This window comes from Pseudarthrobacter arbutini, from assembly GCF_054510915.1.
Window position 1 is genome coordinate 1 of sequence record NZ_JBTNDQ010000012.1, and the last position, 55,704, is coordinate 55,704.

At 65.7% G+C, this 55,704-nt stretch carries 53 protein-coding genes, 1 tRNA gene, 1 other RNA gene and 1 pseudogene (1 of these 56 only partly in view); 29 read left to right on the forward strand and 27 right to left on the reverse strand.

From position 1 onward, the window contains the following. Positions 1-100 precede the first annotated feature (100 nt). Positions 101-931, reverse strand: a complete 831-nt coding sequence (locus tag ACX80V_RS14345; RefSeq protein ID WP_181037246.1) for an HAD-IIA family hydrolase — start codon at positions 929-931, stop codon at positions 101-103. 61 nt (positions 932-992) lie between these two features. Between ACX80V_RS14345 and ACX80V_RS14350 the strand changes: the two genes are divergently transcribed. The 4 genes from ACX80V_RS14350 (at position 993) to ACX80V_RS14365 (ending at position 4,811) form a co-directional block, all read left to right on the forward strand. Continuing rightward, positions 993-1,676 carry a TrmH family RNA methyltransferase gene (locus ACX80V_RS14350; RefSeq protein WP_485843713.1) on the forward strand — a complete coding sequence of 228 codons (684 nt, stop codon included), beginning with the start codon at positions 993-995 and terminating at the stop codon, positions 1,674-1,676. Between the two features lie 222 nt (positions 1,677-1,898). Beyond that, entirely contained in the window at positions 1,899-3,155 is a 1,257-nt protein-coding gene (locus ACX80V_RS14355; protein ID WP_485843714.1) for a lipase family protein, read from the forward strand. Positions 3,156-3,366: 211 nt separating this feature from the next. Beyond that, positions 3,367-4,386 (forward strand): class II fructose-bisphosphate aldolase, encoded by a 1,020-nt coding sequence (gene fbaA / locus ACX80V_RS14360; RefSeq protein ID WP_058930191.1) that lies wholly within the window; start codon positions 3,367-3,369, stop codon positions 4,384-4,386. Positions 4,387-4,388: 2 nt separating this feature from the next. Further along, complete coding sequence (locus ACX80V_RS14365) at positions 4,389-4,811, forward strand: DUF3151 domain-containing protein (protein WP_252602174.1); 423 nt, start codon at positions 4,389-4,391, stop codon at positions 4,809-4,811. An 83-nt stretch (positions 4,812-4,894) separates the two neighbouring features. Here ACX80V_RS14365 and ACX80V_RS14370 read toward each other — a convergent pair whose 3' ends face one another. From ACX80V_RS14370 to ACX80V_RS14380, 3 genes are read right to left on the reverse strand one after another with little or no spacing between them, the layout of a single operon-like run. Further along, positions 4,895-5,719, reverse strand: coding sequence for an ABC transporter ATP-binding protein (locus ACX80V_RS14370; RefSeq protein WP_485843715.1), 825 nt, complete (start codon positions 5,717-5,719; stop codon positions 4,895-4,897). Further along, on the reverse strand, positions 5,716-6,765 hold the full coding sequence (gene fepG, locus ACX80V_RS14375) for an iron-enterobactin ABC transporter permease (RefSeq protein ID WP_485843716.1): 1,050 nt from the start codon (positions 6,763-6,765) through the stop codon (positions 5,716-5,718). The genes ACX80V_RS14370 and fepG overlap by 4 nt, the downstream gene beginning before the upstream one ends. After that, positions 6,762-7,868, reverse strand: a complete 1,107-nt coding sequence (locus ACX80V_RS14380) for an iron chelate uptake ABC transporter family permease subunit (RefSeq protein WP_485843717.1) — start codon at positions 7,866-7,868, stop codon at positions 6,762-6,764. The genes fepG and ACX80V_RS14380 overlap by 4 nt, the downstream gene beginning before the upstream one ends. 87 nt (positions 7,869-7,955) lie before the next feature. On the opposite strand from ACX80V_RS14380, the gene ACX80V_RS14385 reads away from it, so the two are divergent. Further along, entirely contained in the window at positions 7,956-9,020 is a 1,065-nt protein-coding gene (locus ACX80V_RS14385) for an ABC transporter substrate-binding protein (RefSeq protein WP_485843718.1), read from the forward strand. A gap of 143 nt (positions 9,021-9,163) precedes the next feature. Here the strand turns inward: ACX80V_RS14385 and ACX80V_RS14390 are convergent, their stop codons facing one another. Further along, entirely contained in the window at positions 9,164-9,793 is a 630-nt protein-coding gene (locus ACX80V_RS14390) for a uracil-DNA glycosylase family protein (RefSeq protein WP_485843719.1), read from the reverse strand. 307 nt (positions 9,794-10,100) lie between these two features. Here ACX80V_RS14390 and ACX80V_RS14395 point away from each other — a divergent pair, with 307 nt between their 5' ends. The 5 genes from ACX80V_RS14395 to ACX80V_RS14415 all read left to right on the forward strand — a co-directional run bounded on the left by ACX80V_RS14395 (position 10,101) and on the right by ACX80V_RS14415 (position 14,944). Continuing rightward, the gene (locus ACX80V_RS14395) at positions 10,101-11,165 is read left to right on the forward strand and encodes a M14 family zinc carboxypeptidase (protein WP_485843720.1); all 1,065 of its coding nucleotides are present in this window, start codon (positions 10,101-10,103) and stop codon (positions 11,163-11,165) included. Between the two features lie 244 nt (positions 11,166-11,409). After that, a complete protein-coding gene (locus tag ACX80V_RS14400) occupies positions 11,410-12,699 on the forward strand; it encodes an adenylosuccinate synthase (protein ID WP_058932815.1) in 1,290 nt (429 codons plus the stop codon). Between the two features lie 319 nt (positions 12,700-13,018). Then, on the forward strand, positions 13,019-13,357 hold the full coding sequence (locus ACX80V_RS14405) for a YegP family protein (protein WP_485843721.1): 339 nt from the start codon (positions 13,019-13,021) through the stop codon (positions 13,355-13,357). Positions 13,358-13,613: 256 nt separating this feature from the next. Further along, on the forward strand, positions 13,614-14,165 hold the full coding sequence (locus ACX80V_RS14410; protein WP_485843722.1) for an RNA polymerase sigma factor: 552 nt from the start codon (positions 13,614-13,616) through the stop codon (positions 14,163-14,165). Beyond that, the gene (locus ACX80V_RS14415) at positions 14,162-14,944 is read left to right on the forward strand and encodes a hypothetical protein (protein WP_485843723.1); all 783 of its coding nucleotides are present in this window, start codon (positions 14,162-14,164) and stop codon (positions 14,942-14,944) included. Before ACX80V_RS14410 ends, ACX80V_RS14415 begins: the two co-directional genes overlap by 4 nt. 28 nt (positions 14,945-14,972) lie before the next feature. Here the strand turns inward: ACX80V_RS14415 and ACX80V_RS14420 are convergent, their stop codons facing one another. Genes ACX80V_RS14420 through acs form a run of 4 tightly spaced genes read right to left on the reverse strand, consistent with a single transcriptional unit; the run spans position 14,973 to position 20,249 of the window. After that, a complete protein-coding gene (locus ACX80V_RS14420; protein ID WP_485843724.1) occupies positions 14,973-15,467 on the reverse strand; it encodes a CoA-binding protein in 495 nt (164 codons plus the stop codon). Further along, complete coding sequence (locus ACX80V_RS14425; RefSeq protein ID WP_485843725.1) at positions 15,464-16,804, reverse strand: O-acetylhomoserine aminocarboxypropyltransferase/cysteine synthase family protein; 1,341 nt, start codon at positions 16,802-16,804, stop codon at positions 15,464-15,466. The genes ACX80V_RS14420 and ACX80V_RS14425 overlap by 4 nt, the downstream gene beginning before the upstream one ends. After that, the gene (gene sfnG / locus ACX80V_RS14430) at positions 16,804-17,994 is read right to left on the reverse strand and encodes a dimethylsulfone monooxygenase SfnG (RefSeq protein ID WP_485843726.1); all 1,191 of its coding nucleotides are present in this window, start codon (positions 17,992-17,994) and stop codon (positions 16,804-16,806) included. The genes ACX80V_RS14425 and sfnG overlap by 1 nt, the downstream gene beginning before the upstream one ends. Next, a complete protein-coding gene (acs, locus tag ACX80V_RS14435; RefSeq protein WP_485843727.1) occupies positions 17,991-20,249 on the reverse strand; it encodes an acetate--CoA ligase in 2,259 nt (752 codons plus the stop codon). The genes sfnG and acs overlap by 4 nt, the downstream gene beginning before the upstream one ends. Positions 20,250-20,522: 273 nt before the next feature. Between acs and ACX80V_RS14440 the strand changes: the two genes are divergently transcribed. Continuing rightward, on the forward strand, positions 20,523-20,948 hold the full coding sequence (locus ACX80V_RS14440; protein WP_248762975.1) for a CoA-binding protein: 426 nt from the start codon (positions 20,523-20,525) through the stop codon (positions 20,946-20,948). Here the strand turns inward: ACX80V_RS14440 and ACX80V_RS14445 are convergent, their stop codons facing one another. After that, positions 20,949-21,977 carry an isopenicillin N synthase family dioxygenase gene (locus tag ACX80V_RS14445; RefSeq protein ID WP_485843728.1) on the reverse strand — a complete coding sequence of 343 codons (1,029 nt, stop codon included), beginning with the start codon at positions 21,975-21,977 and terminating at the stop codon, positions 20,949-20,951. It lies immediately after the preceding gene. A 45-nt stretch (positions 21,978-22,022) separates the two neighbouring features. On the opposite strand from ACX80V_RS14445, the gene ACX80V_RS14450 reads away from it, so the two are divergent. Genes ACX80V_RS14450 through ACX80V_RS14470 form a run of 5 tightly spaced genes read left to right on the forward strand, consistent with a single transcriptional unit; the run spans position 22,023 to position 24,301 of the window. Further along, the gene (locus ACX80V_RS14450; RefSeq protein ID WP_485843729.1) at positions 22,023-22,439 is read left to right on the forward strand and encodes an MmcQ/YjbR family DNA-binding protein; all 417 of its coding nucleotides are present in this window, start codon (positions 22,023-22,025) and stop codon (positions 22,437-22,439) included. Then, positions 22,400-22,984 (forward strand): DUF1990 domain-containing protein, encoded by a 585-nt coding sequence (locus tag ACX80V_RS14455; protein ID WP_485843730.1) that lies wholly within the window; start codon positions 22,400-22,402, stop codon positions 22,982-22,984. Before ACX80V_RS14450 ends, ACX80V_RS14455 begins: the two co-directional genes overlap by 40 nt. A 14-nt stretch (positions 22,985-22,998) precedes the next feature. After that, positions 22,999-23,625 carry a hypothetical protein gene (locus tag ACX80V_RS14460; protein WP_485843731.1) on the forward strand — a complete coding sequence of 209 codons (627 nt, stop codon included), beginning with the start codon at positions 22,999-23,001 and terminating at the stop codon, positions 23,623-23,625. Between the two features lie 34 nt (positions 23,626-23,659). Then, complete coding sequence (locus ACX80V_RS14465; RefSeq protein WP_485843732.1) at positions 23,660-23,977, forward strand: putative quinol monooxygenase; 318 nt, start codon at positions 23,660-23,662, stop codon at positions 23,975-23,977. Between the two features lie 30 nt (positions 23,978-24,007). Next, positions 24,008-24,301, forward strand: a complete 294-nt coding sequence (locus tag ACX80V_RS14470; protein ID WP_485843733.1) for a DUF503 domain-containing protein — start codon at positions 24,008-24,010, stop codon at positions 24,299-24,301. Between the two features lie 78 nt (positions 24,302-24,379). Here the strand turns inward: ACX80V_RS14470 and purL are convergent, their stop codons facing one another. From purL to purS, 3 genes are read right to left on the reverse strand one after another with little or no spacing between them, the layout of a single operon-like run. Next, on the reverse strand, positions 24,380-26,710 hold the full coding sequence (purL, locus tag ACX80V_RS14475) for a phosphoribosylformylglycinamidine synthase subunit PurL (protein ID WP_485843734.1): 2,331 nt from the start codon (positions 26,708-26,710) through the stop codon (positions 24,380-24,382). Continuing rightward, a complete protein-coding gene (gene purQ / locus ACX80V_RS14480) occupies positions 26,707-27,480 on the reverse strand; it encodes a phosphoribosylformylglycinamidine synthase subunit PurQ (protein WP_485843735.1) in 774 nt (257 codons plus the stop codon). Before purQ ends, purL begins: the two co-directional genes overlap by 4 nt. 1 nt (position 27,481) lies before the next feature. After that, on the reverse strand, positions 27,482-27,733 hold the full coding sequence (purS, locus tag ACX80V_RS14485; RefSeq protein ID WP_056348600.1) for a phosphoribosylformylglycinamidine synthase subunit PurS: 252 nt from the start codon (positions 27,731-27,733) through the stop codon (positions 27,482-27,484). 261 nt (positions 27,734-27,994) lie between these two features. Between purS and ACX80V_RS14490 the strand changes: the two genes are divergently transcribed. The 3 genes and pseudogenes from ACX80V_RS14490 to ACX80V_RS14500 all read left to right on the forward strand — a co-directional run bounded on the left by ACX80V_RS14490 (position 27,995) and on the right by ACX80V_RS14500 (position 34,756). Then, positions 27,995-28,180 carry a hypothetical protein gene (locus ACX80V_RS14490; protein ID WP_058930172.1) on the forward strand — a complete coding sequence of 62 codons (186 nt, stop codon included), beginning with the start codon at positions 27,995-27,997 and terminating at the stop codon, positions 28,178-28,180. 307 nt (positions 28,181-28,487) lie between these two features. Then, positions 28,488-31,286 (forward strand): annotated as a pseudogene (locus tag ACX80V_RS14495) (exo-alpha-sialidase). 305 nt (positions 31,287-31,591) lie between these two features. Beyond that, positions 31,592-34,756 (forward strand): S8 family peptidase, encoded by a 3,165-nt coding sequence (locus tag ACX80V_RS14500; RefSeq protein ID WP_485843830.1) that lies wholly within the window; start codon positions 31,592-31,594, stop codon positions 34,754-34,756. A gap of 81 nt (positions 34,757-34,837) precedes the next feature. Here the strand turns inward: ACX80V_RS14500 and ACX80V_RS14505 are convergent, their stop codons facing one another. The 4 genes from ACX80V_RS14505 to ACX80V_RS14520 are packed head-to-tail and all read right to left on the reverse strand — an operon-like array spanning position 34,838 to position 37,196. Further along, a complete protein-coding gene (locus ACX80V_RS14505; protein WP_485843736.1) occupies positions 34,838-35,191 on the reverse strand; it encodes a serine protease inhibitor in 354 nt (117 codons plus the stop codon). Beyond that, a complete protein-coding gene (locus ACX80V_RS14510; RefSeq protein WP_485843737.1) occupies positions 35,188-36,120 on the reverse strand; it encodes a 3-methyladenine DNA glycosylase in 933 nt (310 codons plus the stop codon). Before ACX80V_RS14510 ends, ACX80V_RS14505 begins: the two co-directional genes overlap by 4 nt. Then, entirely contained in the window at positions 36,098-36,673 is a 576-nt protein-coding gene (locus ACX80V_RS14515) for an SSI family serine proteinase inhibitor (protein ID WP_058930167.1), read from the reverse strand. The genes ACX80V_RS14510 and ACX80V_RS14515 overlap by 23 nt, the downstream gene beginning before the upstream one ends. Before the next feature lie 40 nt (positions 36,674-36,713). After that, a complete protein-coding gene (locus ACX80V_RS14520; RefSeq protein WP_485843738.1) occupies positions 36,714-37,196 on the reverse strand; it encodes a MarR family winged helix-turn-helix transcriptional regulator in 483 nt (160 codons plus the stop codon). Positions 37,197-37,277: 81 nt separating this feature from the next. On the opposite strand from ACX80V_RS14520, the gene ACX80V_RS14525 reads away from it, so the two are divergent. Both ACX80V_RS14525 and ACX80V_RS14530 read left to right on the forward strand, forming a co-directional pair. Further along, positions 37,278-37,520 carry a hypothetical protein gene (locus ACX80V_RS14525; RefSeq protein ID WP_485843739.1) on the forward strand — a complete coding sequence of 81 codons (243 nt, stop codon included), beginning with the start codon at positions 37,278-37,280 and terminating at the stop codon, positions 37,518-37,520. Between the two features lie 131 nt (positions 37,521-37,651). Next, positions 37,652-37,867 carry a hypothetical protein gene (locus tag ACX80V_RS14530; RefSeq protein WP_248762959.1) on the forward strand — a complete coding sequence of 72 codons (216 nt, stop codon included), beginning with the start codon at positions 37,652-37,654 and terminating at the stop codon, positions 37,865-37,867. Between the two features lie 90 nt (positions 37,868-37,957). On the opposite strand, the gene ACX80V_RS14535 is transcribed toward ACX80V_RS14530, so the two are convergent. Then, complete coding sequence (locus ACX80V_RS14535) at positions 37,958-39,316, reverse strand: aspartate kinase (protein WP_058930163.1); 1,359 nt, start codon at positions 39,314-39,316, stop codon at positions 37,958-37,960. Positions 39,317-39,532: 216 nt separating this feature from the next. Here ACX80V_RS14535 and ACX80V_RS14540 point away from each other — a divergent pair, with 216 nt between their 5' ends. Further along, positions 39,533-40,504, forward strand: coding sequence for an ABC transporter ATP-binding protein (locus ACX80V_RS14540; protein WP_485843740.1), 972 nt, complete (start codon positions 39,533-39,535; stop codon positions 40,502-40,504). Next, complete coding sequence (locus ACX80V_RS14545; RefSeq protein ID WP_485843741.1) at positions 40,501-41,652, forward strand: ABC transporter permease; 1,152 nt, start codon at positions 40,501-40,503, stop codon at positions 41,650-41,652. Before ACX80V_RS14540 ends, ACX80V_RS14545 begins: the two co-directional genes overlap by 4 nt. A 125-nt stretch (positions 41,653-41,777) precedes the next feature. Here the strand turns inward: ACX80V_RS14545 and recR are convergent, their stop codons facing one another. The 4 genes from recR to ACX80V_RS14565 form a co-directional block, all read right to left on the reverse strand. Beyond that, positions 41,778-42,377 carry a recombination mediator RecR gene (gene recR, locus ACX80V_RS14550; RefSeq protein WP_056348564.1) on the reverse strand — a complete coding sequence of 200 codons (600 nt, stop codon included), beginning with the start codon at positions 42,375-42,377 and terminating at the stop codon, positions 41,778-41,780. Between the two features lie 63 nt (positions 42,378-42,440). After that, a complete protein-coding gene (locus ACX80V_RS14555) occupies positions 42,441-45,650 on the reverse strand; it encodes a DNA polymerase III subunit gamma and tau (protein ID WP_485843742.1) in 3,210 nt (1,069 codons plus the stop codon). Positions 45,651-45,716: 66 nt separating this feature from the next. Further along, positions 45,717-45,813: signal recognition particle sRNA small type (gene ffs, locus ACX80V_RS14560), an RNA gene on the reverse strand. Positions 45,814-46,000: 187 nt separating this feature from the next. After that, the gene (locus ACX80V_RS14565) at positions 46,001-46,327 is read right to left on the reverse strand and encodes a YqfO family protein (RefSeq protein WP_485843743.1); all 327 of its coding nucleotides are present in this window, start codon (positions 46,325-46,327) and stop codon (positions 46,001-46,003) included. 311 nt (positions 46,328-46,638) lie between these two features. On the opposite strand from ACX80V_RS14565, the gene ACX80V_RS14570 reads away from it, so the two are divergent. Further along, positions 46,639-46,726, forward strand: a tRNA-Ser gene (locus tag ACX80V_RS14570). A 103-nt stretch (positions 46,727-46,829) separates the two neighbouring features. Here ACX80V_RS14570 and ACX80V_RS14575 read toward each other — a convergent pair. Continuing rightward, positions 46,830-47,747, reverse strand: coding sequence for an oxygenase MpaB family protein (locus ACX80V_RS14575; protein WP_485843744.1), 918 nt, complete (start codon positions 47,745-47,747; stop codon positions 46,830-46,832). A 165-nt stretch (positions 47,748-47,912) separates the two neighbouring features. On the opposite strand from ACX80V_RS14575, the gene ACX80V_RS14580 reads away from it, so the two are divergent. The 3 genes from ACX80V_RS14580 to ACX80V_RS14590 all read left to right on the forward strand — a co-directional run bounded on the left by ACX80V_RS14580 (position 47,913) and on the right by ACX80V_RS14590 (position 50,956). Next, on the forward strand, positions 47,913-49,292 hold the full coding sequence (locus ACX80V_RS14580) for a M23 family metallopeptidase (protein WP_485843745.1): 1,380 nt from the start codon (positions 47,913-47,915) through the stop codon (positions 49,290-49,292). An 81-nt stretch (positions 49,293-49,373) separates the two neighbouring features. Continuing rightward, positions 49,374-49,901: a glutathione peroxidase gene (locus ACX80V_RS14585; RefSeq protein ID WP_058930156.1), complete on the forward strand. Its 528-nt coding sequence runs from the start codon at positions 49,374-49,376 to the stop codon at positions 49,899-49,901. A gap of 122 nt (positions 49,902-50,023) precedes the next feature. Then, positions 50,024-50,956: a phosphodiesterase gene (locus tag ACX80V_RS14590; protein ID WP_485843746.1), complete on the forward strand. Its 933-nt coding sequence runs from the start codon at positions 50,024-50,026 to the stop codon at positions 50,954-50,956. Between the two features lie 64 nt (positions 50,957-51,020). Here the strand turns inward: ACX80V_RS14590 and ACX80V_RS14595 are convergent, their stop codons facing one another. Further along, complete coding sequence (locus ACX80V_RS14595) at positions 51,021-52,436, reverse strand: stealth family protein (protein WP_485843831.1); 1,416 nt, start codon at positions 52,434-52,436, stop codon at positions 51,021-51,023. A 283-nt stretch (positions 52,437-52,719) separates the two neighbouring features. Then, on the reverse strand, positions 52,720-53,649 hold the full coding sequence (locus tag ACX80V_RS14600) for a Cof-type HAD-IIB family hydrolase (RefSeq protein WP_485843747.1): 930 nt from the start codon (positions 53,647-53,649) through the stop codon (positions 52,720-52,722). A gap of 150 nt (positions 53,650-53,799) precedes the next feature. Here ACX80V_RS14600 and ACX80V_RS14605 point away from each other — a divergent pair, with 150 nt between their 5' ends. Then, positions 53,800-54,099, forward strand: a complete 300-nt coding sequence (locus ACX80V_RS14605) for a type II toxin-antitoxin system VapB family antitoxin (protein ID WP_058930154.1) — start codon at positions 53,800-53,802, stop codon at positions 54,097-54,099. Beyond that, the gene (locus ACX80V_RS14610) at positions 54,092-54,757 is read left to right on the forward strand and encodes a LytR C-terminal domain-containing protein (RefSeq protein WP_485843748.1); all 666 of its coding nucleotides are present in this window, start codon (positions 54,092-54,094) and stop codon (positions 54,755-54,757) included. Before ACX80V_RS14605 ends, ACX80V_RS14610 begins: the two co-directional genes overlap by 8 nt. A gap of 78 nt (positions 54,758-54,835) precedes the next feature. On the opposite strand, the gene ACX80V_RS14615 is transcribed toward ACX80V_RS14610, so the two are convergent. Beyond that, complete coding sequence (locus ACX80V_RS14615) at positions 54,836-55,477, reverse strand: TetR/AcrR family transcriptional regulator (RefSeq protein ID WP_485843749.1); 642 nt, start codon at positions 55,475-55,477, stop codon at positions 54,836-54,838. A gap of 105 nt (positions 55,478-55,582) precedes the next feature. Next, a protein-coding gene (locus ACX80V_RS14620) for a DsbA family oxidoreductase (protein WP_485843750.1) crosses the window boundary here: on the reverse strand, positions 55,583-55,704 show its 3' end. The gene runs 577 nt beyond the window's last position; 122 of the gene's 699 nt are visible here — the last part of the coding sequence; the start codon falls outside the window, past its right edge; it ends in the stop codon at positions 55,583-55,585.

Genomic DNA, 55,704 nt, shown 5'->3' on the forward strand with positions numbered 1-55,704 from the left:
GCTAGATCACGGCCTCAACGAACCATAGAACCACGGCGTCAGCAGGCGACCACAAGCACATTTTCAGCCCGGAACGGGCGTCCCGCAAGGGACAAAAAGGCTAGATCTGGTTCTTCAGGTCGGCCACGGAGTTCAGCACCTGGTTGGGCCGGAACGGATAGGCGGCAATGTCTTCGCGCTGCGTAATGCCGCTGAGGACCAGGACCGTGTGCAGGCCTGCTTCCATGCCGGCGATGATGTCGGTGTCCATCCGGTCCCCGATCATTGCCGTGGTCTCCGAGTGCGCATCGATCTGGTTCATGGCGGACCGGAACATCATGGGATTCGGCTTGCCCACAATGTACGGTTCCCGGCCTGTGGCCTTTGTGATGAGCGCGGCGATCGCGCCCGTCGCGGGCATCGGGCCGTCCTTGGACGGGCCGGTGGCGTCGGGGTTGGTGGCAATGAAGCGGGCCCCGGCCAGGATCAGGCGGATGGCCATGGTGATGGCCTCAAAGGAGTACGTACGGGTTTCGCCGAGCACTACATAGTCCGGGTCCTGGTCGGTGAGGATGAAGCCTGCCTCGTGCAGCGCCGTCGTCAGCCCTGCCTCGCCGATGGTGTAGGCGCGGTTCCCGGAGCCGGAACCCCGCACCTGGTCCTTCAGGAAGGTGGCGGTGGCCAGCGCGGACGTCCAGATGTTCTCCTCGGGGATCTCCAGCCCGGAGGCCCGGAGCCTGGCGGCCAGGTCGCGGGGCGTGAAGATCGAGTTGTTCGTCAGCACGAGGAACCGCTTGGACGTGTCCACCCAGCGCTGGATCAGTTCGGCGGCCCCTGGGACGGCATGGTTTTCGTGGACGAGTACGCCGTCCATGTCTGTCAGCCAGCATTCGATCTCCTGGCCGCTGCGGTAAACCGCCGGTGAACCCTGTACCTGGTCTGCTTCTGCCACGTTTACCTCCGCCGGTGATGAATGCTCCAGTGGTCCAGTCTAGTGTTGAGGGGTGAAACAAATGCCCGGAAACCCAGTCGAACCTCTTCCGATTCCAGCGGAGGAGCCAGCGCCCGAGGAGGCGTCGGAGCCAAAGGCGGAGGTCGGCGTCGGGCCCTGGGAGGGTTCGTGGCCGGAAGGTGACCACTGGGATCCGGACCTGCTCGCCGACGGCGACCGCCGCAACGTGGTGGACCAGTACCGGTACTGGAAGCATGACGCGATCGTGGCGGACCTCGATTCGAAGCGGCACAACTTCCACATCGCCATCGAAAACTGGCAGCACGACCTCAACATCGGCACGGTAGTGCGCACCGCCAACGCGTTCCTCGCCAAGGAAGTCCACATCATCGGACGACGCCGGTGGAACAGGCGCGGGGCGATGGTCACCGACCGTTACCAGCACGTCCGCCACCACCCCACCGTGGAGGACTTTGTGGTGTGGGCGCAGGGGGAGGGGCTCGCGATCATCGGGATCGACATCTTCCCCGACTCCGTGCCCCTGGAGACGTATGAGCTGCCCAAGGACTGCGTCCTGGTGTTCGGCCAGGAAGGGCCCGGACTGACGCCGGAGGTCCACGAGGCGGCCCTTGCAACCCTGTCCATCGAGCAGTTCGGCTCCACCCGCTCCATCAACGCCGCCTCCGCCGCCGCGATCGCCATGCACGCCTGGATCCGCCGGCACGTTTTCAGCCAGCCCGTCTGACCCGCGCCACTTCTGAACCCCGCCGAGATGGCATTTCACGGCAGTCCCGGGCTCCGGCATTGCCGTGAAATGCCATCTCGATGCAGGCGCGGCTGGCCCCGGCGTTGAATTCGAGATGAAACTATCGGTAATCTTCGCGAATCCCTAGGCCCACAAGTTACCCGCCAGTAGCATGTGGCTGGATCACACTCACTGGCGAGTGTGGCACTGACTGGAGGTTCAATGAAGCATCCTTCTGTACGCGTCTGTTCGGCCATTGTGCTGGCCGCGGTTCTCACCTTCGGTTGTGGCGCGGTGGCCCAAGCCGCTCCTGCCCCAGCCACAACACCGGCGACGACGGCCAACCCGCTCGACTTCTACATCACCCCCGCCTCACTTCCGGCCAGCAACGGCGACCTGGTCCGGACGGAGCCGTCTGTCTTCTATGTCGATCCGCTCAAGACCATCCGGGCCCAGGCCTCCGTGCAGCGCATCATGTACCGCTCCGTGAACAGTTCCGGGGTGCCTGTCGCCGTGACCGGCACAGTGCTGGTGCCGTACGCGGCCTGGACCGGGTCCGGCCCGCGTCCGCTGGTCAGCTACGCCGCCGGAACCCAGGGGCAGGGGGACCAATGCGCACCGTCCCGGGCCATGGCTACCGGCGAGGAATACGAGGGGATCTTCATCGCCGGGCTGCTGGCGCGGGGCTACTCCGTAGCGGTGACCGACTATGAGGGTCTCGGCACGGCCGGCAGCCACACCTACATGGCGCGCGAATCGCAGGCGCACGCCGTCCTGGACGCCGCCCGTGCCGCCCAGCGGTTGGGGAACCCGCAGATCGTCCCCGGCGGTCCGGTGGCGCTGGCCGGCTACTCGCAGGGCGGCGGCGCCTCGGCAGCCGCCGTCGAGCTTGCACCCCAATACGCTCCGGAGCTGAACCTCAAGGGCGCGTACGCGGGGGCGGTCCCCGCCGACCTTCCCGCCGTCGGACGAAACCTCGACGGCGGCCTGTACACCGGGTTCCTGCTCTACGCGGTAACGGGCATGGGCGCCGCCGGCGGACTGGACCTGAGCCCGTACCTTAATGCAGCCGGGCTTGCGAAGCTGGCAGCGACAGACAATGAATGCACCGTGCAGTCCATCGTCTCGAGCGGCTTCCTCAACACCGCCCAACTCACGGTGTCCGGGCAGAAGCTGAGCTCCCTGCTGGAGCTCCCCGAGCTAAAAACTGTCGTTGCCGCACAGAAGATTGGCAACGGCCGGGCGCCGCAGGTCCCCGTACTCCTCTCGCACAGCCTGCTCGATGACGTCATCCCCTACGACCAGGGCCGGCAGCTGGCCAAGCGCTGGTGCGGCGCCGGATCGTCGGTGTATTTCGATGTCACGGCCGGGGCCACCCACATTGGCGGCTACGCGGCCGCCATCCCGCAGGCATTCATCTTCCTGGAGCGCCGCTTCTCAAACCGGTCCGCAGTGAGCAACTGCTGGCTGTACGGCTAAACCCCTGCACGAGATGGCATTTCGCGGCAGTCCCGGCCTCCTGCATTGCCGCGAAGTGCCACCTCGGTGCGGTATGTGAGCGTGAGTGTTACCGGCCCGCGTGACCCGAAACACTGCCCCTGCACAGAAATGGCTAGGATGGTGGCTAGCCGTAAGAGGTCTACTCTCCAGGGTCACAACCCATAGACGAAAACTCAGCATAGGAGTCACCATGCCCATTGCAACCCCAGAGATCTACTCCGAGATGATCGACCGCGCCAAGGCCGGAGGCTTTGCGTTCCCGGCCGTCAACGTGACGTCGTCGCAGACCCTGAACGCAGCCATCCGCGGTTTCGCCGAGGCTGAGTCCGATGGCATCATCCAGGTTTCCACCGGTGGCGCAGCGTACTGGTCCGGCGCATCGGTGAAGGACATGGTGGCCGGTTCGCTCGGCTTCGCCGCCTTCGCCCGTGAAGTGGCCAAGAACTACAACGTCAACATCGCCCTCCACACGGACCACTGCCCCAAGGACAAGCTGGACGGCTTTGTCCTGCCGCTGCTGGCAGCGTCCGAGGCCGAGGTCAAGGCCGGCCGCAACCCGATCTTCAACTCGCACATGTGGGACGGCTCGCACGAGGCCCTTGAAGACAACCTGCGCATCGCCCGCGAACTGCTGGAGCGTGCCGCCGCCGCCAAGATCATCCTCGAGGTCGAAATCGGCACTGTCGGTGGCGAGGAAGACGGCGTTGAGAACGAAATCAACGAGAAGCTCTACACCACCACCGAAGACGCCCTGGCCACCATCGAAGCCTTGGGTGCCGGCGAGAACGGCCGCTACCTGACGGCGCTGACGTTCGGCAACGTCCACGGTGTGTACAAGCCCGGCGGCGTGAAGCTGCGCCCGGAGCTGCTCAAGCAGATCCAGGCCGAGGTGGGCGCCAAGATCGGCAAGGAGAACCCGTTCGACCTCGTGTTCCACGGCGGTTCGGGCTCCAGTGACCAGGAAATCGCTGATGCCGTTTCCTACGGTGTGATCAAGATGAACGTCGACACCGACACCCAGTACGCGTTCACCCGCCCGGTGGCCGGCCACATGCTCGCCAACTACGACGGCGTCCTGAAGATCGACGGCGAAATGGGCAACAAGAAGACCTACGATCCCCGCGTCTGGGGCGCTTCAGCCGAGGCCGGCATGGCTGCCCGCATCGTCGAGGCCGCCCGCCAGCTCGGCTCCGTCGGCAAGACGTTCTAGCCATGTCGGACGAGTTCCGCAAGAACCTCATGGGCCCGGAGCCAACCCTCCTGCCTGCCGAGACGGACGTCTACGCGCAGCTGGACGCCGGCGCCGAAGCCCTGGACCTGGTGGAAAAGCACCCCACATCGTCGCTGTTGTGGGCTGTCCTGGCGGAGGAGGCGTGGGCCGAGGGCCGCACCATCGATTCCTACGCCTACTCGCGCGTTGGCTACCACCGCGGGCTGGACTCGCTGCGCCGCAACGGCTGGCGCGGCGTGGGCCCCATCCCGTGGGAGCACGAACCCAACCGCGGCTTCCTGCGGGCGCTCTACTCGCTGGGCCGCGCGTCCGCGGCCATCGGCGAAGCCGAGGAACCGGAACGCATCGAGAAGTTCCTCAACGACTCGGACCCGGCAGCCAAGGCAGCCATCGAGGGTAAGTAGTAGAAGAACGACGGCGGGCGGTCACCTTTTCAGAAAGGTGGCCGCCCGCCGTCGTAATTTCCGGTGGTTGAGCCTGTCGGAACCTAACCGGCCATCTCGGCATGTGCTGGCCGGCCCAGCGGGATGACCAGCGGGGTGAGCGAGACAGGGTCTTCGATGACTCGGCAGGGCAGTCCGAAGACTTCTTCCACCAGTTCCTCGGTAATGACGTCGGCCGGCGCGCCCTCGGCCACCACCCGCCCGTCCTTCATGGCCACGATATTGTCCGCGTAACGGCTGGCGTGGTTGAGGTCGTGGAGTACCGCCACCAGGGTATAGCCACGGGTGCGGTTCAGTTCGCGGAAGAGTTCCAGGAGCTCGATCTGGTGGGCGATGTCCAAGAACGTTGTGGGTTCATCCAGCAGGAGCAGCGGGGTTTCCTGGGCCAGCACCATGGCAACCCAGACGCGCTGCCGCTGCCCGCCGGACAACTCGTCCACCAGCGTGGCGGACAGTGCGGTCACGCCGGTCATGGCCATGGCTTCCGTTACGGCCGCCTCATCCTCCTTGCTCCACTGGCGCAGCAGCTTCTGGTGCGGAAAGCGGCCGCGGGCCACCAGCTCGGCTACGGTGATGCCGTCGGGGGAAATGGAGGACTGCGGCAGCAGGCCCAACGTGCGGGCCAGCTCCTTGGCGGGGATGGCGGAGATGGAGCGGCCGTCGAGGACCACCTCGCCGGCGTGCGGCTTGATCAGGCGGGCCAGGGTTTTCAGCAGCGTCGACTTGCCGCATGCATTCGGTCCCACGATGACGGTGAAGCGGCCGTCGGGGATGGTGAGGGAAAGTTCCTTGCTGACGACCTTCCGGTCATACCCTGCACTGAGCTCGCGGGCCTGCAGTTGCGCGGGAGCCTTGGTGGAGATGCTCACGACTTCCTCGCTTCCCTGGCCAGCAGCCAGATGAGATAAATACCGCCGATGGAGACGGTGACGACGCCCGCGGGCAGTTGAATGGGCGAAAACAGGCGTTGTGCCGCGAAATCGCTGGCTGCCAGGAGCAGCGCCCCGACCAGGGCCGACGGCAGCAGGGCGATACCGGCACTGCCGGTCATCCGGCGGGCCAGCTGCGGGGCGGCCAGCGAAACGAAGGCAATGGGACCGGCGGCTGCGGTCACGGCGGCGGTAAGTCCGACGCCGAGCACCACCAAGGCGATCCGCACCGGTTCGGCGCGAACTCCCAGTGCCTTGGCAGCGTCGTCGCCCAGTTCCAGGGTGCGCATGGAGGGCACCACGAAGACCGAGGCGAGGAGTGCGACGGCGATGACGGCTGCTGCGGGCCAGGCCTGCTCCCAGCTGATGCCGTTGAGGGACCCCGCGCCCCAGACGGCGGCGCTCATGGCCACCTCAAGCTCAGCCTGCAGCACGATCCAGTGATTGACCGAGGCCAGCACCGCGCTGACGCCGATGCCCACGATGATCAGCCGGAAACCCTGGATGCCTCGGCGGTAAGCAAGGAGGTAGACGGCCAGGGCAGTCAACAGCCCGCCGATCAGTGCGCCGCCGGCGATCTGAATGGCACTGCCGCCCATGGTCAGGATCACCAGCAGCGCGCCTGTGTATGCTCCGGTGTTGAATCCGATGATGTCCGGGCTGCCCAGTGGGTTGCGGGTCAGCGACTGGAAAATTCCGCCGCTCACGCCCAGGGCTGCGCCGAACAGCACCGCCATCAGGACACGCGGCAGCCGCCATTCCATAACGACGGTCTGGGCCATGCTTTCCGCTGTCCCGGTGAAGGCGCGCAGGACCTGCTCAACGCTGATTTCCAGTGCGCCGCTGGCGAGGGCCATAACAGATACCGCGATGGTGAGGAGCACGATCGGAATGCCCACGGCAACTGTCCTACGGCTGACGCGGAGGCTGATTCCGCCGCCGGGGGTGCGGATCTGCCAGGCGGCTTTGCCGAAATCGACGCTCACAGTGCACTGGCCTTCCGGCGCCGGGCGAGGGCAACCAGCACCGGTGCGCCGATGAAGGATGTCACGATGCCCACCTGGAGCTCGCCGGGTACCACTACCCGGCCCAGGACATCAGCAACCAGCAGCAGCAGTGGTGAAAGGACCAGGGTGTACGCCATGATCCAGCGCTGGTCCGGCCCGATCAGCCAGCGGGCCACATGCGGAATCATCAGGCCGATGAAGCCGATGGGGCCGGCCGCGGCGGTGGCTGCACCGCTGAGCAAGGTGATGGCGACGAGCCCCAGGATGCGGGTCCGGTTCGAGTTGGCACCCAGCGCGGTGGCCAGTTCGTCGCCCAGAGACACCGCGTTCAGGCCACGGGTGGTGATCACGGCTATCAGCAGGCCCGCCCCGATGAACGGCGCCGCCACCAGGACACTGTCCATGGACCGGCTGTCCAGCGAGCCGATGCTCCAGGACCGCAGCTGGTCGAAGGCCCGTGGGTTAATGAGCGTCAGCCCGGAGGAAATACCTGTCAGCACCGCCCCCAGTGCCACGCCCGCGAGGGTGATCCGCACAGGGTTCACGATGTTCCGGCCGGCGCTGCCTATGAAGTACACAACCGCGGCTGCCAGCACGGCGCCCCCCAGCGCGAACCACACGTATCCGCTCATTGTAGAGACGCCAAAGACGCCTACGGCTATCACAATGGCAAAGGTCGCCCCGGCGTTTACGCCCAGCACGCCAGGGTCCGCGAGCGGGTTGCGTGTGATGGCCTGGATCAGTGCGCCGGCCGCTCCCAGGGCCATCCCGGCAATGATGCCCAGCAACGTCCGCGGCAGGCGGTTCTCCAGGATGATGGCGTGGTCCGCGGTATCTGCATAGGCAAAGAAGGCCTGCAGCACAGACTCCAGCGGAATGGACTTGGCGCCGATGGCGAGGCTGAGCAGCGCGGCGCCGGTGAGGGCACCAACTGCGGCCAGCAGCAGGACCAGCCGCCAGCTGCCCCGCCGGACCGCGCCCGGGCTGAGCGGCACCTCTGCCGGGACGCCAGCCGCGGCGGTGACAGTGAAGTGAGTGCCGGCGTTCGGCCGTGATTCCCCGGGGATGGTGTCTTGTTGCATGGGTATAGGGCGCTCCGGCACGGGTTGGGGACCTTCCGGGCAACGCCCGGATCAAGGATCACATTCTAATTAGGTTATCCTTACTTCGTGAAAATTGACGATTCAGTGACGGAGCGCGACTCCGCACGTACCCCAACCCGCGGACGAAGCACCGGCCTCAAAGTCGCCGGTGCCCTGCTAGTTCTTGGCATGCTGGCCGGCTGTGGCAGTGCCACCACCGCTTCCGGCACCGCCGGCAACGCAGAAGTTGCCACCGGCGGCTCCAAGTTCACCACCGCCGACGCCGAGACTGCCAAGCTGGGCAGCGACGCGGAGGCCGGAGAATTCCCCCGCGTCATCAAGCACGCCAACGGCGAGACCACTCTCGACAAAAAGCCGGAGCGCATCGTAGTCCTGGACACCGGTGAGCTCGACGCCCTGGTCTCCCTGGGCCTCACTCCGGTGGGCATGCCCACCACGGAAGGTGCCAACGCGGTCCCCGGCTACCTGGCTGACAAGGTGGCCGGCGTGGAAACTGTGGGCACTATCCAGGACCTGAACCTCGAGGCGATCGCTGCCCTGAAGCCGGACCTCATCATCGGCAGCAAGCTGCGTGCGGACAAGCTCTACCCGCAGCTTTCCCAGATTGCTCCCACCGTCTTCAGCATCCGACCGGGGTTTCCGTGGAAGGAAAACTTCCTGTTGGCTGGCGAGGCACTGGGCGAGGAGACCAAGGCGGTCGCCGCGCTCAACGCCTACCAGGCCAAGGCCGACGAACTGAAGGCTGCAGTCCCGGACGACCAGAAGGTATCCCTGGTCCGCTTCTTGCCGGGCAAGATCCGCCTCTACGCCAACAAATCGCTCATCGGCGTGATCCTGAAGGACGCCGGCATCGCCCGGCCGGAGAACCAGGACATAGGAGAGCTGGCTGCGGAGATCTCTGCCGAGAACATCGGCGACGCCGATGCCGACTGGATCTTCTACAGCAGCTACGGCGAGCCCTCCGCCACCGGGGAAACCTCTGTGGTTGAAGGCGCCGTCTGGCCCCGCCTCGAGGCCGTCAAGTCCGGCCACGCCAAGGCCGTCAGCGATGACACCTGGTTCCTGGGCCTTGGTCCCACCGGCGCTTCGCTGATCCAGGACGAACTCAAGGACCTGCTTACCGCGGGCTGAGAAGTCAGCGCAAGTACTTAAGGAAGTACGACGGCGGGCGGTCACCTTTAGAAGAAAAGGTGACCGCCCGCCGTCGTTCCCCACCCGCACCCTTGCCTCGCAAGCTCGGCGAGGGAACCCTGCGGGTGTGGGCCCACCGTTTGTTACGCCTTCGCGAGCCCCGTGCGGGCCATGGCGTCGGTGTAGACGACGCGCATTTCCTCGAGGTACTGTTCCTGCCGCGCGGGAGTCCCGGCGAAGGCGCGGCCGCTGAGGGAGCGGACCTTGTAGGTCTTCAGCCCGCGGCGCCAGAGCAGCGGAACTTCGGTCTTCAGCAGCAGGTTGGCCAGGCGGTTGGCTTCGGTGCCGTGGGCCACGATCACCGAGGCGCGGGGGACCACGGCGAGGAACTTCAGCAGCGGCTTGAGGCCGGCGGAAATCTGGTCCGGCGTGAACTTGCCGTTGACCTCGCCGGGGGTGTGCCACGGGTGCACGTTCCACGGCATCACGAACTCCGGGCGCAGGCCCAGCTTCCACTGGATGCCGAGCATGCGGGTGGCGGCGTCTTCGTCGCCGGCGGTGATGAAGCCGGACGGGTCAGCCTCGCCGATGTTGGAGTAGAGGCTGATGATGCGGCACTCGTCCACGTCGTGCATGGGGTCGACGTAGGGGACTTCGGTGTGGGGCTTGACGCTCTGCAGGGAATCGCACAGCTCGTTGACGGCGGCAACGTTGGGCTCGTAGCGGCGGCTCAGGAGCTGTTCACGGAGGGATTCGGGGGCCAGGGCTGTCATATAGTGCAATGTCTCCTGCGGGGCTCGGCGATGCTGCCAATCCGGAAAATGGGCGCGTGATGGGCGCGCCCGTCCGGCGTGGTTTGAAATGTGGTGTGGACCGATTCCTGGTCGATCTCTATCAGTTTAGCAAGCCCCGCGAAATGCGGGGCCGGCCCCAGCCTCCCGTGATAGACGGCACAGGGCGAGCAGACTTTGTCAAGTGAATTGACAGCCTTCGTTTAGCTTGATTGGCTTCTGTGACAGCCTGCAATAAGGACGTTGCGGCTGGTCGCACCCTCCATGCAGTCGAAAGAGGTAACGTACCGTGAACAAAACCCTGGCAACCTTAAGGACCGCGGCCGTATCCGGAGCCCTGGTTCTGGCGGCACTCGCCGCGCCGGCACCGCTGGCCCATGCCGTGGGCGAAGGCCCCAACTATGACGGCAACGGCCAGATCACCACCTCGAAACTGGCAACCTATGACGAGTTGGTCTCCTTCCTGAAGGATCAGGACACCCGCCAGCCAGCCATGGATCTGGAGGTGATCGGCCAGACTGTCAAGGGCCGGGACATCCACCTGGTGAAGTACATTTCGGACCCGGCCAAGCCCACCATCCTGTACCTGACCCAGCAGCACGGAAATGAGCAGCTGACCACCGAGGGTGCCATGGCATTCGTGAAACACCTGGGAACCGGGAAATCGGGGGACATCCTGGACGGAGTGAACATCCTCATCGTTCCCATGCTCAATGCCGACGGCGCGATGGGAGATGTGAACTTCCCGCTGGATGACTACCTGGCCAAGGGCGACCGCCACATGACGCGGTACAACGCCGAGGAGGTGGACCTGAACCGTGACCACGTCGCCAAAATCCAGCCCGAAACCCAGGCGCTCCACACCAACGTCATGCGCAAGTACAGCATTGACTACATGATCGACCTGCACCACCAGGGCACCCGGAGTGAACGCGACGGAAAGCTGGTCTCCGGGTCCATCCTGTACCCCACCACGCCCAGCGCCGATCCGGCTGTTGTAAAAAAGTCCAAGCAGCTGGGCGCCGTGGTCTTTAACAACGTCGACTCCACAGGCTGGGGCCACTTGGGCAAGTATGTGGGCGGCAGCGCCGAGACCATCAGCCGCAACGGCATCGCAGTGGAGTACGGGATCGCCACCCTGCTCTTCGAAATGCGTGGCATGTCTGATCACTATCTGGACGGCTACGCCCTCGGGCTCCGCAGCAACGGTTACCTGATCCAGCAGACAGTGACCACGCTGACGGCCACTGCGGCGGCCATCGCTGACGGTTCGATTGCCGACGCCGATACGTCCTTCTGGGACAGCCTGGACACCCAGACGTCCCGTCCCGGCGAGGAAGCTGACGACGAGTAGTAGACCGCGGGAAGTCTGCCCGTGGTCCTTTGCCGCGCGCGAAGGGCCACGGGCGCCCTATTGAGTGGACAAAGTCCGTGATCGGCTAAACTTGGGTGGTAAGAGCCCCGGACTCTTGCGTGGTTGGCCGCCGTAGCGGTCCGGCCAGGCTATGGCCTTCGGGGCATTCTCATGAACGGCGCTACGCAGGCCTGCCATTTCGGTGGACGGACCTGTGCGGCCCGAACGAATGGGGGAGGATCCCATGCCAGCAATCGTGATCGTAGGAGCCCAGTGGGGCGACGAAGGAAAAGGCAAGGCCACCGATCTTCTGGGCGGCCGCGTTGACTACGTCGTAAAGCCCAACGGCGGCAACAATGCCGGGCACACCGTCGTCGTAGGCGGTGAGAAGTATGAGCTCAAACTCCTTCCGGCCGGCATTTTGAGCCCCAACGCGATTCCGATCATCGGCAACGGCTGCGTGGTGAACCTCGAGGCCCTGTTCCAGGAGATCGAAGGCCTGCAGGCCCGTGGCGCGGACACATCCAAGCTGCGCATCTCCGCCAACGCGCACCTCGTGGCGCCCTACCACCAGGTCCTGGACAAGGTCACCGAGCGTTTCCTCGGCAGCCGCGCCATCGGCACCACCGGCCGCGGCATCGGCCCCGCCTACATGGACAAGGTGGCCCGCCTGGGCATCCGCGTCCAGGACGTCTTCGACGAGTCCATCCTCCGCCAGAAGGTGGAAGGATCCCTGCGCCAGAAGAACGAACTCCTGGTCAAGGTCTACAACCGCCGCGACATTGTGGTGGACGAGATCGTGGACTACTTCCTGGCTTTCGCCGAGCGCCTGCGCCCGCTGGTCATCGACAGCACCCTGGTCCTCAACAACGCCCTGGACGAGGGCAAGGTTGTGCTTATGGAAGGCGGCCAGGCCACGTTCCTGGACGTGGACCATGGCACCTACCCGTTCGTGACCTCCTCCAACCCGACAGCCGGCGGCGCGTCCGTTGGCTCGGGCATCGGCCCCACCCGGATCTCCCGCTCCATCGGCATCATCAAGGCCTACACCACCCGTGTTGGCGCCGGACCGTTCCCCACCGAACTGTTCGACGAGATGGGCATGTACCTGCAGAAGACCGGTGGCGAGTTCGGCGTAAACACGGGCCGCCCGCGCCGCTGCGGCTGGTACGACGCCGTCCTGGCCCGCCACGCTTCCCGCGTGAACGGCTTCACGGACTACTTCGTCACCAAGCTGGACGTCCTCACGGGCATCGAGCAGATCCCGGTCTGCGTTGCCTACGACGTCGACGGTGTACGGCACGACGAAATGCCCATGACACAGACCGAGTTCCACCACGCAGTGCCCATTTTTGAGTACTTCGAGGGCTGGACCGAGGACATCACCGGCGCCCGCACGCTGGAGGACCTCCCGGAGAACGCCCGCAACTACGTGCTGGCCCTCGAAAAGCTCTCCGGCACGCGCTTCTCCGCGATCGGCGTCGGCCCGGACCGCGACCAGACCATCGTGGTCCACGATCTGATCAACGACTGACAGCCCGTAAGGCACGACGACGGCGGGTCACCCTGGTGGGTGGCCCGCCTTTGTCGTCTGCTGGCCCAAGTCAATCGCAGTTACCGTTCTCAAAAGCGGTTTTCGCGACGTTAACTGCCAGTCACTTGGGAATTTACGCAGGGTTTACGCGGCCGGTCTTGTGAGGCTATACGCGAGCCGGACAGACTCTTAAGCACACCCTGAACTGATCAGCAGATCATTCCACCAGACCCGTAGGTACCGGACGCAGCGATGCTTCCGGGACCGCCCGTGGCGAAGATGCCGCCCGGACGGGACCCGCAGACCGGAAGGATTTACCATGGCCGGGAAGTTTGAAGTTTTCTTGGACTCGGATTCACGGTTCAGGTTCCGCCTCAAGGCACCGGATGGCACTGTGGTGGCCGTATCCGGGGCCTTCGAGGATAAGTCCGCAGTGGCTGCAGGGATCGCCGCCGTCCGTGAGTGCGCCGGGACAGGGCTGGTCACCGACCTCTGCCCCGCCGCCAAGGTTGCACCGCCGGCCCCAGCGCCCGCTGTGGTGGTCGCCGCCCAACTCCAGCCGGACTGTGGGGACCAGCGCGTTCACGCCGCTAGGGCTCACACGTTTGTTATTGCCAAGACACCGCGCGGGAGGGTGACTGCGCAGAGCTGGGCGTGAGCCGCGCCGGACGTAGGCGGCGCAAGAATCCCCCGACGTCACGGTCCCGGAAAGTTTTTTGTCCGACCGAGTAACCCCTGCGGTGCCTAGAGCGATTACCCCTATGAAGCGCCGGTCTGGAACTTGTCCCCCATCATGTTCCAGGCCGGCTCTTTTGTTACCGGAGGGTAAAGTTAGCTGGCGAGGGCATTCCGCGGATGACGTGCGGGCCCTTCGCCGCGCAAGCCCAGTCCCCTCCACCGAAGGCCCTGTGTCCGTGACCGATGCACTGACAGACGACGTTCTGCGTGCGCGCGCCCGCGATCCGGAGCTCTTCAGCATCGTGTACCGAACCTACGCGCCACAGGTCCTGGGCTACCTCACAGCCCGCGGGGTAGAAGATCCGGAGGCGGTTATGCAGGAAGTCTTCATCACCGTCCTGCCACGGCTGCAGAAGGTTACCGGCGGCGTGGCCGGGCTGCGCACGTTTGTCTTCTCCGTGGCGCACGCCAGGATGGTGGACGATCACCGGAGACAGCAGCGCACCCCCAGTAAACTCCCGTTCGAACCGGACCTTGACGGACGCGAGGAGTCCTCGGCCGAGGCTGAAGTGCTACAGCGGATTTCCCCGCAGGAGGTCGCGGATCTCCTCAACGAATTGCCGGATGAACAGCGGGAAGTGCTGTCGTTACGCCTCGTCGCGGGCCTCACTGTGGACCAGGTGGCCGCTGTGATGGGCAAGAGTGCCGGCGCCGTCAAACAGCTCCAGCGCCGTGCATTGATCCGGCTGCGCGAGCAGTCCGCAGTGAAGGAGTACGTGGCGCCATGACCTCCAATGCCAGCTCCCTGATCCGGACCATTGATGAAATGCTCCTTGACGCCGGTGTGGACGATGCCGCCGGCCTCCGCGAAACCCTTCTCGCGGTGGGCTCCCTAGGCTCCCTGCCTGCACCCGAGCCCGGCCATGAACTGGCGGCACTCCTGTCTGGCCAGACCCACCAGCTCGCCCGGCACCGGCTCCTCCGGAAGCACCGGACCACTGTTGTGGGCCTTGCCGTCATCGCGGGGATGGGGCTGGGCGTCACCGGGGTGGCCGCCACCGGCACCGCGCCGGACGCGCAGGCCAGCAGGTCCATCCAGCAGTTGTTGCAGGACTGGGCTCCTGGCTGGTCCATCGCAGGGACTCCCGCCGCCAGCGGGACAGCCGCAAATCCGGCGGAGGCGCAGTTGCCCGCGGAGCCGGCAACCCGCGACGACGCAGCGCCGGCACAGCCCCAAACTGTTGAACGGGAAACTGCCCCGCCGGCGAACGGTCCGGAAGACGCAGGCCAGAACCGGGGCGCGGAGCCAGCCGGCCGCGGCAACGGTACGTCGTCCGGCAAGTCAAGGACGGACGACGGCGGCGCGCCGGGGAACGCTGCGGGCGTCACCCGTGACGCCGCTGCCGAACTCGACAAGGCCGGAAAGCTGGTTGCCGGTACCCTGGCCGAAGCCGCCGCGGCGGGGGAGTCCCTGACGTCAGCCATCGTCCCTCCGGCACTGACAGAAAAAACCGGGGCCGGCAATGCCGGACCCGGTTCAATCTGGCTGAAGAAGTTCACCCGCTAATCAGGTTTGCTTCAGGAAGCACCTTCCGTCAGGAAAGCAGCTGCCGCTTGGAGGAGATCACGCCGGTGTCGAAGCCGGCCAGGTGCAGCCCGCCGTGGAACCGGGCATGCTCGATCTTCACGCAGCGGTCCATCACCACGTTGAGCCCGGCGTCTTCCGCGTCCGTGGCCACGTCCTCATGCCAGGAGCCGAGCTGCAGCCAGAGGGTTTTGGCGCCGGCCGCGATGGCTTCGTCCAGGACACCCGGGAGGTCATCGTGCTTGCGGAACACATCCACGATGTCCGGGCTTTCGGGAAGATCGGCCAGTGAGGCGTAGGTCGGTTCACCAAGTATCTCCTTGACCACGGGGTTCACGAAGTACACCTTGTACCGCGTGGACGACTGCAGGTACGTCGCCACAAAATAGCTGGCCCGGGACGGCTTGTCCGAGGCGCCCACGATCGCAATCGAGGTGGCTGCCCGCAGCAGGTTCAGGCGCTCCGGAGCGGAAGGTCCGGTCCAGGTACGTCCGCTGCTGCTCATACGTTCGCTCCAACCGTGCAGGAATCCACGGTCTCGACGAACTCGACCGCCGGTTCCGACGCAGCGTCCAGTGCCTGGTCCAGGTCCCACAGGATGTCGTCGATGTCCTCCAGTCCCACGGAAATGCGGACCAGGTCCTCGGGAACGCCCGCCGACTCCAGCTGGACCGGGCTCAGCTGCTGGTGCGTGGTGGAACCCGGGTGTATCACCAGGGTGCGGGAATCGCCAACATTGGCCAGATGTGAGGCCAGCTGCAGGGATTCGATGAACTTCTGCCCGGCTGTGCGGCCGCCCTTCACCCCGAAGGAGAACACAGAGCCGGGGCCCAGCGGCAGATACTTCTTCGCGCGCTCATAATGTGGGTGCGAGGGAAGCCCGGAGAAGTTGACGTAGGCCACGCGGGGATCGGCCTCGAGCCATTCGGCCACGGCCTGGGCGTTTTTCAGGTGCTCGTCCAGGCGCTGCGGCAGGGTTTCCACGCCCTGCAACAGCTGGAACGCCGAGAGCGGGGAAAGTGCCGGGCCGATGTCCCGCAGCTGTTCGCAGCGCAGCTTGGTGAGGAAGCCGTACTCGCCGAAGTTGCCCCACCAGGAGACATTTCCGTAGGACGCCACCGGCTCGGTCATGGTGGGGAACTTGCCGTTGCCCCAATCAAACCGGCCGCTTTCCACAATCACGCCACCCAGGGTGGTGCCGTGCCCGCCGAGGAACTTGGTGGCGGAGTGGATGACGATGTCGGCGCCGTGTTCGATCGGGCGCACCAGGTACGGCGTGCTCAAGGTGGCGTCGACCACGAGGGGGACGCCGGCGTCGTGCGCTACCTTCGCGAGGGCCGCCAGGTCCTGGACTTCCGACGACGGGTTGGCCACCACCTCGACGAAGATCGCCTTGGTGTTTTCCTGGACCGCCGCGGCATAGTCCGCGGGGTCGGTGCCGGGGACGAACGTGGTGTCCACGCCGAAGCGGCGGAGGGTCACGTCCAGCTGGGTGACGGTGCCGCCGTAGAGCTGGGATGCCGCCACGATGTGGTCGCCGGACTGCGTCAGTGCGGCGAAGGTGATGAACTCCGCGGCCATGCCCGACGACGTCGCCACCGCACCGATGCCGCCTTCCAGCGAGGCGATGCGCTCTTCGAACGCTGCCACGGTGGGGTTGCCGATGCGGGAGTAGATGTTGCCGTACTTCTGCAGCGCGAAGAGGTTGGCGGCATCCTGGGTGTCCTTGAACACGAAGGACGTGGTCTGGTAGATGGGCACAGCGCGGGCGCCGTGCTCGGCGTCGGGCGTGCCGCCGGCGTGCAGCGCGCGGGTGCGGAAACCGAACTTGCGGTCAGCCATCAGACAGCCACCGACTCGGCGACAGGTGTGTTGGAGAGATCCAGTTCGGTGCCGTTTTTGCGGGCCAGGTCGGCTTCGAGTTCGCGGACGATCGGCAGGATGTCTTGGCCGAAGGCGGCGACTTCCTCCTGGAAGTGCAGGTAGCCGGTGAGGAAGAGGTTCACGCCGATCTTCTTGTATGCCACGATCCGCTCGGCGATCTGCTCCGGGGTGCCGATCAGCTGGGTCTTGAAGCCGTCGTTGTACTGGACCAGGTCCTCGAAGCTGGAGTCGGCCCACATGCCCTTGCCGTCCTTGGTGGACGCGCCGGCTTCCTGGACGGCTTCACGGAAGCCCTGGACGGCAGGCTTGTGTGCCTTCGCAACGATTTCGCGCAGCGTATCGCGGGCTTCCTTCTCGGAATCACGGGCGATCACAAAGCCGTTGAGGCCGAACCGGGGAGCGGCGAGAGCACCTTCGGTGCCGCGGCCGGTTTCGCCGGACGCTGCCACAACGCCGGCGATGTTCTCCTTGAAGCCTTCCAGGTCCTTGCCGTTGGAGAAGTACCAGTCGGCCACGCGGCCCGCGGTGGCCTGTGCCGCCGTCGAGTTTCCGCCGAAGAAGACCTCCGGGTGTGCACGGCCAGGAACGTCCACGGGGGCCGGGTTCAGGGTGAAATCGGTGATGTTGTAGTACTTGCCGGCCTGGCTGTATTCCTGCTCGGTCCACAGCCCGCGCAGCACCCTGATGAATTCCTCGGTGCGGACGTAGCGTTCGTCGTGCTCCAGCCAGTCGAGGCCGAAGTTGGTGAATTCGTTCTTGAGCCAGCCGGAGACGATGTTGACGGCGGAGCGGCCGTTGGAGATGTGGTCGGCGGTGATGATGTATTTGGCCAGCACGCCGGGGTGCCACATGCCCGGGTGGACGGCGGCGATGACCTTGAGGCGTTCGGTGGCGGCGAGCAGGGCAAGGCTGAAGGACGTGGCCTCGTGCTGCTTGTCGGCCCCGTAGGACGCGGCGTACCGGGTCTGCGTCAGGGCGTATTCGAAACCTGAGTTCTCGGCGATCTGCGCGAGCTTCTTGTTGTAGTCAAAGTCCCAGCCGGTGCGCTGTTCGATGGTGGAGACCACCAGGCCGCCGGAAACATTCGGTACCCAGTACGCGAACTTGAGCGGCTCTGAAAGGCGGGCAACGTTGCTGATGTCTGTCATGAGTTTTCCTTTGCTAGGGCCCGCTCGCGCAGGACGTCCTGGATTCCGGCGATCGCCGGTTCGTTTTGGAGCGAGGTGGTGTCGCCCAGGGCGGTCCCCTCGAATAGTTGGGTGAGGAGCCGGCGCATGATCTTGCCGCTGCGCGTCTTCGGTACGTCAGGAACGACGACGACGTCGCGCGGCTTCGCGATGGGGCCGATCGCCTTCGCAACGTGGTTGCGGAGCTCCTCGGCAAATGCGTCTGGGCCCACGACCGCAGGGTTCCCTGCCTGAGCTTGCGAGGGGAGGGGGCGGGTGGGGCGCACAACAAAAGCGACAATCGCGTGCCCGGTCTTGGGATCGGCGACCGGACAGACGCCAGCCTCCACCACGTCCGGGTGGGACACCAGCGCTGACTCGATCTCGATGGTGGACAGCAGGTGGCCGGAGACGTTGAGGGTGTCGTCCACGCGGCCCAGGATCCAGATGTCGCCGTCGGCGTCGTACTTCGCGCCGTCGCCGGCCAGGAACCAGCCCTGCTCCACGTACTGGCTCCAGTAGGAGTCATAGTAGCGGCGGGCGTTGCCCCAGACGGTGCGCGCAATGGCGGGCCCGGGGGTGTCCACCACAATGAATCCCTGGACGCCCGGCGGCACTGTATTGCCGGCGTCGTCCACGATCCTGGTACTGACGCCCGGCAGCGGGCGGGCGGCGCAGCCCGGCTTGAACTCGGTGTCCGTGGGGGCGGGGGAGAGGATGGTGGCGCCGGTCTCGGACTGCCACCATGTGTCCACCACGGGTGCGGTGCCGGCGCCGACGTTCTGGCGCAGCCAGCGCCAGGCCTCGGGGTTCACGGCTTCGCCCACGGTGCCGAGCAGCCGGATGGAGGAGAGGTCGTAGCTGTCCGGAACGCCGTCCGGGAACCAGCCCATCAGGGAGCGGACCAGGGTGGGCGCGGTGTAGTACTGCGTGACGCCGTAGCGTTCGATGATCTCGAAGTGGCGGCCCGGGTGCGGGGTGTTGGGCGTGCCTTCGAAGATCACCTGGGTGGCGCTGTTGGAGAGCGGGCCGTAGATCTCGTAGGTGTGCGCCGTGACCCAGGCGAGGTCCGCGGTGCACCAGTGCACGTCCTGGTCGCGGAGTGCGGGGTCCGGGTTGCTGAAGAGGTGTTCGAAGCTCCAGGACGCCTGGGTCAGGTACCCGCCGGAGGTGTGGACCAGGCCCTTGGGCTTACCGGTGGTCCCGGAGGTGTACATGATGAACAGGGGCGTTTCGGCGTCGAACGCCTCCGGTTCGTGGACGTCCGCGGCGCTCCCGACGGCGTCATGCCACCACACGTCGCGGCCTTCAGTCATGGGGACGGCGGCCAGGTCCTCCGGCGCCGTGGTGCGGTTGACGACGAGCACGTGCTCGATCGCGTTGTCCCCGGCGACGGCACCGTCCGCGTTGTCCTTGACGGGCACGGCGACACCGCGGCGGAACTGGCCGTCCGTGGTCACCAGGAGTTTGGCCCCCGTGTCCTCGACGCGGAACTTCAGGGCTTCGGCGGAGAAACCACCGAAAACGAGCGAGTGGATGGCGCCGATGCGGGCCACTGCGAGGGTGATGATGACGGTTTCGGGGATGACCGGCAGGTAGATGACCACGCGGTCGCCCTTGGTGATGCCCAGGGCCAGCAGCGCGTTGGCAGCCTTGGAGACTTCGCGCTGCAGCTCCGCGTACGTGACGGTGCGGCGGTCGCCGGGCTCGCCTTCGAAGTGGAGGGCAACCTTGTCGCCCCTGCCGGCCTCCACATGGCGGTCCACGCAGTTGTAGGCGACGTTGAGCTTGCCGCCCTCAAACCACGTGATCTCCGGGCCTTTTCCGGCCGCGGCGTCGGCCGGGACCCGGCGGTGGGCCGTGTGCCACGGTTTGCCGCCGGAGATTCCTGCGGGCTGGGCCCAGTCCAGGCGGAGGGCCTGCTGTTCCCAAAATGCCACATTGTCCGGCTGGGCTGCTTCATGCTCCGCCGTGTGCTGCGCGGCGGTGGTGCTGCTGGTTGTGCTGCCGTGACGGGCCGGCCCGCCGGACGGTGCGCCGTGCACAGCGTCGTCCTGCAGCCCGGTCGAGGACCATCCCGATGGGCTGTTGGTGGGGCCGGCCGCGTCACGCAGCCCTGCTTCGATCGCCGTCGCGTTCGAAGTGGATTGGAGAGAGTCCGTTGCGGCGGCCGCTGCTGCGGCGCTGACGGGACTCAGGGTGGATAAAGGCGTGGCAGAGGATAAATCTGATGTCATAGATGTGCTCCATCGATCCTGGCGGTAGCACCCTTCGCTGTGTGCCGAGGATGGTCGCCTCAACGCGTACAGCGTTTGGTCAGGGATGCTGCGGCTTCATCGATCCAGGTCTCTCGGCCGCTCGGGATGGTCACTACCACTACAGCCGAACCGCACGCCCTGCGCCAAACCAGGGTCCGTGGAACGTAATATTCGTTCACGCGAGTATTGACGCCAGTTGTTCATTCAAATATTCGATCATGGGCCGCTCAGGGGACGTTGTACGCTTGCATCATGGACCACGTCAACGATCCTGCCGTTATTGAGCGCCTGATGCGAAACAAAGGGCGGTGGGCCATCGTGGGCCTGACCACCAACGAGTGGCGCGCAGCGTACGACACCTCGCTGTTTATCCGCGACCGGCTCGGGATGGAGATCATCCCCGTCAACCTTCCCGGCGACCCCGTCCACGGCGAAACCGGGTACCGTACCCTGGGTGAAATTCCGTCCGAAAAGCAACCCCTCGACGTCGTCGACTGCTTTGTGAACTCGCAGAAGGTCGGGGCGGTGGTGGACCAGGCAATTGCGGTGGGCGCCAAAGCCGTGTGGCTGCAGCTGGGCGTTATCGACGAAGCGGCAGTGGACCGTGCCAAGGCCGCCGGCCTGGACGTGGTGATGAACGTTTGCCCCGCGCAGCAGGCGTGGAAGTACAACCTCTGATCAGCGCTGCATCAGCTCCGGGTAGTGGCGTTCGGTCACATCGGGATGCGCCCGCATGCGGCCCTTGAGCATGTTCAGGCCAAAGGACGCGAGCATGGGGTTGGACGGATCGTCGGAGATGCCACGGGCTTGGGCTTTGAGCTCCGGAGGCAGGGGCACCGGATCGATGACCGCGTCCAGCCGCGGGGACCAGAAGAACGGGACTGAGTAGCGGTCCACGCCGGGTGGCGGCGCCTGGACCCGGTGGATCGTGGCGGCAAGGAAGCCTTCCGTGGCCACCTCCAGCATTTCGCCCAGGTTCACCACGAGTGCCCCGGGAACAGGCTCAACCGGCGCCCATACAGTTGTCCCGGGCGGTAGCACTTCGAGGCCGCCCACCTCGTCCTGGAGGAGGAGGGTGACAAAACCGTAGTCAGCGTGGGAGCCCACGCCCTGGTTCCCGGCCGCCTCCACCACGCCGCCGACGTAATGCACCAGCTTGCCCATCCACGCGGGTTCGTTGCCGAAGGGCTCGTCGAAGTGGTCCTCCGGCAGTCCCAGGGAAACCGAGATGCCCCGCAGCAGCTCCATGCCCACACTGGACATCAGGTCGGCCCAGGCCATGGCCGCCGGCTTGAGCTCCGGCAACGCCTCATCGGGCCACATATTGTGGCCCTGGAGGAGCCAGTACGGCTGGTCGGCCGGGTAGTTGTGGACGGGCTCGCGTTCCGGGGAGTAGTCGATCTGCTCGCGGGCGTCGGCCCGTCCCTGCGTGACTTCGGTGCCCATCCGGGTGTAGCCGCGGAAGTGCGGGGAAATCCTGTTGTCCAGCTTCATCCGCTCCTCGAGGGGCAGATCGAAGAAGCGTTTGATGAGGGCCAGCAGCTCCTCGGCCTGGCCGGGGGCGGCGCCGTAACCGGTGATTTGGAAGAAACCCACGTTGTGGGCGGCGTCCCGCAGCTGCTCGATGAATTCAGGGCTGAAGGAGCCGTACGGCTGGCGTGCGGCACTCATGTCCAGAACGGGGATGGTGGCCTGATCGGGTGACATCTTCGCAGACTAGCACCGCCGGGAAGGGCTTTGTAGGCTCGGTCCATGGACGCAGCCCAACTCAAGGCAATATGCCTGTCATTTCCCGGTGCCTTCGAGGATTTTCCCTTCGGTCCGGAGACCTCCGTGTTTAAGGTCCGGGCTGCCGTGGCAGGTGGCGCGCGGCATGAAGCCAAGATGTTTGCCGCGTCTGCCATGAACCCCGACGCCTGGTCCGTGAGCCTGAAGTGCGAACCCGCCCTGGCTGAACAGCTGCGGGCCGCCCACCCGGAAATCAACGGCGCGTGGCACATGAACAAGACCCATTGGAACGGCGTGCGGCTGGACGGAAACCTGCCCGATGCGATGGTCCGGGACATGGTGGAGGACTCCTACGACCTTGTGGTGGCCTCCCTGAGCCGCAAGCAACAGGAGCAGCTGGGGTGGGCGCGGCTGTCCGGTTCGTCGGGCGGGTCCCGTTGACCGGGAAGCGCCTGGCTGCCGGCGGCCTCAACTATCCGGGCATCGGCTTCACCGAAAACGGCCTGGCGCCGGAAGGCTACCACTGGGTCGTATCGCGGGAGCACCTGGGTGAGGGGTTGGCGGTCTACCGCCGGGTGGCGCACGGAATCCTTACATGGGAACTGCAGCGTCGGTCCGGACTGCGCGTCCGGACCGAGTCCGACGTCGTGATCCCCGGCGCGCGGGTGGTGAGCGGGTTCGGCGTCGGGCCCCTCCGTATTAGTGCCCCGTGCGAGGTGGTCTGGGTCCGGCGGCCGGTGCCCGGAGACGGCCCCCAGTCAGCGGGCTTCGGCTACGGCACGCTGCCCGGCCATCCTGAACGCGGCGAGGAAGCCTTCGAAGTCGAGATCGGCGCCGACGGGCAGGTGATCCTGAAGATCACCGCCTTCAGCAGGCACGCGAACTGGTTCTACCAGGCGGGTGGCCTGCTGGCGCGGGCGGCACAGCGGCACATCACTTCGCGATACGTTGGAGGGGCACGCCAACTCGCCGCAGGTGAAAGCTGATCAGGAGAAGGTACATGCTGGACCAATCGACCCTTGACCGCCTATGGAATTTTGGGGATCCCGAGCTGTCCGAACAGCGCTTCCGGGACGCCCTTGCTGACCCGACCTACGACACCGACGAAAAGGCCGAACTCGCCACGCAGCTTGGCCGGGCCATTGGCCTGCAGGGCCGCTACGAGGAGGCGGATGCCTTGCTGGACTCCGTGGACGGCGAGGAAGAACCCACCGTCGGAGTGCGCATCCTGCTGGAACGCGGACGCGTCCTGAACTCCAGCGGCCACGCCGCCATGGCCGTGCCCCTGTTCGAACAGGCAGCCGAGCTCGGCGACCACCTCGGCGAGGAGTTCCTCGCCGTCGACGCGCTGCACATGCTGGCCCTGGCAGACTCCGCCCATGCTGAGCTGTGGACCCGGAGCGCCCTCGAATACGCGTCCACCGCCCACGATCCGCACACACGGCGCTGGATGGTGGCGCTGCACAACAACCTCGGCTGGACTTTCCACGGCGCCGGCCGGTTTACCGAGGCGCTGGTGGAGTTCCAGCTGGCCGAACAGTGGGCGGAACGGGCAGGAACCCCGGCGCAACAGCAGGCTGCACGGGAGGCCATCCAGGCCTGTGACCTTGCCCTGGCCGCAGGCTGAACAACCCACACCCCTGCAACGGAAGGAATACCGCATGATCTTCATCGTCGTGAAATTCAAGGTCAAGCCCGACTGGTCCGAGCGCTGGCTCGGCCTCGTCGACGCCTATACCCAGGCCACCCGGGCGGAGCCCGGCAACCTGTGGTTCGACTGGTCCCGCAGTGTGGATGACCCCAACGAGTTCGTGCTGGTGGAAGCCTTCAAGGACGACGCCGCAGGGGACCACGTCAACAGCACACACTTCAAGCAGGCCATGGCGGACATGCCGCAGGCGCTGGCCGAGACGCCGAACATCATCAGCCGCCAGCTCGACGGCGACGGCTGGGACCGGATGGGCGAACTGACCATCTGACCCCGTCGGAGCAGTCGATACGATTACTGCATGTGGATCGGCTGGATTGAATTCGACATCCTCCTAGGCGATGTCCAGGGCCTGAAGGAGAAGCGCTCCGTTATCAGGCCGCTGCTGGCCGAGCTCAAGCGCCGCTTCGACGTGTCCGTCGCGGAGGTGGGGGACCACGACCAGTACCGGCGCTCGCAGGTGGGCGCCGGCCTGGTGGCAGCAGACCGGGCGCACCTCGTGGAGGTGCTCACCGCCGTCGAACGCTTTGTGGCCGCCCGGCCCGAGTTTGAACTGCTCAGCTCAAGGCAGCGGGAGCTCCGCAGCGACGATTAAACCAACGCGGGGTCACTTCTCGCCCATCCCAAGGGGATTATTGGGCGGAAAGTGACCCCGCGTTGCAATTAGGAAAGACTAGCCGAAGTACTTCGGCAGGGTCGCCTCGTGGGCTTCGCGGAGGGCGGCCAGGGACATGGTGTCCACGCCGTTGATTTCCAGGTTGCCGCTGGCTGCGTCCACCACGCCGATGCGGGTGTGGGCAAAGCCGCGGGCCGTGCACATGTCCTTGAACCGGACCTCTTCCGAACGGGGCACGCCGACAACCGCGCGGCCCTGGGACTCGGAGAACAGCGCCGTGAACAGGTCCACGCCGTCGCGGTCCAGAACGTCCTGCAGGGCGATCCGGGCACCCACGCCGTAGCGCAGTGCGGACTCCACCAGGGCTGCCGCGAGGCCGCCTTCGGAGAGGTCGTGCGCGGAGTCCACCATGCCGTCGCGGGATGCGTTGATCAGGATTTCGCCCAGCTCGCGTTCGGCGGCGAGGTCGACCTTGGGTGGCAGCCCACCGAGGTGACCGCGCATGTTGGCCCATTCGGAACCGTCCAGTTCTGCCGCCGTCGTACCCAGCAGGTAGATGGCCTGACCGTCCTCGCGCCAGCCCGACGGCGTGCGGCGGGCGACGTCGTCGAGCTTGCCCAGCACTGCCACCACGGGGGAGGGGTGGATGGGTGTGGTGCCCGTCTGGTTGTAGAGCGAGACGTTGCCGCCGGTGACAGGGATGCCCAGCACCATGCAGGCGTCGGACAGGCCGCGGATGGACTCCGCGAGCTGCCACATGACGTCCGGGTCCTCGGGGGAACCGAAGTTCAGGCAGTCGCTGACGGCCATGGGCACGGCGCCGGAGGTGGCCACGTTGCGGTAGGCCTCGGCCAGCGCCAGCTGTGCGCCGTGGTACGGATCGAGGTAGGTGTAGCGGCCGTTGGCGTCGGTGGCCAGGGCAACGCCCAGGCCGGTTTCCTCGTCCACGCGGACCACGCCGGCGTCGTCCGGGAACGCCAGGGCGGTGTTGCCGCCCACGTACCGGTCGTACTGGTTGGTGATCCAGTCCTTGCTGCACATGTTCGGCGAGGCCACGAGCTCGGTGACGGCGGCAGCCAGTTCCGCGGGGGCGGAGGGGCGGCCGGTGTCCTGCACTGAGCCGGTGAAGGAATCGGCCTGTACGGAATCCTGCCATGAGGGGCGGGCGTACGGGCGGTCATACACGGGGCCGTCGTGGGCCACGGTGCGCGGGTCGACGTCCACGATGACCACGCCGTCCCAGGTGATGATCAGGCGGCCGGTGTCGGTGACCTCGCCGAGCCAGGAGTACTCCACGGCCCACTTGTCCATGACAGCTTCGAAGGCGGCGATGTTCTCCGGGGTGACCACGGCCATCATGCGTTCCTGCGACTCGGACATCAGGATTTCGCCCGGGGTCAGCGTGGGGTCGCGCAGCAGGACGGAGGTCAGCTCAACTTCCATGCCTCCGTCGCCGTTGGAGGCGAGCTCGGACGTGGCGCAGGAGATGCCAGCGGCGCCGAGGTCCTGGATACCTTCAACCAGCGAGCCCTTGAAGAGCTCCAGGCAGCACTCGATCAGGACCTTCTCGGCGAAGGGGTCGCCCACCTGGACGGCGGGGCGCTTGGACGGCTTGGTGTCGTCGAAGGACTCGGAGGCCAGCACCGAGGCGCCGCCGATGCCGTCGCCGCCGGTGCGTGCACCGAACAGGACCACCTTGTTGCCCTTGCCGGACGCGTTGGCCAGGCGGATGTCCTCGTGCCGCATCACGCCGACAGCCAGCGCGTTAACCAGCGGGTTGCCCTGGTAAACAGAATCGAAGACCATTTCGCCGCCGATGTTCGGCAGGCCCAGCGAGTTGCCGTAGCCGCCGATGCCGGCAACGGCACCGTGCATCACACGGGCTGTGTCCGGGTGGTCGATGGCGCCGAAGCGCAGCGGATCCATCACGGCCACCGGGCGGGCGCCCATGGAGATGATGTCGCGGACAATGCCGCCGATGCCGGTGGCAGCACCCTGGTAGGGCTCCACGAACGACGGCGAGTTGTGGGACTCGATCTTGAACGTCACGGCCCAGCCGTCGCCCAGGTTGGTGACGCCGGCGTTCTCGCCGATGCCCACCAGCATGTCCTTCTTCATCTCGTCGGTCACCTTTTCGCCGAACTGGCGCAGGTGGTTCTTCGAGGACTTGTAGGAGCAGTGCTCGCTCCACATCACGGAGTACATGGCCAGCTCGGCGCCGGTGGGGCGGCGGCCCAGGACCTTCACTACTTCATCGAACTCGTTCTGCTTCAGGCCCAGTTCGGCCCACGGCAGTTCGGTGTCCGGCGTTTTGGCAGCGTTCTCGACCGTGTCAATGTTGAACTTCTTGGTCTCGACAGGCTCGACCACCGAATTGATCTCGGTCATTTGTTGCCTCCCACAATCTTGTTCAGTACGGAGGTGAAGAAACCCAGGCCGTCGGTGTCGGAGCCGCCGATCCCGTCCAGGGATTCGGGGCCGAAGCCGACCTCCACCGCGTGCTCCGGGTGCGGCATGAGTCCCACCACGTTGCCGGCGGCGTTGGAGATGCCGGCGATGTCGCGGCGGGAGCCGTTGGGGTTGAAGCCCACGTAGCGGAACACCACGCGGCCTTCAGCCTCAAGCGCGTCCAGGACCTTTTCGTCGGCGATGTACTGGCCGTCCTGGTTCTTCAGCGGAACCGTGATTTCCTGGCCGGCCTCGTAGTCCAGCGTCCAGGCGGTGTTGCTGTTTTCCACCCGCAGGACCTGGTCGCGGCACATGAACTTCAGGTGGTCGTTCTTGATCATGGAGCCGGGCAGCAGGTGCGATTCGGTCAGGATCTGGAAGCCGTTGCAGATGCCCAGCACGGGCAGCTTGGCGTCGGAGTTGGCGGCGTCGATGATTTTGGACATCAGCGGCGCGAAGCGGGCAATTGCGCCGGCGCGGAGGTAGTCGCCGTACGAGAAACCGCCGGGGATCACGACGGCGTCCACGTCACCCAGGGTGGTGTCGGCGTGCCAGAGCGGCACTGCGGTGCCGCCGGCCAGGCGGACTGCACGGGCGGCGTCGCGGTCGTCAAGGGTGCCGGGGAAGGTGACAACGCCGATCCGGGCACCCGCGAGCCAGGGCTCGGCGGCGACGGCGATTGCCTCGCCGATCAAGGGAAGTTCAGTCATCTCAGGCCTCGACGACCTCGACGTTGACGACGTCTTCGATCACGGGGTTGGACAGCAGGGTCTCGGCGGCTTCGCGGGCCTGGGCCAGGATTGCGTCGGTCACCTCGCCCTCAACCGTCAGTTCGAAGCGCTTGCCCTGGCGGACAGAGCTAAAGCTGGTGAAGCCCAGACGGGGGAGTGCACCCACGATGGCCTTCCCCTGCGGGTCCAGAATCTCGGGCTTGGGCATGACGTCAACAACGATCCGGGGCATCCGGCAACTCCTGTGCGTGAGCATTGGGTAAGGGCGCAGCGGAGTCACGCCGTCTTACGCCGTTCCGGGATGCTGGGGACGTTCTTTTTCGAACAGTGTGGACGGGCGCTCCGCGAGCTTGCTAGGCCATTCTACCGGGCCGAGCGCCGCACCCTGTATTCGGTGGGATCGGCCACAGTCATCGCGGCTGGGCGGGCTTTCGGGAGGTGGAGGACGACGGCGGCTATGGCCTCGCGGAGCAAGCGTCACTAGGATTGCGGCATGGCTGAAAAATCGAAATCTCTGCTGTTGCCGATGATGGCCGTGGCCGTTTTTGCCGGGTTGGGCCGGATGGTTGTGCAGAAGATCAAGGCGGACCGGGCTGCCCGGGAAACGCGCGTGGCCGGCCCCGTGGACGAAAAGACCCGCCAGTGGATCAGCGACGTGGTCCGCACGCCCAGGCAGTAGGCGCCCACTCCTTATCCAGGCCTCAAGTCTTTGCCCAAACCTCAACCGGGCGTCCCTGAACGGGGGCGCCCGTTTTTGTGCCCCGCTGCACGTGCCCCTGCGCCGGCTGCCCTGCTGAAAATGTACTGATCCCGAACGCCCTGTCCCAGGCCTCTCCCGAGCTTCTTCCGGAAAGTCCTAGCCATGTGACGTTCTAAACACTATGGTCCTAGGACGTCGTATGTGGCAGGTGGTATCCCCTTGGTGCCAAGACCGCCCTCACGGCCGAATTCTCCCGATCCGCCGCCCCGCGGCGCCTTGAAAGGATATGGATTTGCGAATTTCTACTAGGCGGAACAGGCACCGAAGTATTGGCCGGACCGCAGGAGCCGGGCTGGTAGCGCTGGCGCTGCTGGCCGGATCCGGGATCGCCGCGCAGGCGGCACCGATCCCCCGAACAAGCCCACCGCTCCTCCCGGCTCATTCGCGGAGGCCAACATCGGCGCCGACCGGACTGCGGCGAACTTCTTCTACCGGATCCCGGCCCTGACCTACCTGGGCAACAACGTGGTGCTCGCCTCGTGGGCCGCCCCCGCAGCGCCGCAGACGCTCCGAACCCCAACTCGATCGTGCAGCGCCGCAGCACCGACGGCGGCCAGACCTGGGGCCCCGTGCAGGTCATCGCCGCCGGCCACGTGGGCGACGCCACGGGCCCCAAATACGGCTACAGCGATCCCTCCTACATCTACGACGCCGAGGCCGGGAAGGTCTTCGCGCTGTTCGTGTACTCCAAGGACCAGGGCTTCTTCGGCGGCCAGTTCGGCAACAACGACGCCGACCGCAGCGTCATCTCCTCCGCCGTGATCGAATCCTCCGACGGCGGCGTCACGTGGACGCAGCCAAGGCTCATCACCAACGTCACCAAGCCGGGCACCAGCAAGACCAGTCCCGTGGCCGGCGATATCCGCTCCAACTTCGCGTCCTCCGGCGAAGGCATCCAGCTCAAGTACGGCCAGTACAAGGGCCGCCTGGTCCAGCAGTACGCCGGCGATGTGCGCCAGGCCGACGGCACCAACAAGATCCAGGCCTACAGCGTCTACTCGGACGATCACGGCGTGACCTGGCACAAGGGCGCCAACGTGGGCGACCGCATGGACGAGAACAAGACCGTGGAACTTTCCGACGGCCGCGTACTGCTGAACTCGCGCGACAACGCCAACCAGGGCTACCGCAAGGTGGCCATCTCCACTGACGGCGGCGCCACCTATGGTCCGATCACCCAGGACACCGAACTGCCGGACCCGGCAAACAACGGTTCCATCGCCCGGATGTTCCCGGCCGCGGCCCAGGGCTCAGTGGACGCCAAGAAGCTCATCTTCACCAACTCCAATTCCAAGACCGGCCGCGAGAATGTCTCTGCCCGTATCTCGTGCGACGACGGCGCCACCTGGCCTGGTGTGCGCACCGTCCGCTCCGGTTTCTCCGCCTACTCCACCGTGTCCCGGCTCGGGGACGGCACGTTCGGTGTCCTGTATGAAGGCAACTACACGGACAACATCCAGTTCGCGAAGTTCGACGACGCCTGGCTGAACTACGCCTGCGCCCCGCTGTCCGTACCGGCACTCACCACCACCGCCGGCGCCACCAAGCAGGCAGCGGTCACCGTGACCAACCAGGAGGCCACCACACTTTCCGGCGCCAACGCCACGGTCTACACTCCCACCGGCTGGACCGCCACCACGGTGCCCGTGCCCGACGTCGCGCCCGGCGCCTCGGCCACCGTCAATGTGGACCTGACCGCACCGGCGAACGCCAGCGGTCCGCAGAACTGAACGCTGCCTTTACGACGGCGGATGGCCGGGTTTCGCAGTTCACCTTCACCGCCACTGTCCCGGCAGCTCCGCAGGTGGGCCTCACCATCACCGGAACGGCTCCGGCCCGCGACGTCATCGCCAGCCCCTACCAGGCGGGTGACGTCTTGGGCTACACGTTCGACGTCAAGAGCACCGCCAACGTCACGGCGAATTCAGTGCCCACATCCGGCAACTTTGAGACCGGCTTCCTGCCGCCGGCCCCCGGCGCACCCAGTGTTCCGAATTGCCGGTTCAACAACCTTGCCGTGGCCAGCATCACGGGGGCCCGTGCGGACTCCGGCCGTGACCTCGCCACCGCACCGTACGCTTCCGGCGATGCCTTCCCGTACACGTTCAGTGTGAGCAACACGAGCCTGTTCGTGGAAAAAGTGGTCCCCACTGCCGGTAACTTCAGCCCGTTCGTTCCCGAAGGCCCGGGCAACTGCCGCTACGGCGTGCTGCCGGCCGGCCAGGGCTACACCTGCGCCACGCCGCGCCACACCGTGACCGCTGCCGAGGCGGAGCAGGGCTACTTCGTTCCGAAGACCACGTGGGAAGTCAGTTCCGCAGGCCAGAGCAGCAAGGTCTACACGGTCGACGGTGGCGAAGTGGACCTGAAGGTCCGCGACGCCAAACTGGAAGGCACCGTTTCGGCTGAGTGGAGCGACGCCGACGGTGACCGTTTCGCCAGCGAAGGCGATACCGTCTCATACGCCTACACCGTAGGCAACGCCGGCAACGTCGCCCTGACCGGGCTCAGTGCCCCGGACGCCTCCATCAGCCAGGACGCCCTGGCCGTTGGCGGGACCGTGACGGCAACGCGCGAGCACGTCCTGACCGCAGCCGACATCGCGGCAGGCCGGCTCGACGCGGTCTCGTTCGCGGCAACTGCCACCAACGGCGCCAAGGAAGTCACCGCCACGGTGACCGGCGGCGCGCTGGTGCTGGCTCTCCAGCCGTCGCAGCCCGAGACGGTCCCCGTCCTCGCCGTCCAGGACCTCGAGGAACAGACGGCTCCGTTCGACCTCGGCACGCAGGACAAGTACCGCAACGGCCAGAAGGTGACCCTGAAGGGTCTCGACTACGGCCAGTGGTACTACGTGTACCTGAACAAGAAGAGCTACCGGATCGGCTGGATTTTCCCCACCACCGACAACACCGTGGAGTTCATCCTGCCCTCAGGTGTGCAGAGCGGCCGCGACGACGTGGTGGTGCTGGACAAGGACGGCAAGCAGGTCTCCTTCGAGCGCCTGCAGGTGACGCCCAAGGGCTGAGCCGTCGTCGTTTCCTAACACCAACGAAGACCTCCGCGCCGAGCTGGACTACCCAAAGTCCGGCCCGCGTGGGGGTCTTCTTTTGTGCCTTCCCGCCTCCGCCTTGTAGCTGCATGATTGACGTATACGCCCGATGTGTCCTATGTCATATTCAGCTCTCAGTCTGTACTGTTTGTAACGGCTGGTCACAGTATTACAAAACCTGTAATACCGTGTGCCGTTCCCAGCTGCTCCAGACCGGCAACGTGGCCGGCCGTTCCTCGTGAAAGGTGTAGTCGCTCGTGAAATCAACTGGAAAAAGCCTCATTCGGGGCGGAGGACTCCGGAAGGCGGCGGCATTGGCTGTGGGCTTGCCGTTGCTCCTATCTTCGATAGCGATGAGCCCCGCTACCGCGGCGCCCGCTGAAGCCAACACGGCAGTGGCAGCAAAGAAGATCAACCCCGGCGACTACCCCGCCGGCCGTTATATTGTGGTGCTTGCAGAGAAGCCGGCGGCCACCTACGACGGCGGGTCTCCCGGACTCGCGGCGACGAAGCCCCAGAACGGCCGAAAGCTTGACGCCGACCGGCCCGAAGTCCAGCAGTACCAGGCGCACCTTGAGGGCAGGCAGAACGCTGTGGCCGGGTCCGAAAGCGTCCGGATCAAGCGCCAGTACACCGCTGCGATCAACGGGTTCTCGGCCGATCTGACCGCCGACCAGGCCGCTAAGCTCGCCAAGGACCCGGCCGTCCTGGTGGTGGCACCGGACACGGAGAACGCGCCGGATTACTCCAGCACGGATTTCCTTGGGCTTAGCGGAGAAAACGGCCTCTGGAAGACTGCCTTCGGCGGGCAGGAAAATGCCGGCAAAGGCGTCGTAGTGGGCGTTATCGACTCCGGCTACACGCCCTCCAACCCGTTCTTCGCCGGGGACGACGTGCAACCTCTCGCCGGCCAGGCCCAGGTGGGCGCCCCGTACCGCACCGCGGACGGCAACATCGCCATGGTCAAGTCCGACGGCGATACGTTCGTCGGTGAGTGCCAGAAGGGCCAGGGGACCGGGGCGGCGTTTGACGGCAGTGCCTGCAACTCCAAAGTCCTGAGTGCCCGCTACTTCGCTGACGACTACATGGCGTACGTGGCGCCGGAGAACCGCGCGCCCGAAGAGCTGATTTCGCCTGTGGATGTGGGAAGCCACGGGACGCACACTGCCAGCACCGCAGCGGGCAACGCGAACGTCCGGGCCAACCTTGGTGCAACCGATATGGGCATCACCGGCGGCGTGGCGCCGGCGGCAAAGATCTCCGTCTACAAGGTCTGCTGGGAGGACGACAACCCGGCCACCGGCGGGTGCTACAGCTCCGCGTCCGTGGCCGCGATCAATCAAGCCATCCTGGACGGTGTGGATGTGCTGAACTACTCCATCTCCGGCAGCACCTCAACCACCACGGACCCGGTTTCCCTGGCTTTCCTTTCCGCGGCGTCCGCCGGAATCTTTGTTGCCGCATCCGCCGGAAACTCGGGACCCACGGCAAGCACCGTGAACCACGGCGCTCCGTGGCTGACCACAGTGGCCGCAAGCTCCTTCTCCACGGAGTTGCAGGGAACCGTCGAATTTGAGGACGGCAGCAAGTACCGCGGCGCCAGTCTTATGTCCGCTCCCGTTCCTGCGAGCAACGTTGTGCTGGCGGCAAGTGCCGCAGCCGCCGGCGCAGCAAACCCGGAACTGTGCGCACCCAATGCGCTGGATCCCGCCAAGGTGACAGGGAAGATTGTTGTCTGCGACCGCGGGGTGGTGGACCGCGTAGCCAAGAGCGCCGAGGTGCAGCGCGCCGGCGGCATCGGCATGATTCTGGTCAACGTAACCACCTCCTCCGAGGACCTTGACCGCCACGCAGTCCCCACAGTGCACGTGAACCCGCCGGCCACGCAGCAGATCAAGGACAAGATCATCGCCAACCCCGGCATCAAGGTCTCCCTGGTGAACACGGACACCACCGGCCTTCCGGCCGTGCCGCAGCCGCAGATTGCCGGCTTCTCTTCCCGGGGCCCGCTGCTCGCTACCGGCTCGGATCTGCTCAAGCCTGACGTGGCGGCCCCGGGTGTGGCAGTGCTGGCAGGTGTGTCGCCCATCGGTTCCGGCGGCGACCAGTTCGGCATGATGTCCGGGACGTCGATGGCCGCGCCGCACGTGGCCGGATTTGGCGCCTTGATTCTGGCCAAGAACCCCACATGGTCTCCGGCCACCGTCAAGTCCGCCATGATGACCACGGCAGCTGATATCAAGAACGCAGACGGCAGCCGGAACGGTGACGTGTTCGCCACCGGCGCTGGCCAGGTGGACATTGCGCGGGTCCTGGATCCCGGCCTGGTCTACGACAATTCCGAGGACGACTACCTGAAGTTCATTCAGGGAACGGGCCTGGACCTGGGCATCCCGGATCTCGGAACAACCGCACCGCGGGATATGAATGTTGCCTCGTTCGCGCTGGGGGCACTCACCGGCAAGACAGAGGTCACGCGGACTGTCACCGCGCTGACCCCGGGCGTTTACCGGGCCAAGGCCAGCGTTCCTGGCGTCAAGGTGACGGTCACGCCGTCGATCCTTAGCTTCAATGCTGCCGGCGAGAAGCGCACCTTCAAGGTCAAGTTCGAGAACACCAGCGCTGCCCTGGGGCAGTTTGCCATGGGCAACCTCATCTGGCAGGGTGCCGGCAAGAATGTGGCATCGCCGGTGGCCGTCCGCCCGCAGTCGGTGGTGGCACCGGCAAACCTGGCGTTTACCTCGGAAGGAGGCCAGGGGCAGGGCGACATTCCGGTGGTTTCGGGCACCAACGCGCCCGTGAACATCACCTTGGACGGCCTGTCCAAGGCCGACTCCTCGGCCATCGAATTGGTGCCAGGGCCGCTGGCCCTGGATACGGACGCGTCCAACTTCGCCAAGGAGGTCACCGTTCCGGCAGGATCGCCGTTGGCAAAGTTCTCCGTCTTTTCCTCGGACGAGGCCGCCGACTTCGACATGGTGGTCTTCAACCCGGCGGGACAGGCCCTGCTGGCCCAGACGGCCTCTGCCAGTGAATCAATTTCGGTTCCGAACCCGGCTCCGGGCGTGTACACGATTTTTGTGAACCTCTACGCAAGCCCCAATGGGCAGCCCACGAAGGCGTCCGTGGACGCTGCGGTGCTGGGAGCCAACGTGGGAAATGCCACGGTGACCCCCAATCCGCTGCGGCTCGGGAACGGCCAGTCGGGCATTCTGAAGCTCCAGTGGAAGGATCTCGCTGAAGGCTCGTATATCGGCCGGGTGACGTTCGCCGGTTCGAGCGCGCCCACCTTCGTCTCTGTGGTTGTCACACCAGGCAGTGCTTTGGTGGTCCCTGCTGATGAAACTGCCGGTGACCCTGCCAACGACAAGAAGGACAAGGTCAAAAAGGAAAAGAAGAAGCAGGAGGTTCCGGAGTTCTCCGGAAACCGCAACATGGATCTCTAGCCCTTCAGCAATGGCATGGGAACGCCGCCGGACCGCTTGGTTCCGGCGGCGTTCCCGTTTTGCGGTGGCTGCCGCCGATGGTCAGATTTCGCCGCGGGAACCAGTTGTCCCACCGAGCAGGGGAGCCATGGCGCGCCAGCGGGAGATCTCACAGCCATCGGTTCGCCGGAAAGTCACACTGACGGGACGGCCGTTGATGGAGCCGGTCACAACGGCCACCTGCGGCCCGCCGTATTGCTGCGTGCAGAGTTTCGGGGGGCCCGGTTTGGGAAAGAAGATGTCCTCACCGAAGCGATCCATCGCTGACAACGCTGCTGCGGGATCGGGCACGGTGCAACCGTCGGCAGGGCGGCCATCGCGGACTATCAGCCGGAACTCGTACTCGGGGGAGTCGGGGTCTTCCGTGACCCTTATGGTCAGCTCGAGGTCCCTCATACTGTCCCCGCAGTTCTAAGCGGTGCCAAGGCCTTCGCCAGGCGCCCTCGGAGCGCAGCAGCCTCACCAGCGAAGGCGCGCTGATGCTCAACGTAGGCCGCTTTGCCTTCCGCGGTTTCGATTCGAATGGGCGGGTAACCCCACTCCGCGAGGTCGTAGGGGGAGGCCTGCATGTCCATGGCCCGGATCCGCCAGGATAGTTCGAAGCAATCCATGACCAGTTCGCTGGGAAGCGCGGGCAGCAGTTTGTACGCCCACTTGTAGAGGTCCATGTTGGCGTGCAGGCAGCCCGGCTGTTCCATGTGCCGCTGGTTTTCGCGGCTGGGCGCCAGTTCGTTCAGTGCAATCGCGTCGGGCGTGTAAAAGCGGAAGGCGTCGAAGTGTGAGCACCGGATACGGTTGTCCTCCACCACTTTGTCCGTGCCGGCCGAACCCAGCCTCAGCTGCAGGTATTCATGGCGCAGGTCGAATTTGTCCTGGCGGTAGACCATGGCCCATTCGTGCAGCCCGAAGCAGCCGAACTGCGCGGGCCGGGCAGCGGTGCCGCGAAGAATGATGTCCGCGAAGGCCACAGCCTCGTGCCGGTCGGCCAGGAACCGGGCGCGGTCAAATGTCACGGCAGGGGTTCCTGGCGGCAGCCCAAGGGAGGCGAGTTCGCCGTCGTCGAGCGTTCTGTAGTGCTTCCAGCCCATGCGGGCGGACGCCGCTTCAGCGGTCAGTACGACGCCGGCTCCCGGGTGCCAGCGCAGCAGCTGGCCAGGCTTCTGGGTGTAGTAAGTGAAAAGAAAGTCCTCCACCGGGTGCTTCCGACCTGCCGAGCGGCGGGCAAGGTAGGGATCCGAGTAACGGCGGACGCGTTGGGCGTGCGCTTCTTCGCGGGCACGCCAGGCATCGGCCGTCAGCAGGCTAAACTGCTCCACCGCTGGCACCCAGGACGTCCTGGGCTGCGTCCCAGGCGCCGATTTCGCAGCCGTTGGTGCGCGCGAACGCGGCATCCACCGGAGTGTCGTCCACAATCCCGGTGACCGTGGCGGTCTGCGGGCCGCCGTATTGTTCGGTGCAGGCCACGTCTTTGCTTCTGGGAGCCGGGCTGAGGAGGGCCGCGTTGTTCTTGAGGGCAGCGCAGGCAGCCTCCGGCCTGGGGTGTTTGCTCTCAGCGGTGGGGAGGCCGTCGCGGCAGACCAGCGTGTAGTTCACCGCGGTTTCGGTGGGAGAGGGCTTGACCATAATGGCAAGTTCGGCGTTGCCGGCGCCGGGGCCTGCCGTCGGGGCCGGGGGTGCGGAAGGGGACGGCGCAGGGACGGTGGTCTCGGTGTCCGGAGCGGGGGACCCGGAGGTGCCCGGGCTGGCGGAGGAGCTGGTTGTGGGGCTGGCTGTGGGGCTGGCGGATGAAGTCCCGTTCCCGTCAGGCGTGCCCGTACAGGCGGCGAGCCCGGCAATGGCGAGGACCGCCAGCAATGGCCGTACTGTTCGCAAACGCATGGACCCTCCTAGGTTGCTGCCATTTTACGCCTTGCCGCATTTACTCCCCGACGGGTTGCCCGTTGGATCCGGCGGTGGCGGCGATGAGCCCCATCATGGATTTGTGCAGCGCGCCCACCTGCTCACGGGTCAGCCCCAGGCGTTCCATCATGGTGCCCGGGACGGAAATGGCCTGCTGACGCAGCGCGGCGCCGGCCGGGGTCAGGCCCACGGCAAGGGTGCGTTCGTTTCCGTCCACCCGCTGGCGGGTGACAAAGCCGGCCTCCTCCAGCCGCCGAAGAAGAGGTGAGATGGTGGCCGGGGCCTGCGCCAGGGCTTCACTGATGCTGCGCAGGGTGCGGGGTGCTGATTCCCACAGGCACAGCATCACAAGATACTGCGGGTGGGTGAGTCCGAGCTTTTCGAGGACGGGCTTGTAGGCGCCCACCACGCTTCTGGATGCCACGGTGAGGGCAAAACAGAGCTGTTGCTCCAAGAGGAGGTCATCGTCCTGCTGCCGCGCAGCGCCGGCCCGTACCGTCATAACATTCCTCCAATAGTTAGTGCACTAATTGTTAGCGTACACTGGAGCGGGTAATCGGGTTCTATCGAAGGGGTCACTTTCATGGGCAAAGGCAACTCAGCCGACAAGGGCAACGCATCCCAGCGGTTCATGCGCGCAACCGGCAAGCTCAGGGCGATTTTCGGCCCGGCCAACCGCAGTTCCCTGGTGCATGACATGACCGAAGAGAACCGGGCACTCCTGGTTCAGCGCGAGCGGGAAACCCAGCAATGGGAAACGGTCACCCGCCCGGACGGCAGCACCTATGTTGTACCCAGGAACCCGGACGACCAGTCCCTCCGCTGACCATCCCCGGCCTCCCCACCATGCCCAACCTCACCAGACCCTTTTTCGGGCGGCGGGCGTAAAATAGGGGCACTGACTCCAAAAGGAGGTAGCGGCTCTTTCGCCCGCAACGCGGGAAGGGGGTGGAAACAATGGGACATGCGCTCACCGGTTTTATGCACGCGACTGACAGGCTCCGTTTTGTCTTCGGGCCGGCAACGCGTCTGGACGCGGATTCGCCCGTGGTCCACAAGCATGATGACTTCGAGCAGGCCTCTGACGAGGATCTTTCCCACTTCGTGGTGGAATCCGATTCCGAAGGTCATCACTACGCCGTGCGCCGCGAAGAATTGGACAAACAGGGCTGAGTTGCCCGCTTTCCCCCAACAGAAAAATGTTCTGGCGGCCGGCAGATCCGGCCTCCAGAACATCTTTGTGATGGTGCAGCAGGCTAAGGGCTAGCGCCCGGTGCCGCCGTAGACGGTTGCCTCGTCCTCGCTGTCCAGGTCGAAGGCCTTGTGGATTGCCCGGACGGCGTCATCGAGGAGATCGGCGTGTGTAACCACGGAGATCCGGATTTCCGAGGTGGAGATCATGTTGATGTTGATCCCGGCATCGGACAGGGCCTTGAAGAACGTCGCGGAGACGCCCGGGTGTGACCGCATGCCGGCCCCGATCAGGGACAGTTTGCCGATCTGTTCGTTGTATTCGATGTTCTCGAACCCGATGTCCGGCTGCGCGGCCTTGAGCGCTTCCAGGGCCTCCGCGCCTTCGACGATGGGGAGCGTGAAGGAAATATCCGTCCGGCCCGTGCCGTGCGTGGAAACGTTCTGCACGATCATGTCGATGTTCGAGTGGGCGTCGGCAATGACCTGGAAGATCGCGGCCGCCTTGCCGGGGATGTCCGGTACACCCACCACAGTGACCTTGGCTTCGGAACGGTCGTGTGCAACGCCGGAGATGATTGGCTGCTCCAAGGCAACTCCCTCTTGAGTGGTGATCTTGTCTTCGGCGCTGGGGATGACCCAGGTGCCTTCGTTCTGGCTGAATGAGGACCGGACATGCAACGGAACACCGAACCGGCGCGCGTATTCAACGCAGCGCAGGTGCAGGATCTTCGCACCGGACGCCGCGAGTTCCAGCATTTCCTCGCTGGAGATGGTGTCGATTTTCTGGGCGGAAGGCACCACACGGGGGTCCGCGGTATAGATGCCGTCAACGTCTGTGTAGATCTCGCAGACATCGGCGTCGAGTGCGGCCGCAAGCGCGACGGCGGTGGTGTCCGAGCCGCCGCGGCCCAGGGTGGTGATCTCGTTGGTGCTACGGCTCATGCCCTGGAAGCCGGCGACGATCGCGATGTGCCCCTTGTCCAGGGCCGTGCGGATGCGGTGCGGATCAACGTCGATAATGCGCGCCTTGCCATGGATGCCGTCCGTGATCATGCCGGCCTGGGAGCCGGTGAAGGACTGTGCTGAGGCGCCGAACTTGTTGATGGCCATGGCCAGCAGGGCCATGGAGATGCGCTCACCGGCGGAGAGGAGCATGTCCATCTCGCGGGCGGGGGCGGAGTCGGTCACCTGGGCGGCGAGGTCCAGCAGTTCGTCGGTGGTGTCGCCCATGGCCGAAACGACCACCACCACTTCGTTGCCGGCCCGCTGCGCGTCGACCACGCGCTTGGCGACGCGCTTGACGCCCTCGGCATCCGACACGGAGGAGCCTCCGAACTTCTGCACAATCAGCTGTTTGGTCACGGCAGTGCCTTCGGGCAGCTCCTGTGGCTGCGTTGCTGTGTGCACTTCGGAAGTGGGCGTACTCATGCGCGTACCTTCACTGGATCAATCGGAGTTCTGGAGGTCAGGCACGGCCTTGCGGCTGGACGGCGTGACGTGTCAGCCCAGTTTATCGCCGCCTGTGGCCGGACGCGGAATTGTGTCCAAATCTCAGCCTTCCGACGGATACTGCGCCCGTCGGCTCAGGCGTAGGCTCATATAGTCAGTATGCATGAACGGCTTTGGGGGACAGGTGCTCGGGAAATGACAGAAAACTGGGACAGAATAGGCATTCCGGCCCAGCCGGAAAGCCCGCGCCAGGACGGCATCAGCGCCACCGCGGTGAGCCGCAGCTTCGGGCAGGTGCACGCCGTCGAGCACATGGATTTCCATGCTCCGGCGGGAAAAGTCACCGCGCTGATCGGCCCCAACGGTGCCGGTAAAACCACGCTGTTGCTCATGCTGGCTTCACTGCTGGCGCCGGATTCCGGCACTGTCACGGTGGATGGGCTGGATCCGCAGCACCACCGCGCGGAAGTGCGGAAAAGGATTGGCTGGATGCCGGACACCCTGGGCGTGTGGGAGTCCCTGACCGCCCGTGAGATTCTCACCCAGATAGCCCGTTTCTACCGGCTGCCCAAGGCCGGAATCCCGCAGCGCGTCACCGAGATGCTGGACCGCGTCCGCCTGAGCGACCTTGCAGACCAGCCGGCCAGTGTCCTGTCCCGGGGGCAGCAGCAGCGCCTCAGCCTGGCCCGCGCACTGATCCACGATCCGTCCGTGCTGCTGCTCGATGAGCCGGCGTCAGGCCTGGACCCGGGATCGCGGGTGGAGCTGCGGGTGATGCTGCGGCAGCTTGCGGCGGAGGGGAAGTCCATTGTGGTCTCCTCCCACGTGCTCAGCGAGCTGGACGAAATTGCCGACGCAGCGGTGTTCGTCAACCGAGGGAAGACGGTCCGGCACCAGACCACGGACGCAGCTGCCGCCTCCGGAAGGCGCTACGCCATCTCGGCAACGGACGGCGCAGCGCTCGCCGCCAAACTCACGGATTTGGGCCTGGCGTTCCGGGTTGAGGACGGCCGCCGGCCGGCCGTCAGCCTGGTGTTGCTTAACGACGACGACGCCGCCCGCCTCCTGCGCGACCTGGTGCTGGCCGGCGTCGGGGTCAGCTCCTTTGCCCCCGCCTCGGGTGCCCTGGAAGAGACTTACATGAACCTTGAGGGGGAGCGGCGATGAGCCAGCAGACAGAACCAACGCAGCGCCCGCCGGCTTCCGGCTTTGGTGCCGGCTACCTTGCTGGCATCCTGGATGTGGTGGTCCTGGAACTCAAGCAGCGGCTCCGGTCCCGCGGCTGGTACATCATGCTGGCCATCTGGTTCATCCTGACGGGCCTGGTGACGTGGCTGACGTGGGCCAGCTGGAACGCCCAGCGCGAAGCCCAGCGCGCCTATTCCAACTTTCTGCCGGCCGACCAGGGACCGGGGTCAATGATCTTCGAAGTGGTCCTGGCCTTTGTCCTCCTCTTCGCATTGCTGGTGGCGCCCGCACTGTCTGCCAATGCCGTCAACGGCGACCGCGCCGGCGGGACCCTGGCCATCCTTCAGGTGACCCTGCTCCGTCCCGGGCAGATCCTGTGGGGCAAGTTCTTCGCCGCGTGGGCCGCCGCCCTGGCCTTCCTGGTTGCCAGCACGCCGTTCCTGGTCATTGGAGTGGCCCTCGGCGGCATGACGCCCGGCCATGTCATCGTGGCCCTGCTGATGCTCGCGGTTGAGGTGGGTGTGGTCTGTGCCATCGGCGTCGGAATTTCCGCGCTGGCGGGGCGGCCGCTGTTCTCGATTGTCGTCACGTACCTTGCCGTGGCCGGGCTGGTTTTCGGTTCCCTGATTGCCTTCGGCCTGGGCACCGGGCTCTCGCAGGGCACCATCATGGCCAACCAAGCGCAGTACCGCAACTACGAACCGCTGCAGCCGGTACCCGACGAAACAGCGCCGCAGGAACCGGAGTACACCTGCTCCGGACCGCTGCGCGCCCAGCCAGCAGTTCGCACCGAAAGGGTGGCGTGGATGCTGGCCATGAACCCTTACGTGGTCGTGGCCGATGCCATCCCCTACACGGTCCGCGTCAACAGTGGCCACGGAATGTCGTCACCGGTGGGGGCCATCGAATCCATCAGCCAGGGTGCACGCTACGCCATGGCCGGTCCGGAGGGCACCTACCCCTGCGCCAACGGGGAGGCCAAGCCGCAGTACCTGGCACAGTCCACTCCCTTGTGGCCGCTGGGGCTCGGCCTGCAGCTGCTGCTTGCCGGGCTGCTGATGTGGCTGGGCTGGCGCTCGCTGCGAACTCCGGCGCACAGGCTGGCACGCGGAACCCGCATCGCCTGAGGCCGGTGTGCCCGATGACGCTCAACCCGGCCGCCTGAACCCAGGCCCGGCCGGGTAGGGTCGCCGGTCTGCCTTAGCCTGGTTGCCTTAACCTGTCGGCCTGACCAGGTCAGGGGCAGGTCCGCTCAGGTCAGGGCGTTGCGGCGGCCTTCGAATGCACGGCCGAGGGTGACTTCGTCTGCGTACTCAAGATCGCCGCCCACTGGCAGGCCGGAGGCCAGCCGGGTCACCACGATGCCGATTGTCTTCAGCATCCTCGCCAGGTACGTGGCCGTTGCTTCGCCTTCGAGGTTGGGGTCGGTGGCGATAATGACTTCCTGGATGGCGCCGTCGTTCAGCCGGGTCAGGAGTTCCCGGATCCGCAGCTGCTCGGGCCCAACGCCGGCAATGGGATTGATGGCTCCGCCCAGCACGTGATAACGGCCGCGGAAGGATCGGGTGCGCTCCACCGCGAGGACGTCCTTGGACTCCTCCACCACACAAATGACTGACGGGTCCCGGCGCGGATCGCGGCAGATGTTGCATAATTCCTGCTCGGTGACGTTGCCGCATACGGTGCAGAACTTCACGCGTTCCTTCACCATGGTGATGGCTTCCACGAGTCGCTTCATGTCCTGGGGGTCCGCTTCGAGGATGTGGAAGGCAAGCCGCTGGGCGGATTTGGGACCAACACCGGGAAGCCGTCCGAGCTCGTCAATCAGCTCCTGGACTGCACCTTCGTACACGTTTTCCTCTTTTGGTTTGGCTTGGCTGGTGAATGGTGTTGCGGGAGCACATGCTGCAGTCGTCTAGAACCTTGAAACGATGGGGCTTCCGTCCGGGGATCGCTCCTCGATCAGCTTTCCGCCCAGAATACGCTCGACGGCGGCGCGTCCAAAGACGCCGGATTCCTCGATGGTTTCATCGTCCGCGCTCGGAATGTCCTGGACATAGGTGGCGGCGGCAGCCCTGGCCGGAGCCTTGGCACGTCCGGCTTCGGCCTCGGGGCTGTTGGACAGGCGCTGGTAAAGACTTTGACGGGCGGCAGCAGCGGACTCGGAGGTTGCCGGTGCCGGCTGCAGGGGTGCGGCAGCCGGAGCAGTCGATGCCATGGCGTACTCGCGGACCTCAGCACGTTCGGGAACCACCGCTTCCCCCGGCGGGACTGCCGGGGATCCTGGGGCTTGGCTAGCTGGGGCTTGGCCGGCTGGTGCCTGACTGACTGGCGCGGCGCTCTGGGGCACCGCAGGTTCTGATGCGTCGCTTTCTGGAGCGTGGCTTGGCGGTGCGGCTGGATGTTGTGCGGCGACGTCCGAGGTTGCGGCAGAAGCTACTGGAGGCAAGCCCCAACTGGCGTCGGCTTCAGACTGGCTAACGGCAGACGACGCCTGGGGGACCTGGGCAGTAGCCGGCTCGTAGGTGGGCGCAGGAGCCGTCTCCTTGGCTTCCTCCGGGACGGACGTGCTCAGGTTTTTGCCAACATTGGGCTCGGTGCCAACAACCCATACGCCAGGGGCCTGCTCGACGGCCCTGCCCCACGGATCCAGTGCTGTGTCTGGCTGTGACGGAGCGGCCGATGCAGAAGCGGAGGACCTGCTTGCTGGGGAGGCCTTTGCTGCAGCAGCCTTTGGTGCACCTCGAGCGGGCCGCTTGGCGGGTGCGGCCGCTGAAGGCTCAGGCTGTGAAGGCGATAGGCGTGGGGTAGCCGCCGAGGGATCCCAGTCCATGGGGGGTTCCTCGTCCAGAGGCGGTGCATCTTCGTCGCGGGGAGGACCCCAATCGTCATCGGAGTAGGCGTACGAACCGGCAGTGTCATCCGGCTCAGCTGGTCCCAGCTGACGCTGGGCGGCTGGTACCTGGGCGGCCTCAGTGGCTGCCGGCGCCCTGACGTCGCCGGTGTGCTGGACTGTTTCTTCAGGAGCTGCCGCGCCTGCAGTCGGTGCAGGCGCAGCAGTTGCAGGAGGCGCGGCCGGTTCGGGAGCACGCGTCGCGGGGGAGGGGGCTGGCGAAAGTGCCGGCGCGGTGGCCAGGACCTCAGGCGTGGAAACGGCGCTGGCAGGGGCCAGGCCCCACGCGACATCGGCTGAACTGGCCGGAGCTTCCGGACTAGCGGGAGCTTTTGGGTTTGGCGCAGCGCTCGCTGCCCTGTTGGCGCCACCGGCGACTGCGGTGATCTGGCAGTCGATGCCCACCGTTTTGTGGATCGCCTGCCGCAGGTTTTCAGCGTGATCAGCCCGGCCGAAGGCGCCAGCCAACCCGGTAGTGCTGAACGACAGTGTCAGGACCTGGCCGTCAAATGCACCCACCTGGGCGTTCGGCTCAACCAGGGCCCACGTGCTGCGCTTGATCTTGGAGAGTGTCTGCAGGACTTCCGGCCAGGCACGGCGCAGGACTTCGACGTCGCCTGTCCCGGCGGCCCCGGTGCTTGCAGGCGGGGTGGCCGGGGAAACTGCGCGGGGGGCGTCTGCCCCGGTCTCTCGGGTGGGCTGACCGGATGCCTGCGGTGTGGGAGCGGGCCGCCTGGCTGTGGACTCGTCAACCGGCCAGTCGTTGGTGCTGACCCTGGGCGGCGTCAGAGACGGCCTGACTTCTTCGGCTCCGACGGCCTGTGGCCGGGCCGACTCGGGACCGGCAGCGGCGGGCGCTGAAGGCTGCTGCGCGGAAACCGGAACCGCAGCAACCGGAAGTGCCGCAGCGGGCGCCTCAGAAACGGCTGGCGCAGAAACTGGTTGTACGGAAACGGGTGCAGCAGGAGCCGGCGTTGCCGCTGTCGGCACCGCGGAAACCGCAGCGGGTCCAGCCGAAACCGCAGCACCAGCCGGAGCGGGAGCGCCGACGTCGTTCCCGGCGTAATTCAGGCGCCGCTCCACGCGGTCGATCCGCGCAGCGATGCCGCGTTCCGTCTGTTCCGAACTGGGGAGCAGGATGCGGGCGCAGAGAAGCTCAAGGTGCAGGCGCGGAGAAGTGGCGCCGGTCATCTCGGTCAGCGCAGTGTTGGTGACATCAGCGGCGCGGGAGAGTTCGGAAGCCCCGAGGTTGTGCGCCTGGTTCTGGAGCCGGGCGATCTGGTCTGCAGGCATGCCGCGGAGGATGACCTGGGCGCTTTCGGGCATGGCCTGGACGATGATGAGGTCGCGGAAGCGCTCCAGCAGGTCCTCGACGAAGCGGCGGGGATCGTGGCCGGTCTGCACCACGCGGTCCACAGCCCGGAAAACGGTGGCGGCATCTGAGGCGGCCACAGCTTCCACCACGTCATCCAGCAACGATGCGTGGGTGTAGCCGAGGAGGGCTACGGCAAGTTCGTAGTCGAGGCCGTTGGGTCCGGCTCCGGCCATCAGCTGGTCCAGCACAGACAGGGAATCGCGGACGGAGCCGCCGCCGGCCCGGACCACCAGCGACAGAACGCCGGGAGCCACGGGAACGTTTTCCTGGTTGCAGAGCAGCTCCAGGTACGCCATCAGCGGCTCCGGCGGGACAAGCCGGAAAGGGTAGTGGTGCGTGCGGGAGCGGATGGTGCCGATGACCTTGTCCGGCTCCGTGGTGGCGAAGATGAACTTGATGTGCTCCGGCGGCTCTTCAACGATCTTCAGCAGGGCGTTGAACCCGGCCGAGGTGACCATGTGGGCCTCATCGATGATGAAGATCTTGTAGCGGTCGCGGACCGGAGCGTACGTTGCGCGCTCGCGGAGGTCGCGGGCGTCATCGACGCCGCCATGGCTGGCGGCGTCGATCTCGATGACGTCCAGGGAGCCTGAACCGCCGCGGGCCAGTTCAATGCAGCTAGGGCACGTACCGCAGGGAGTATCTGTGGGGCCTTGGGCGCAGTTGAGGCAGCGAGCCAGGATGCGGGCGGAGGTGGTCTTTCCGCAACCGCGTGGGCCGGAGAAGAGATAGGCGTGGTTGACACGGTTTTTCCGCAGTGCCGTCATCAGCGGCTCGGTGACATGTTCCTGCCCGATAACGTCAGCGAAGGAGTCCGGGCGGTATCTGCGGTAAAGGGCGGTGGTAGTAACAGTCACGAGAAAACCCTACCAATCCGGGCAGACAATCAGGATCCCTCGCGGACGGCCGCCCTGTGGGGGAATAGTAAAGACCCCCCATGCACCCGCCAGAGCCCGTTTACCCTTGCTACCTTCCGGTCCTGGGGGAGTTCAACAGGATGACGCCACATGAGGGGCCGCAGACAAGTTTACCCGAAGATTCAGGAAGGTCCGGACGGCCCGTTCCGGGGCCTGCCGTGGCCCGGCCGGGTGCCCTCGCGCGACCCGGAATTTCCTGTTGAGCTGCCCGGACCCGCTTGAGCGGTGCTGGCCCGCACCGCTCAAGCGGGTCACGGCCGCGAAAGCTGGCGCAAATGCCCAGGCGCCAGCTAGCGTCGCCAGCCATCCACCGGCCAGCTCATAAAGGCGGGCTCCTCGTAAGGGTGCGCCGCGCGCAGGGCCAGCACAACGGCGTCGAGCATCTCTTCCTCCACAACGCACTCCACCCGGGTTTCCGGCACGCGTTCGACCGCCCCCACGGCCCCGATGAACGGATCGGAACCAGGCAACGGAGTGAAGCGCCCGGTGCCGGGGGAGGTGAATGTGCAGTGCGAATAGTTCCCGATCCTGCCCGCTCCGGCGTCCCCGATTGCCGCGAGCAGCCGCTCCGTGTGTGTCTCCGGAACGTAAACCACCAGGGCGTGCAGCTGTGTCATGGCCTCATCCTGCCAAGAAGGCAGGGTAATGGGCAGCGATTTTCATTGCTTATCCGGCGGGTAGGGCCGATCATGGATATGTACACCGATTGGGGCAATCTCAAGGTTGTGAGCTGCGGGGCCTGGCTGGAGGGCCGGACCCGGCAGCTCAACGGTGTATCGAAGGAATGGGCGCATTGGGGGCGTCCATTTTTACGTTAACGGGCCAGCTCGAGCCCGGATTGCCGCGTGCGGTAACAGTCCGCCGGCCCAATTGGGCGATGCCGGAATGTTCAGGTAGTCTAGTATCTGCTTTTGATTCGAAAGCAGCTGGAGAATTCGCCTAGCGGCCTATGGCGCACGCCTGGAACGCGTGTTGGGTTAACGCCCTCGGGGGTTCAAATCCCCCATTCTCCGCCAGCCAAAAACCCGGTTCTGACCTCGTCAGGGCCGGGTTTTTGCTGTCCTCCAGCCAAGGGTTGACCCATGGCTGGAGGACAGCTGCCCTCCCCAGCTGCCCAGGTCACGTGCCCGCGTAGCCCAAGCGGCGGAGGCGCTCCCGGGCCGCTTGTTCGCTGGGTCCAGGCCCGCGTCCAAGGGCAAGATGTACGACGCCGAGAGTCACTTTCGTTGCCAGCCTCACGGGGAGCGGGAACGGCCCCAGCCGGGGGACCTGGAGCCCCAGCATGCGGCGGTACTTCGGCTCAAGGCTGTAGACGGCGCCGGCGAAGATGATCCGGTAGCCGGGGCGCAGCAGCGGATGCAGTGGCGGGTTGCGGATGAACTCAACGGTCTCGGCAACCCTGCTGTCCGCCACCAGCTCACCGTTGTTATACCAGCGGTCCAGTTGCTCCCGCATTTCGGCCTCGCTCAGGGGCGGATCCTCCACGCCCATCAGCCGTCCGGCCTGGGCCCACTCACGGACATAGGCGTCGGGGCCGCCGGGGATCCCGGCACCCCAGATTTTGTGGGCCGAGAGGAAGGCGTCCACGAACGCGATGTGGACCCAGCGGGCGAGTTCCGGATCGTTGGCCGAGTAGCTCCGCTCGCCGCCTTGCCCGTCACCGTACGTCCCCTGTACAGGCTCGTGCAGGCGACGGACCCGGGCGGAAGCCTCGTCGGCGGCGGCCTGTTGGCCATAGGTGACGGTGAAGATCCAGCGGATGGTCCGGGCCAGCCGGCTGAGCGGATCTGCGCGGAAGTCGGAGTGCTCGTGGATTCCCGCCAGCGCCCCGGGGTGCAAGGCTTGCATCAGGAGCGCGCGGACCCCAGCCACAATGGTGGTCATGGAGCCGTGCACCGCCCAGACGGCCGAGCCGGGAAGGTGATAGCCGGCGTCGTCCCCTTCGGCCAGCCGCGGAACCCAAGCGGGCTGACCGTCAGTGCTACCGGTGAATACCCGTTTGATTTCGCCCTGCCATTCCCTGAGGAAACTTCGCATGTCACTATTCTCGCCCAGAAGCCGCGGGCACGGTTCTGAGGGCGGATCCACATAATGTCCGGAGCGGTACCGGCGCGGGGGTTCACAGGCCCGGGTCTTTGTGGTCCCATGAGATGGTAAGTCCGTCTGGATCCGGGGTCTGGCGGGCCAACCCGGGAGTAACGAGTGGGCAATCATTGGGGATCCGGCCGGGAGAAGGAGCCCGCGGGCGGCTGTGCCGTAGCTGTGCGCGTGCTCGCCGCTAGCGCCGTTGTTGCCGCGTCACTCTTCTCCGTCGGCCTCCCTGGATCGTCCCCCGTTGAACCCCGCCCGGCAGCTTCGCCGGCGGGTGCCGGACATGTTGGCCTGCCTGGGCTGGCCGGTGCTTTCCTGACGGACAGCCGGGCCTTGGTTCCGTTCAACCGCACAGTGGTCAGGACGATCGCCAAGGGCGGGAGCGCTCCGCTCAACGTGGCCGCCACCGGGCTCACCCGCCCCCCGGAGGGGTCCCTCATGGCGCCCCTTGAGCTCCTCACTTCAAGCTCTCCATTCGGGTACAGGGTCAGCCCGATCACCGGGGCGGGCGGCGATTTCCACCTCGGCCAGGACTTCGCTGCAGGCTGCGGCACCAGGGTTTATTCGGCCGACGCAGGCGTGGTCCGGGCCGCCGGGTGGCACCCCTGGGGCGGCGGCAACCGCGTGGAACTAGACCACGGCAACGGGCTGATCACCACGTACAACCACTTGGAGGCTGTGGCGGTCCGGACGGGGGATTCAGTGCAGGTGGGCCAGGTCATTGCCCGTGTGGGCACCACGGGATGGTCCACCGGCTGCCATCTGCATTTCGAAACCATCCTCAACGGCAAGCACACCAGCCCGCTGAACTGGACACTTCTGCGTATTCGTCAGTTGGACGAGCTCGAGGACATAGCCATGATCAGCTATCAGGCCAAACCCGTGGACGTCGGCGCGCAACGCTGGGCCATCCCGGTCGCCGAGGACAACAGCCACACGGTCCTGGGCGGCGAAGAGGAACTGTCCGAACCGCCGCGGGTGGAGGGATCAGTGACAACGTCGGAACCGCCGGACGAGGCACGCACGGAAGAGCCGTCGTCGGACGCTACCTCGCCTGAATCCGCATCGCCGGACCCGACTGCGACTGAAACAGTGACAGAAACGGCGACGGAAACAGCCACTTCGACGGCATCGCCCTCCCCAACGCCTTCCACGCCCCGGGCAACGCGGACGCCGACGGGAACGTCAAGCGCCACGCCGACGACGACGTCACCCACCCCCACGGGCACCTCACCTACCCCCACGGGCACTTCGCCTGCGCCGACGACGAGCGCGTCGCCGTCTCCGACGCCCACTGTCTCCAGGTCGTGGCCGTTCAGGCCTACCTCGCGCCTGACGCCGACGCCGGCGCCAACGGTGGAGCCAACAGCAACAACGAGTAGCGGGTCCTCAGCCGAAACAGCGTCGCCTTCGCCTTCAGCTTCTACGACAGCTACAACCACCGCCACGCCTACCGACACCGCAACATGGTCCGAGTCGGCGGGACCTTGACAGAGAACTCCCAGACTGCGCCCGTACCCTTGATGGTTGGCAACGAATCACCTGCATGACCAACCTTTCAAGGACGGCGCTGTGACAGACCTTTACACCATTCCCCTCACTCTCAACGACGGCACCGAAACCGACTTTGGCCGGTTCAAGGGCAACGTGGTGGTGGTGGTGAACGTGGCGTCAAAGTGCGGTTTCACTCCGCAGTACGCGGGCCTGGAGACGCTATACGAGAAGTTCCGCGACCGCGGCTTCGATGTGCTCGGAGTTCCGTGCAACCAGTTCGCCGGCCAGGAGCCAGGCAACGACAGTGAGATCGCCGAGTTCTGCGAGCGGAATTTCGGTGTCACTTTCCCGCTGACGGCCAAGGCCAACGTGCGTGGCAAGGACCAGCATCCGCTCTATGCCGAGCTGACCAGGTTCAAAACCAGTGTGCTGCCAGGCCTGGTGAAATGGAACTTCGAGAAGTTCCTGGTCAACCGCGAGGGCGAGGTGGTGGCACGCTTCGCGCCCACCGTCGAACCGGACTCCGCTGAGGTCATCGACGCAATTGAAATGGCACTGGCAGAATTTGACGGACCGGCGGCCACAATCGAACTTTCCAAGGCTTAATTCTTTAGTTTTTTCCAACTTGGCCGCAACAATTTACCCACAGTTTGCCAATTGTCTGATTGGATAATAGTTACTGAAGGGTAGAAGGGAAACGCCGTTTCCCACCAACCACAGAGGCAGCAATGAAGCACATCGAGGCCGAACACCCCCGGCCACGCCACTTCCTTCTCCACCTGAGCGACCCCCACCTGTTGGGAGGTCCGGATCCCCTTTACGGCGCAGTCGACTGCGAAGCCAAGCTCATTCAGCTTTTCGACGAGGTCAGGGCTTCCGGAGCCCGGCCCGAGGCCGTGATCTTCACGGGTGACCTCGCCGACCAAGGCGACGCTCAAGCCTACGCAAAGCTCCGGGCAATTGTTGATCCCGCCTGCGAAGACATGGGCGCCCAAGTCATCTGGGCCATGGGCAACCACGACAACCGCGCCAACTTCCGGACCGGGTTGCTGGACGAGCCTGCCAGTGACGCACCGGTGGACCGCAGCTACTTCATCAACGGCCTGCGCATCATCACCATGGACACGTCGGTCCCGGGTTACCACCACGGCGAGCTGAGCCCGGCCCAGCTGGGGTGGCTTACCCGCCAACTGGATACCCCGGCCCCCGACGGCACCATCCTGGCGCTCCACCATCCGCCGGTCCCGTCGGTCCTGGACCTTGCCGTGCTCGTGGAGCTGCGGGACCAGGCGAGCCTGGCCTCCGTGGTCCGTAACTCCGACGTCCGGACTATTCTGGCTGGGCATCTGCACTACTCGACCACCGCCACCTTTGCGGGGATTCCTGTCTCCGTCGCCTCGGCCACGTGCTACACCCAGGACCTCAACGTCGCTGTCGGCGGTACCCGCGGCCGGGACGGCGGGCAGGCCTTCAACCTGGTGCACGTCTACGAGCACACCATTGTCCACTCCGTGGTTCCGCTGGGGAACGCGGCCACCGTAGGGGAGCATGTCACCTCGGAAATGACTGCCGAGCGACTGGCCGCCGCGGGCGTCAGCATCCCTGACAACGCAAAAACAGGAGGCGTCAGGAAGGTAGCCCTTCCGAACTACGCTATCTAGCCGCGCAAAGCCCGGAGGGTCGGAAGCCCTGACGTGGGCGCGACCAGCGTCAGGGCTGCGAGCGTCAGAGCTCCCAGGGCGCCTTGATGGGGTAGTACTTCTCCAGGAAGTCAGTCACGATCTCGGCGCGCTCGTCCGCGGGGACTTCGGGGAAACTGCCGTCGTTGAGGCAGAAGAAGTCCATGTTCCGCTTGGCCAGCAGCTTGGGCAGGGAGTTCAGCCCGGCGCGGGCCGTGGTGTCCACGTAACGCACCTTGGCTGCGGTCTGCGTGACCGCACGGCCTGTCAGCAGCGCATAGTAGTGGTAGAAGGAATTGGTGACCGAGATGTTGTCCGCGGCGCGGAACCTGCTCGCCGCCGTCTTCTGGAACTCCTCCGGGAACTCACGCTCCATCCTGGCCACAACGCTGCGCCGCAGCGGGGCGGCGGTGTGCTCCAGGTGCCGCGTGGTGATCCGACCGAACCGGTTCCAGAGCAGCTTGCGGTTCACACGGGCGGCGTTCTCGAAGCCACTGCGCTCGGCATCGTTATCGCCCAGCCCGATCCGGGTCTCGGCCTCGATGAACTTCGTGACGCCACCCGGGGTGAAGAACATGTCCGGGCCCACCGAGCGGCCGAAGAACATGTCGTCATTCGAGTAGAGGAAGTGCTCGGAGAGGCCCTCGATGTGGTGGAGCTGGCATTCCACTGCCTGCGAGTTGTGCGTGGGCAGCACTGCGGGATCGGCGAAAAACTCATCGCTGGGGACAATGGTCACCGACGGGTGCTCCGCGAGCCACTTCGGGGCGGGGGAGTCTGTGGCGATAAAGATGCGGCGGATCCAGGGCGCGAACATGTAGACGGAGCGCAGGGCGTATTTGAGTTCGTCGATCTGCCGGAAGCGGGCTTCGTGGTCGTCGCCTTCGCCGAGAACCACACCCTGCTGCTGGGCACGGCGGGCCGCGATGTATTCGGGAGAGCTGCCGTCAACCCACGAAAACACCAGGTCGATGTCGAAGCTGATGTCGCTGGCATGGTCGGCGAACATGTTCTCGATGGTGGGCCAGGTGTGGCCGTACCGTTCAACCGTCCCGCGGACAGCGTCCTGGGACTGCATGGTGCGGCGGGTCAGGGAGTTTTCGATCGGGAGGATCAGCTGGTCGCCCTCAAAGCTCCAGAGCTCGATCTGGACGCCAGCGGACGAACCGAATTCGAAACCGCCGTCGGGTTCAACACGCGGTCGGTAGAGGCGGAAGATGCGGGCCTGACGGTTGGGGGAGAGATCTCCGTCGGCAACCAGCACGGAGGACTTCTTTTTCGCGTCCACGGTCATGGAGTACACGGGCTCGTTGCGGCAGGCCTCCACCAAGGCCGCCCGCAGCTTCTTGCGGTCGTTCCAGTCCAGGGCGATGACCGGACGGTCGTTGTTGCCGCGCACCAAAAGGTAGTCCAGCCCGGCCTCCGCGAGCACATTGCGCAGGAACAACAGATCCTCAACCATGGCCTGGTACGGCGTCCGGTTGTGGTTGATCAGGGCATACCGGCCCTTGTGCCGGACGACGTCCGGCCGGTGTTTGAGGCGAGCTTCGGCAGCCGGAGACGTCACCTCCGTGTGGGTGCGCGGTTCTACGGACGCCTGGCCGCCGTAGTAGATCTCGTCCTGGACAGGTGCTTCTGTAATGGTTGTCTCCGTCGCGTGTAAATGGTAAGCGTTCTTATCTGAATAATAGCGCGACGCCCAAAATGGCAGGCCTAAAACAGGTGGCTGCCGACCGGGGACGGGCTCAGCCGACCATGGCCTCCCGCCAGCTGCGCAGGTAAGCTCCGCCGGCGTCGTCGTGAATGACATCTTCCCCAAGCCCCAGATCGGTGGCGGTCAACACGTCATAGGGCTTGACCGGAACGCCGTCCGCCGGGCGGACATCAACGTGTTTTACGGGGTGGTCATTGTGGTGGAGCCAGTCCGCCATGGCGTAGTCCGTGCGGGAATCACCTACCGTCCGCCACGCCAGCGGCGTGATGCCCTGTGCCGCCAGCAACTCCACAGCGCGGCTGGCGCCGAGGTCTTTGCCGAGCCGCACTGACTCAATATCGGTGGAAATGATGGTGGGATCGACGCGGTAGTCCACCTCGTCGTCGGAATTCGGTGCGTGGTGCTCCAGGCGAACCACGCCCATGCCGTGGCGGGTCATGAGGTCCATGGCGTCGGAGTCGAAAAGCTTCTGTTCGGCCAGGTAGTCGGCCGAGGGCACCTCTATGTGCTGCTCAACGGACACCATGGCACGTTTCGTCTCGTCAAAAAACATGTGCCTGGAGTAGTCCTCGGCCACGAGCCGGCGGACGTCATCGCCGTAGGCCTTGGGCACGGCCAGTTCGTGATCAACGTGGATGGGGCCGGGCCCGGCGGCGGTGTAGCTGAACCACACGGCGCCCTTCTCGCAAATGGCGTGGATGACTGTCCCGGCGGGAATGCCGGCGGCGATCATCGGCTCCATGACCTGCTCCCGGATGAAGGCATCGGAGCGGCCGGTATTGAAAACGACCGGAATTCCAGCAGTGGCCAGCGCCACCAGATCGGTAATGATGCCGGGTTTCACGTCACGGGTCACGGGGCTGGCCACGGGTCCGTCAACGTCGAGCAGGAGGGCGAGGGGCGGCGTGGACGGCAGGCGGACGCCGGGCGTGGTGCTGGCAGGGAATTCGGGTGCAGTCATGGCTCCATTGTGTCAGCCACGGGCCCTCTGATCCTGCGCCGGCGGCGCAATGTCCACGGCATGTGACAGATGGTCACTGTTTGGCTACAACCTTAGGATGCTGCGGGCCGGACACTTCTCTTGGGCCCCCAAGCTGCCTAGGGTGGCATAGTGATCTTCAAAGCTGTGGGCGAGGGACGCCCGTATCCCGACCATGGTTTCAACACGCCCAAACAGTGGGCGTCGCTGCCGCCGCGCCCTGTCCGCCTGGACGAACTCGTGACCACCAAACGGACGCTCGACCTTGAAGCGCTCCTGGCCGAAGACTCCACCTTTTTCGGAGACCTCTTCCCCCACGTGGTGCAGTACCAGGGAACCCTGTACCTGGAGGACGGGCTGCACCGCGCCGTCCGGACAGCGCTGCACCAGCGGACCGCCATCCACGCCCGCGTGCTGGTCATAGATGGCTAGGAAACCCAAGGACGCCAGCGTCCTGCATGGCCACCGCGTTGTCACCGGCCCCGAACTGCGGGCCACGTTTGAGGCCGCCGGCGACCCCGACAACCCGGTACGCGTGCGCCGCCGCGTGGTGCATGGAGTGGTCCTGGTATTGCTGCTGGGCCTCATTGCCGGCGCCATCATCGTTGCGTTGGCCATCATGAGCGGACAACTGAAGCTTCCGACGACGGCGGGCAGCGATGAGCCCCGGACCACCTGTCCCGGCGCCACCTTTGACTACACCCCCAACGACAAAATCAACCTCAACGTCTACAACTCCACCAGCCGCCCCGGTCTGGCCCGCTCCGTGGCGGATGAGTTGCTGGTCCGGAAGTTTGTGGTGGGTGCTGTGGCCAACACGGAGGCCGGCTACCGCGGCGTGGCCGCGGTAGTTTCCGGGGCTGCCGGGCAGTCTGCGGCCTTCAGCGTCCAACGGAACCTGCCCGGCTCCGACTACTTCCAGGACGGCCGGACGGACGCCAGCGTTGATATGATTCTTTCCAACGATTACAAAGAGCTGGCCGCCGCGGACCGTGTGGACCAGACGCCAGGGACGCTCAGCTGCCCGCGTGAAAGCCGGCGGATCGCTGACGATGCCAAGTGGCCGGTCATTCCGACGGCCGGCCCCTGACTTTTTGCCGTTGCTCTATCACGTCTGGTCGTTAAACCAGCCGGATGACGACCGGAAGTGATAGAGCAACGCAGGGGTTTACGGCAAGGGGAGGCTGACGCGCAGGGGTGCGCCGTCGTCGTCGAACCTTGCTCCGGCGCCGAGCTGGATGAACCGCACGGTCCGGGCGATCCGGGCCTCAAGTTCGGCGGGCTCGTTGCTGCCGCGTGCGGCGCTGGAGGAGAGCGTGCCGTGGATGAGCTGCGCCTGCTGGCCAATGTCCGCCTGCGGCAGGTACCCCTGTGCCATGCCGTCCCGGAGGATGCCCTGCAGCAAGACGCTGAGTTCACCCACGTGGTCGGCCAGTTTCGCAAAGGACGACGGCGATAGCACCGCCGCCATCGCCGGTCCGGGCGGGAGGTGGCGTCGGCTGAGGTCCTCCACCTGCGTGCGCACGTACAGGGCCAGCCGTTCGACGGGGTTATTGAGCGCGCTCAGTGAGTCCCGGAGTTCGGCGAGGAAGCGCTCGGTCTCATCCAGGGCGTAGGAGATCAGCAGTTCTTCGATGTCGGCGTAGTAGTTGTACACCGCGGTCCGCCCCACCCCGGCATGCCGGGCGACGTCAGTCATGGTCAGTCCGGGCAGGCCGTGGGTGAACAGGAGCTCCCCGAACGCTGTCAGGACCCGGCGTTGCGTCTCGGCGCGTTGCGCGGCGTTGTTGGCCGCCGAAATCCTGGGCATGCAGACACTTTACCGCGATGTGTCAGTAAAGTTATTCCCCGCCACGGCGCGAACGGTCACTTGAGGCCCCGCAGAGCCCCGGCGGTGTCAGACCGCGCAGTCGGGTCAGACTGGACAGCCGTCGGGGCCGCAGGCCTCGCCGTCGGCCGTGTTGACCAGCACCAGGGGGTTGGCCTCCTGCCAGGCCTGGTTGAGCGCCGCCGTGAACGTTTCGGCGGGCTGGGCAC

Coding starts and splice junctions, on each gene's coding strand:
- ACX80V_RS14350 (WP_485843713.1), top strand. CDS start 993: ATGCCCGGAAACCCAGTCGAACCTCTTCCGATTCCAGCGGAGGAGCCA.
- ACX80V_RS14355 (WP_485843714.1), top strand. CDS start 1,899: ATGAAGCATCCTTCTGTACGCGTCTGTTCGGCCATTGTGCTGGCCGCG.
- fbaA (WP_058930191.1), top strand. CDS start 3,367: ATGCCCATTGCAACCCCAGAGATCTACTCCGAGATGATCGACCGCGCC.
- ACX80V_RS14365 (WP_252602174.1), top strand. CDS start 4,389: ATGTCGGACGAGTTCCGCAAGAACCTCATGGGCCCGGAGCCAACCCTC.
- ACX80V_RS14380 (WP_485843717.1), bottom strand. CDS start 7,868: ATGCAACAAGACACCATCCCCGGGGAATCACGGCCGAACGCCGGCACT.
- ACX80V_RS14390 (WP_485843719.1), bottom strand. CDS start 9,793: ATGACAGCCCTGGCCCCCGAATCCCTCCGTGAACAGCTCCTGAGCCGC.
- ACX80V_RS14400 (WP_058932815.1), top strand. CDS start 11,410: ATGCCAGCAATCGTGATCGTAGGAGCCCAGTGGGGCGACGAAGGAAAA.
- ACX80V_RS14405 (WP_485843721.1), top strand. CDS start 13,019: ATGGCCGGGAAGTTTGAAGTTTTCTTGGACTCGGATTCACGGTTCAGG.
- ACX80V_RS14415 (WP_485843723.1), top strand. CDS start 14,162: ATGACCTCCAATGCCAGCTCCCTGATCCGGACCATTGATGAAATGCTC.
- ACX80V_RS14420 (WP_485843724.1), bottom strand. CDS start 15,467: ATGAGCAGCAGCGGACGTACCTGGACCGGACCTTCCGCTCCGGAGCGC.
- ACX80V_RS14425 (WP_485843725.1), bottom strand. CDS start 16,804: ATGGCTGACCGCAAGTTCGGTTTCCGCACCCGCGCGCTGCACGCCGGC.
- sfnG (WP_485843726.1), bottom strand. CDS start 17,994: ATGACAGACATCAGCAACGTTGCCCGCCTTTCAGAGCCGCTCAAGTTC.
- acs (WP_485843727.1), bottom strand. CDS start 20,249: ATGACATCAGATTTATCCTCTGCCACGCCTTTATCCACCCTGAGTCCC.
- ACX80V_RS14440 (WP_248762975.1), top strand. CDS start 20,523: ATGGACCACGTCAACGATCCTGCCGTTATTGAGCGCCTGATGCGAAAC.
- ACX80V_RS14445 (WP_485843728.1), bottom strand. CDS start 21,977: ATGTCACCCGATCAGGCCACCATCCCCGTTCTGGACATGAGTGCCGCA.
- ACX80V_RS14450 (WP_485843729.1), top strand. CDS start 22,023: ATGGACGCAGCCCAACTCAAGGCAATATGCCTGTCATTTCCCGGTGCC.
- ACX80V_RS14460 (WP_485843731.1), top strand. CDS start 22,999: ATGCTGGACCAATCGACCCTTGACCGCCTATGGAATTTTGGGGATCCC.
- ACX80V_RS14465 (WP_485843732.1), top strand. CDS start 23,660: ATGATCTTCATCGTCGTGAAATTCAAGGTCAAGCCCGACTGGTCCGAG.
- ACX80V_RS14470 (WP_485843733.1), top strand. CDS start 24,008: ATGTGGATCGGCTGGATTGAATTCGACATCCTCCTAGGCGATGTCCAG.
- purL (WP_485843734.1), bottom strand. CDS start 26,710: ATGACCGAGATCAATTCGGTGGTCGAGCCTGTCGAGACCAAGAAGTTC.
- purQ (WP_485843735.1), bottom strand. CDS start 27,480: ATGACTGAACTTCCCTTGATCGGCGAGGCAATCGCCGTCGCCGCCGAG.
- purS (WP_056348600.1), bottom strand. CDS start 27,733: ATGCCCCGGATCGTTGTTGACGTCATGCCCAAGCCCGAGATTCTGGAC.
- ACX80V_RS14490 (WP_058930172.1), top strand. CDS start 27,995: ATGGCTGAAAAATCGAAATCTCTGCTGTTGCCGATGATGGCCGTGGCC.
- ACX80V_RS14505 (WP_485843736.1), bottom strand. CDS start 35,191: ATGAGGGACCTCGAGCTGACCATAAGGGTCACGGAAGACCCCGACTCC.
- ACX80V_RS14515 (WP_058930167.1), bottom strand. CDS start 36,673: ATGCGTTTGCGAACAGTACGGCCATTGCTGGCGGTCCTCGCCATTGCC.
- ACX80V_RS14520 (WP_485843738.1), bottom strand. CDS start 37,196: ATGACGGTACGGGCCGGCGCTGCGCGGCAGCAGGACGATGACCTCCTC.
- ACX80V_RS14525 (WP_485843739.1), top strand. CDS start 37,278: ATGGGCAAAGGCAACTCAGCCGACAAGGGCAACGCATCCCAGCGGTTC.
- ACX80V_RS14530 (WP_248762959.1), top strand. CDS start 37,652: ATGGGACATGCGCTCACCGGTTTTATGCACGCGACTGACAGGCTCCGT.
- ACX80V_RS14535 (WP_058930163.1), bottom strand. CDS start 39,316: ATGAGTACGCCCACTTCCGAAGTGCACACAGCAACGCAGCCACAGGAG.
- ACX80V_RS14540 (WP_485843740.1), top strand. CDS start 39,533: ATGACAGAAAACTGGGACAGAATAGGCATTCCGGCCCAGCCGGAAAGC.
- ACX80V_RS14545 (WP_485843741.1), top strand. CDS start 40,501: ATGAGCCAGCAGACAGAACCAACGCAGCGCCCGCCGGCTTCCGGCTTT.
- ACX80V_RS14565 (WP_485843743.1), bottom strand. CDS start 46,327: ATGACACAGCTGCACGCCCTGGTGGTTTACGTTCCGGAGACACACACG.
- ACX80V_RS14575 (WP_485843744.1), bottom strand. CDS start 47,747: ATGCGAAGTTTCCTCAGGGAATGGCAGGGCGAAATCAAACGGGTATTC.
- ACX80V_RS14590 (WP_485843746.1), top strand. CDS start 50,024: ATGAAGCACATCGAGGCCGAACACCCCCGGCCACGCCACTTCCTTCTC.
- ACX80V_RS14595 (WP_485843831.1), bottom strand. CDS start 52,436: ATGGTTGAGGATCTGTTGTTCCTGCGCAATGTGCTCGCGGAGGCCGGG.
- ACX80V_RS14600 (WP_485843747.1), bottom strand. CDS start 53,649: ATGACTGCACCCGAATTCCCTGCCAGCACCACGCCCGGCGTCCGCCTG.
- ACX80V_RS14610 (WP_485843748.1), top strand. CDS start 54,092: ATGGCTAGGAAACCCAAGGACGCCAGCGTCCTGCATGGCCACCGCGTT.
- ACX80V_RS14615 (WP_485843749.1), bottom strand. CDS start 55,477: ATGCCCAGGATTTCGGCGGCCAACAACGCCGCGCAACGCGCCGAGACG.